Raw genomic sequence first — 57,671 nt, forward strand, 5'->3', positions numbered from 1 at the left:
ATACGTACAGCCTTGATTCGGCTGATTTCCAGGCTCGCTTGCTCGCCGTCACCTCACACGGAACAATGGCAGGCACCACACGATTCGCTGTGCTTCTTCAATCAAGCTAACGGCACTATTCCCAATTCACAACAGCCACTGGAACCAGCGAGCATGCCCATCCGTCCGCGCGACCGTAAACTCGCTTCGCACGCCCCCAAGGATATAGTCCGCATGAAGATCGCCATCCTGCATATTGTTGTAGACATGCACGATATCGCGAACCCTTCCGATTTCATTTAAGTGATGCAGCAGCTTTTGCTTGGATGCCTCCGGGATCTGATTAGCCACATGCGTATGAAATACGCAAATGGCGGCCTCCTCAGGGATGCCCTTCACGATATCGGGAAGCAGGTCGGTGCCGTCCCCTTCCCGGAACTGTATCCCGGACTGCTGCTTCAATACCTCCGCCGCATGCTCCAGCATGGATACCCTGTCGTGATTACCCGGCCAGATTAAAGACCGCAGCCACAAAAAGTGCTCCGGGTTCCGCACGTCATTCAAATGCAGATCGATCCCCATCCGATAGACCACCGGGGGAATGGAAGCTGGCAGGAACGGCATCCGACCTCCCCTGATCTCCGATGTAATATGAACCTTCGACCCCGCTAGGCCGTAACGAATCGCGTCTCCATAGGAGTAGCTGTACTGATCCCACAGCAGCTGCAATCCGGCACTGGTTCCAAGCTCCACCAAGGCAAGCGGCTTACGGACCTTATCATAGATCGAGCAGAACACCGGGTACAAATACGCACAGCGGCGGACTTCGTTCGTCTGTACCCGTTTACTCTCCAGGATCCGGATAATGGCTGCCTGATGCTTCAGCACAAATGAACGAAAATAGGGATAACAGGAGCTCATTTCCTTCGGATGCTCCACTAGACCCGGGTAATACGCCCTCAGATCCGGCCCCTCACCCTGCAGCAGCAAATATTGGACGGCGCCAAACAGCATATTGGGGACAGGCTGGCCTGCAGGAACATACGCAGCGACTTGCAGCAGCTCTTCATCATCGGCTATATGGCCAGCCAAGTACTCATAGAACACACTGGATCCCGGACATTCCCGTTCAGCAAAATGACGAAACACGTTCACCAACTGTTTCGAATCCACCCTACACCACACCCCTAACGTTGTAATTAACCCTTTATCCTGGCTTAAGACTAATGTTACATCTTTCCAGAAGGCGCGTGGATTCTGATCTTTTATCGGGCTTATAAGAAAAAAAGAAGGCAACAAAAAGAAGAACCGCCCTCCTGAAAAGGCCGGTTCTTCTGCTGGCAAATCGCTATCGCTGTCTATATCGCCGGACGATCCAAACGGTACAGGTTCCGATACCGCGGATATCGCTGCATCAGCTCATCATGGGTACCCCGCATGACGATTTGACCGTCTTCCATGAAGAGGATCTCATCCATGCGCTCCACGCCGACCAGATGATGCGTCACCCAGATCAAGGTCCGGTCCTGCAGGCTGGCGAATATGGTGGACAGCAGTTCCCGCTCGGTTTTGGGATCCAGCCCGACCGTAGGCTCATCCAGAATGACAACGGGTGTTTTCTGCAGCAGGATTCGAGCCAAAGCCACGCGCTGGCGCTCTCCTCCGGAGAAACGCTGTCCGGCTTCCTGCATTCGGGTGCGAAGACCTTCCGGAAGGGAAGCCACCAACGGTTCTAGCCGTGCCAAAGCAACCGCGTCCCGTATTTCCGCTTCCGTGGCATCCGGCTGTCCGAGCCGGATGTTGTTTGCTAGCGTCGTATCGAACAAATGCGGACTCTGGTTCAACACCGAAATAACGGAAGATATCTCATCGCCAAACCGCACGGAATCCACTCCGCCTAAAGTCAGGCTGCCCCCTGAGGGTGCCAGCACACCCTGAATCAGCTGCAGCAGGGTGGATTTGCCAGCACCTGAACGCCCTATAATGGCTACCTTGGCCCCAGGAGGAATATCCAGGGATACATCCGTTAACGTAGCCCCTTCCCCATTCATACCGGATCGTTCCAGCCCGGATTTGCCGCCTGCCGCCTGATCATAACGGAAGCTGACGCCATCCGCCTTCACATGGACACCGCTGCTTATGACAGATTCGATCTCTCCCTTATTGAGCTGTTGACCCCGATTCCGTTTCCCTTCAGATGTTTCGGCGCTTTCTATCGCCTGAAGCCTTGCGACCGATTGGCCGTACTGCGGAATCCGCTCCACGGCTTCGGATACCGGCAGGAATGCGTCCATTAACGGGAACACAACCAGCACGCAAGCCGCGATCAGCGTAACATCGATCGAGCCGTCCGCATACTGCCTTCCTGACCAATACACCATCGATACCACCGTCACGGCAACCACGCATTGGCCGATAAAAGCCCGAAGACGCGACCAGCGCTTGAGAGAGCGATCGGTCCGGTCGACCTCCGCTTCATCCGCCTCATATCCGGTCAGGAATTCCGTCTGCCGGCCGCTGACATACCATTCATGAATGCCCAGTACCGCGTCGGTCAGCTTCTGGTAGAGGTTGCTTCGTGCCTGCTTCATTTCCCGGTTCTTCCGCTTGGTGAGCAGCAGGGAAACGAGCGGCAGTACCAGAATCAGCACGGCTGCATACAGCGCGAGCAGAAGAGCAAATGCCGGATCAAACAAGCCGACGGCCAGAATGACCCCGGCGTATAACACAAGCGCAACAATCGTTGGAAAGACCGTACGAATATAGACGTCCTGCAAATACTCGATATCATCGGAGAGCACGCCCAGCAGATCCCCGGTGCGGTACCGGGAGGATAAACGGAGGGCTTGCGGTTCCAGAATGCGGTACAGCCGCAGGCGCATCTGGGACAGGATGCGAAGAATCGTGTCATGCCCCACCAGGCGCTCCACGTAATGGATGACCGCGCGTCCGATGCCGAAGGTCCGAACCCCTACGGTCGGCACGTATACCATCAGGATATTTTCCGGCCGTAGGGCGGACTTGGAGATCAAATACCCGGATGTGAACATCAGCATCCCGGCGAACAGGATCGTGAGCACACCAAGCAACACAATCAGCAGAAAGCGCCAGAAGTTTGCCGTTACATAAGGCCGAAACCACGATTCCTGCTTCATTGTACTCCCTCCATCTGCGATGTAATCAACCCATAATAGACGCCTTGCCGAGCGATAAGCTCCTCGTGGGTTCCCGTTTCCGCCACCCGCCCCTGATGCAGAACGATGATGTAATCCATATCCTGCATCCAGTGCAGTCTGTGCGTCGCGAGGAATACCCACTTATCTTGAAAAAGGGAAAGCATCGTCTCCTTCAGCTCGTATTCCGTCTCGATATCCAAGTGGGCCGTCGGCTCATCCAGCAGCAGAACCCGCCGGTCGCCGAGCAGCGCTCTGGCCAAGGCCACGCGCTGTGCCTGACCGCCGCTTAAAGCGCGCCCGCCGCCGCCGATCATCTCTTCAAGTCCGCCAGGCAAGCTCTTCACCAGATCTGACAGTCCCGCTGCTTCGACTTGCACTGTGGACGCCTCCGGTGCATAGAAGCGCACATTATCCGCCAAGGTAGCACCGAATAAATACGGCTGCTGCGGCATATAGGTGACCTCGGTCCGCCACGCCCGCCGGTTTCTGTCCTCCAGCTTCACGCCGTTTAGCTCCATCACGCCGGATGTAGGCGCCATAAATCCACCCAGTAGCTCGATGAGCGTGGATTTGCCGGCCCCGCTCTCCCCGACGATGCCGATCTTGCGTTGACCCGGTATCCGGAAGCTGACATCCTCCAAGGAGGCCGGCCCCAACTCTTCGTGCCTGAGGCCGATTCCGGACAGCTCCAGCACGCTTTGGTGATCCCATTGGAATCGCGGCTGCGGTCTGAGGCTGGAACTAGAGAAATTATTTTGAATTTTAAATGTTAAGCCCGTTGAGGTCCGTTCCATCGTTCCTGCCGCCGGGGTTTCAAGCGCTCCAGTTGGCTCGAATGGACCTGCTCCATTGACCGAACCCTCCGCAGCAACAGAACCCGAGATTCCACCCAAACGCCCTTTCCGGGCCTCTTGAATCATGGATTGCATCGCTTTCCCTGCCTGCTTGCCGTCCAGCGTGGCATGAAAGTCCGCCCCGACCATGCGCACCGGTAGGAAATACTCCGGTGCCAGGATCAGGATGAGCAGCGCGGGCAGCAGCTCCAGGCTGCCGTTTATGAGGCGCAAGCCCAGGTTTACCGCAACAGATGCCACGGACAGCATCGTAAAGAAATCCAGTGCGAAGGACGACAGAAACGCCACGCGCAGCGTCCGCATGGTAGCTGCACGATATCCCTCGCTGACCTGCTGTATACTCTCGCTGTGCTTACGGCTCTGTCCCAAAAACTTCAGGGTAGTGAGCCCTCTCAGCGAATCCACAAAATGATTGGACAGCATTCGGTAGGAATCCAGCTGCTGCTCAGTTTGCTTTCTCGCGGCAAGCCCTACGAGGATGAGAAATACGATCAGAATCGGCATGGTCACCAGCAGAATAATGCCTGATATCCGGTCCGTCATGAACACGTACAGCCATACCAGCGCCGGGGTAATGCTCGCCCCCATCAAACGCGGTATGGTCAGCTCCGCATATTTGCGGAACTTGCCGATGCCCTCCAGCACAAGCGTAACCACATTGCCCGTTCCTTCCGACCGGACAAAGGACGGCCCATTCCGAAACAGCTCATCCAGCAGCTGCTTCCTCAGGCTCGTGCCCGTCTCCTCGGCAAAGCGCTGTGCGAATCCTTGCTGCACAGCCGAGATGCCGTGGCGTGCCAGAAATGCAAGCAGGAACAAGGCAATGGTCTCCCCCTGCTCCTGCAGCGTTGATCCCGCAAACAGGGCGGATACGGCTTCCGCCAGCCACTTGGCTTGCAGGAGGATGGCCATGCTCTGTGCCAGGGTACATACGGCGACAAGGAAGAATACCGTCTTGGCGCCTTTGTATCCCAGCAGATCTTTTCCCATCAATACTCCAAATGCTCCTTCTCATGTACCCGTTTGTGGAAAACGAAGTAACTCCAAATTTGATAGCCCAATACGAAAGGCAGCAGCGTGACCGCCACAATCGTCATAATCTTGAGGGAATACGGTCCGGAGGCCGCATTATAAATAGTCAGGTCAAATGCGGAATGGATGGAACTGACCATCACGCGCGGGAACAAGCCCACGAACACGGACGTTACCAAGAGTGCGATAACCGCCCCGGTCATCCCGAAGGCCCAGCCGTCCCGTTTGATGTTCATGAAATATCCGCCCAGCAGGAATGCGAGCAAAGCCAGCACCAGCAGCACGGTTAACGCCACGCCACGCTTCTCGAAGATATCGGTCATGAAATACGTCATCACTCCGAATGCAACGAACAGGGCCGCTACGGGAAGCAGGAGTCTCCGGGCCATACGGCGCGCCCGTTCCTGAAGATCCCCCATCGTGCGCAGTGTTGTGAACATCAAGCCATGCAGCAGGCAGAGCATCACCATCGTCAGTCCGCCAACCACAGTATAGCCATTCACAACATCAAACAATCCGGCATGCAGCTGCATCTCCTCGTTAATGGGGAGCCCCTGAATGAGGCAGGCAAAAACAACGCCGAGCAGGAATGGCGGAAGCACGCTGCCGATGAAAATCGCACCGTCCCACACCCGTTTCCAGCGAACATCGCCCACCTTGCCGCGGAATTCAAAGGCCACCCCGCGTCCGATCAAGGCCAGCAGAAGAAAGACAAGCGGAATGTAGAAGCCGCTGAACAGCGTCGCATACCAATTCGGGAAGGCGGCGAACATGGCGCCGCCCGCCGTCAACAGCCAGACCTCGTTGGCGTCCCAGAACGGGCCGATCGAGTTGATCAGCACCCGGCGCTGGGTATCATTTTTGGCCAGCAGCTGCGTGGACATCCCGACCCCGAAGTCGAAGCCCTCCAAGAAGAAGAACCCTATAAACAAGACGGCAACGAGCACAAACCACAGTTCGTTAAGAGACAGCATTGTAGCCCTCCTTATTAAACGGATCGCTTGCGTGGTGGTCCTCTTCCTCCGCCGCATACGGTCCTTTCTTAATGACTTTGATAAATAGATACGCCATAACGGCTGCCAGCACCGCATAAATGGCAGTAAACATGATCAGCGAGAACAGGATCGAGCCTGCGCTGACGTTCGGTGAAACACTGTTCTCCGTAGTGATCAGTCCGAATACCGTCCAAGGCTGGCGTCCGATCTCCGTCATGATCCATCCCGACGTATTGGCGATGAACGGCAGCGAAATGCCGAGCAGCATCAGTCTGAGGAACCATTTGCCGGCCTTCTCGACCTTTTTGCGCAGCATCAGCCACGCTCCGTACAATCCCAGCAGAATCATGACGCTGCCAGCGGCCACCATAATCCGGAAGCTCCAGAAGGTGGTACGAACCGGCGGAATATAGTCTCCAGGACCATATTGCTGTTCGTACTGCGCCTGCAGCTCCTTCATCCCGATGACTTCACCGGAAAACTTGCTGTAGGACAAAAAGCTGAGCAAATACGGGATTTTAAACTCCATCGTGTTCTCCTGCTTATCCGGATCGATGGCCGCAATGACCGTCCAAGGCGCAGGATCATCGCTCGTTTCCCACAGGCTCTCCGCAGCGGCCATCTTCATCGGCTGCGTATCCACCAAATACTGCGCCTGCTGGTGACCGAATACCGCAACCAGAATGGAGGTGATGAGGCCAATCACGATGGCGATGTGAAATGATTTCTTAAAGAAATCCAAATCTTGCTTCTTCATCAGCTTGTAGGCACTCACACCTGCAACGAGGAACGCCCCGGTTGCCAGTGCCCCGAAGATCGTGTGCGGGAACTCCACCAACAGCTGACCGTTCGTAATCAGTGCGAAGAAATCATTCATCTCCGCCCGCCCATTATTCATCTCGAATCCGACGGGACGCTGCATGAACGAATTCGCTGCCAGAATCCAGAATGCGGACATCAGGGTGCCGAAGGACACCAGCCAGATACTAAGCAGATGGACCTTCTTTGATAAACGGTCCCAACCGAATATCCACAGTCCAATAAACGTCGACTCTAGGAAAAACGCCAGCAATGCTTCAATGGCAAGCGGTGCGCCAAATACGTCCCCGACAAACCTTGAGTAATCCGACCAGTTCATGCCGAACTGGAATTCCTGCAGAATCCCTGTCACAACCCCGACCGCAAAGTTAATCAGGAACAGCTTTCCCCAGAACTTCGCCATTTTCTTGTAGACTTCCTGGCCTTTAACAACATACATCGTCTCCATGATGGCAATCAGAAACGCCAACCCGATGGACAACGGTACGAAAATAAAGTGAAAAATGGTTGTCGATGCGAATTGAATTCGCGCCAGCATAACCGGATCCATATCAGATACCCCTTCCTTTAGCTCACGTGATCACTTCAAATTTGATTCTTTTTGTATTGTCGCAGACCACGCCCTAAAGGATTGTGATAAACATCACAATATCAGGACTGAAACTGGAGCAAAAAGTTATAAATTTGTGACGAAAATCACTAAGTGAATTGCGATTTTGTGCACATCGAGGAAAATGGAAAGGACTCGCTGCCTCTGCTCGCGATTTAAAAGCCTGTATTTACAATATAAAAAGCAGGCTGACATGAAGGCCAGCCTGCTTCGGTGTATCTGCGCCCTTATTGAACCGCGCCAATCTCGGTCTCGATGAGCTTGAATTCCGTTACGTCCGCGATCGCGCGGTTGGTTATGCGGATTTCCGGAATCACCGGCAGCGCAATGAGCGAGAAGGTCATGAACGGGGCATGAATGTAGCATCCGAGCTCCTTCCAAGCTTCCTCCAAGGCAGCGACCTCCTCCGCTACGATCTCAACCGGACGGTCCGCCAGCAAACCGGCAATCGGCATCGCCACCTTCGCCAGCACCTTGCCGTCCCGTACTACGATCATGCCGCCACCGCACGCGGCCAGCTCATTCGCCGCGAGTGCCATATCTTCGGCATTCGTGCCCATCACCAGCAGATTGTGGCTGTCATGCGCTACTGTGGACGCAACTGCGCCGGATTTCAGTCCGAAGCCGCTCGCAAAACCGAGCGAGATTTGCCCCGTCGTGCCGTGGCGTTCAATGCATGCCAGCTGAACCACGTCCTGATCCAGGTCTGGCTGGATCACCCCTTGCTCCACGGAGAGCACCGCTGTCATTTTAGCGGTACGGGCGCTGTTCTCGATGACGCGCACCACGTTCACTTCCGTGCGCGCTGCATCGAATTTGCTGCGCAGCAGAAAGTCATCCGCAGTAAGCGAACGCTGCAGTTTGACCGAGTTAAAAGCTTTTTCCGGGTATTGATATACAGGGAACGCCTTCACGAGTCGGCCGTTCTCTGCAACCACTTCGCCATCCGTGATCACAACGGAAGGGACCATGCTCAACAGATCATCAATCAGCAATATATCCGCCGTTTTGCCAGGTGAAATGCTGCCAAGCTCCATGTCCATCCCGAAATAACGAGCCACGTTGATCGTTCCCAGCTGGATCGCCGTAACCGGGTCCACGCCCTCTTCCATAGCGCGGCGGACCACATGGTTCATATGTCCGAGTCTCAACAGCGTCTGCGGATACACATCATCCGTAACCAGAGAAATATTGTCTGTGCGCACCTTATCTTCCGTTATGACCTTAACAACTTCCTTCACATCCTGCCAAGCCGAACCCTCGCGGATCATCAGGTGCATGCCGAGGCGAACCTTCTCCAAAGCCTGCTCCCGGGTTACCGTCTCATGGTCGGAGCTTACGCCGGTTGCCATATATGCCTGCAGCATCCGGTCGTCCTCTGCCGGAAAATGCCCGGTCACCGTCTTGCCTGCACGCAGCGTGGCTTCGATCTCCCCGCTCATGGTCGGATCGCCATACACGACGCCCGGGAAATTCATCACTTCGCCAAGCCCGGCAACACCGGGCCATGTCAGCCCTTCCTCAATGTCGGCTACGCCCAGCTGCGCCCCGGCATCCTCCAGATCGAAGGTTGACGGCACACACGAAGGTATGGTGGTGAACACCTTCATCGGCAGCTGCTGCCCTTCCTCGTGCATCCAGCGCACGCCCTCCATGCCGAATACGTTGGCAATCTCATGGGGATCCATATATACCCCTGTCGTTCCGCTAACGATAGCCGCCTTGGCAAACTCGGTCACGGTGAGCATCGTGCTCTCCACATGCATATGGCCGTCGAGCAGGCCCGGCGAGATATAGCGGCCATTCGCTTCGATGACCCGAGTCCCCTCCCCGATCGTGTGATCCGCGTTGCCGATATAAGCAATGCGCCCGGAGGCCATGGCCACGTCCACTCGCTCCTGAAGCTCGCCTGTAAACACATTTACCAGCGTGCCGCTCTTGATGACCAGATCGGCTGGCTCCTGTCCTAAGGCAACCTTCCCCAGCTGCCGGCTGACCTCGTATCGTTTCTGTCTCTGGATTGAACTCATGATGATTGCACGCTCCCCTTTTTTTAATGAACGGTAAGAATACAAAATCGATCCGCTGTATAACACGCCAAACACCCCGGGCAGCGTATCTGCCCGGGGTGCCTGTACTTATATCCATAGAGGAAGAGAAGTCCCGTGCATCAGCAATGGTATGCTATCTAGTCTGCACATCACCTCATCCGTTAAAACCTGCCGGATTCCAATCAAGATGATTTTCCAGCCCGGCTTCCATAATTGCGGAGCTTTAGCTGGGTGGTGGGATTCTCAACCTTCATGTAGTCAAGTCATTTACGGTAACCTGGTAGAAACGCCTGGGCCCTATTCCCCGGCATATACATCAAGATTTGATTTTGAAAAAACGTACCCTTCCATTCTTTTCGTTTCATTTGTTGTATGAATTATAATCCTCCTGCCCGAGAAGTCAAGCCATTGGAAGGAACTGTACATCACACACTCTGCCAGCTTTAGGCCAATTTCCGTCCCATTCTGTGTACACGCTCAAGCCATTGCTTTCTTGCCACTTCAGGCATTTTGCGAAGCTGCGTAATGTTCGTGGCACGCACACTGCCTACGCCGCAAAACTTCAGAATGGAATGTTTCATCATTTGATGCCCCGGCTGGCCGAGATAGAAACGGTAGTAGACGTACGGCGAATCCATCGTGACGATCAGACGGGCCGTCTTCCCTTTGAGCAGCTGCTCCGGCAAGGGCGAGTTCTTGCGGTATTTAAAGGCAAAGCCCGGCAGAAACACCCGGTCGATGAACCCTTTGAGCAGCGCCGGCATGCCGCCCCACCAATTCGGGTACACAAATACCAGGTGATCCGCCCAAGAGATCAGTTCCTGCGCTTTTTGCAGATCCGGCTCCAGCGGTTGTTTACCCTTATAGCCGCCGGAGAGATTCAGGTCAAACTCCAGCTCCGCAAGCACCAGCTCCCGCACCTCCGCCCCGGACTCGGCCGCCCCCCTCGCATAGACCTCGGCCAGCAGGCTGCCATAGCTGTTCGCAATGGGATTGCCTTGAATAATTAAAACCTTTTTCATATGTTTCTTCCCCCTCGTAATTTGGTTAACAAACACTAACCTAATGGTAAAAAGAAAAGGTCACGCCGGACCTTTTCCCAAACCTGTTAATGCCAATAAATGCGCCGTCACTTCAGATGCCAGCGGCGACAAAGGTTCCTCCAGCTCCCCTTGCATCGTTGCGATCGCCAGCTGGTTGAATGCACCGATGATTAGCACGGCGGTTAACCGCGTATTCTGCGGCGGAATATCCCGCTGCAAGACCGCTTGCTCAAGCAGATCATGCAAGGCGTCCAGCGGCTGGCGTCCTCTGCTCTTGAGCACCTCCGTAAACAGCTCGTGATGCTGGGACAAGAGCAGCAAGCCGTATTTATCCTCGTCATACGAAGCCAGCACCCGGGTGACGAGCGCCGACAGCCGCTCTGTAAACAAGCCGGGGCGGGACGCATAATCATCCACCAGACGCGTATAGCTGCTGCAGTATTCCTCGAACGCCTCCGCTGCCACGGCATCCTTATTCGTAAAATGCTTATAGATCGCCGCATCCGTTACGCCCGCCGCCGCGCCGATCTCCTTCACCGATACGCCGTCCACGCCCTTCTCCGCGAAGAGCTTCATGGCAGCCTGCAAAATATCCTTCTTCTTGCTATCGAAATGTGGTTTCTTTTTCATGCTCATATCATAAGTGAACACTAACCAAATTGCAATAACCAACGTAAAAAAGAGGCTCCTCCTTGCCCGGAGTGCCTCTCCATTCATATTTCTTCGCTTTTCGCCGCTTAAAATGCACACCCAACCTTTTTTAACCATGAGCTCAATCTCATGCCTATCTTAAGCTCCGGCTTCAACAGGCGCCGCCTTTACCTTTTTGCCGTACAGCAGCATAAGCGGGATGCTGATCACGAATGCCCCGGCAACTAGCAAGAAGGGAATTCTCGGATCAACTCCATATGCCCAGCCGCCAATGATGCCGGATGGCGAAATGACAATGAGGATGAGCACCTGGAGCAGCGCGAATATTTTGGCGCGATTCTCATCGTCAATGGCGTTGGCCACCGCAGTCTCCAAGTATGGGTACGTCATCATGATGCCGATTGCGGCAATGACGGTGCTCAAGCTCAGCACCAGCAGATCCCCTTGCGGCGCAAACACCAGTATGACATTGGACAATACCGATATAACGAACCCCCATACCATCGTCCGGTGCACATGCTGCTCTCCGATTCGGGGCATGATCCACCGCATGAATATGAGCATAATTACGGAGGAGAATGCCGGAAAGACGGAGATCAGGCCGCTCCCCAAATGCAAATATTCCACCATGAAAATGGAGACGTAGGTCGTCTTCACCGTCATCTGAAAATTAAATAATATATACACGCCGAAGATCATCAGCAGCAGCGGGTTTCCGAGCATGCTCTTCATCACCGAAGCATAGTCGGACATCCCCTCCCGCAGGCTCATTGCCTTCGTTTCTTTCATCTTGCGGTAACCGATATCCGTCTCCCTTGTCGCATAGTGGCGCCCGATGAACTGGATCGTCATCAGGATACAGGCCAACACGAACATGATGCGCACCCCGGGCACAAGCGTAAAATGATACACCAGCAGCCCGCCGATCGGTGCAAACAAGCCGCCGACGACGCTAATCAGCTGCAGCAGCGTAAAGACATAGGTCCTCTCCTTCGGCGCGGTGTCCTCCACCAGCAGACAGTAAAAGGCGGTATGCGGCACCTTCTGAAAGCCGTTAATGACCGCCGCGATCACAAAAAACCAGAAGTTCTGCGAAACCGCCCAGAGCAGCGTAGCCACGGTCCAGCTTAGTACGTCGAAGTACAGCAGCGCTTTTTTTCTGCCTAAACGGTCCGTTAAATACCCGCTGAGAAACGAAGAAAGCACCTGCACAAGCAAACCGATGGAGGTAATCCAGCCGATTCCCGTCTCGGTTACCCCAAGTTGGTACATGTAGATCGAGGTGTACGTCGTGAACATGCTGTAAGGAATAAGAAACAGCGGCTCGTAAACGAGACAGCCCCGCGCATTGCCAGTCAATTGCCGAAACGAAGTAGAACCCATAATATCCTCCGGACCTGAAGTGTAGTCGTTGCTTAGCCATTATAGCGCAACCGGGCCTGCAGCAGGATAGGAATGTTGAAGGATTTTTGAGGCGATTCGGGAAATGCCGATCCAATCAGCAAGGTTACTCCTTGCCGCGCTCAGCAGCCCCTTTCACCTTCTTGTAAGCCAGCCTCAGGCAATAGCACGGTGATGGTGGTTCCTCGGCCCACTTCAGACCACACCTTTACCCGGCCCCGATGCGCTTCGACAATCGCCTTGGCGATACTCATCCCGAGTCCCGAGCCGTCCATGCTCTCTTCAGTATTCGTTCCCCGGTAGTAACGCTCGAACAGATTGCAGCGGGTCTCTTCGTCCATCCCCACGCCTTGATCCGCAACCACGATCGCCGCACCGCCCGGACGTCTCTCCACCCGGACCTCAACGTTTACCCCATCCGGATTATGCTTCACGGCATTCGTGATCAGGTTATCCATCAACCGCTGCAGCCACTTGGCATTGCCGTCGACGAGCAGCGCCTCTTCGCCGCCGATATAGTTGAAATTCGCATCCAGCGTAGCATCATTGACGTATTTCAGCACGCAGCGGCGCACCAGCTCATTCAGGTCAAGCCGGGTCAGCTCCTGCGGGCGGATCTCGCTTCTCAGACGGAAGACGAGCGAGAAATCATTGATCAGCTCCAGCATGTAGTCCCCTTTTTCCCGAATCACCGTTCCCATCTCCCGCAGTTCCTCCTGACTCCAATCCTGCGGTGCATTCTCAAGCATATAGCCGTAACCCTGGATGGAGGACAACGGAGTACGCAAATCATGCGATATCCCGGACATCCATTCTTCCCGGTTACGATCGAGCCGCTCCCGTTCCCTCTCGGTCTCGGCAAGCTGCTCCGCCATCTTGTAAAACGAATGAATCACTTCCTTGTACAGCTTGAAGCGCGTGCGCAGCTTTCCGTTCTTACGGAATACCCGCTTCCGGTCCTTCGGCGTCAGCACTTCCTCGTAAGCTCCGCTCCCCATCCGCTCAAACCACCCGGTAAACAGCAGCAGCGGCCGGCTGTACCGATATCCATGCCATATGGCGACCCCTAGCGACAGCACAAGCACGCAGACCATCGTCCATAACGCCACGCGGATCAGCTCGTTCATCATCGGTCTTTTTTCCAGCGCCCCGTCCTGCGGCGTATGATATACCCAGGTGTTGCCGCTGTCCGTATCGCGATAAACCGCGATATGCGTGGAATACGTGCCCGGCTGCTCCTGCATCGTAATGATCTCCAGCGGGTGGTAGCTTACCTTATTGTCTGAATCTGTTCCAATCGCTTGGACAACGCGGCCCTCCCGGTCAATGACATGCAAATAACCGCCTAGACCGGCTAATTCGCGTTCAAGCTCCGCTTCATCCTCCGGCCTCACCCTGCCGCCGTTCTGGTAATGGGCATACCATTCCCGAAGATGGTCCGAACCCTCATCGATACGTCCGATCAGATACAGCAGCGGTTCTTCATAGGTCAGATCCATCTGCCAATCCATCGTGTACTCGCCGAGACGGCGCTCCTCCTTGATCTCGAGCAAGGTGCTTACCGAGTACTCCGACGGAACATCCGGAGCCGTATTGGTGGAAAGAATCACGTTTCCGTCCATATCCACCACTTGCAGCCACATCTCCTTCTCTTGAAGCAGGAGCTTCCACTGTTCCTGCAGCAGGACCTCCCCATTCTCCGTCACCGTCTCGGTCACGATGCTGTTCAGGACACCTGTCGGAAAGTTCCGTTTGATCTCATCCTCGCTGATATGTTTGATCAGGAAGAATAAGAGCACGATCAGGAAGCAAAACATAAACGCCGAGAACGCAATCAATTGGTACGTAAAATGAAAGGCCAGCCTTCTGCGCAGTCTCATCGGGCTTTCTCCTTAACCAGCTTGTAGCCGAGCCCCCGGACCGTCAACAAATATTGCGGGTTGCTCGGATCCTCCTCGATGCGTTCACGGATGCGGCGGATATGTACCATGACGGTGTTGTCCTCGCCCATGCCGTCGATGCCCCACACGGCTTCGTACAGCTGAGACTTGGAGAATACGACCCCCGGATGCTTGCAAAAATAAAGCAGCAGCTGAAAGACCTGCGCCGGACAAGGCACAGGCTCTCCCAGCACCGTCAGCTCCCCGGCGGATTCATCGACCTTAAACCGGCCGAAATCCCATGCACGCTGTATCACCGGCTGCTCGGCCGACACGGTGGCCCCGATGCCGCCACGGCGCAGACGCGCCTTGATCCTTGCGGCAATCTCCAGCGGATTAAAGGGCTTGGTGACATAATCGTCCCCGCCCATCGCAAAACCGGTCAGCACATCCAGATCCGACGCTTTGGCCGTCAGAAACAGAATGTGCGGACTGCCATAGGAGCGAATCTGCGGACAGAGATCAAATCCCGTGCCGTCCGGCAGCATGACATCGAGCAGCACGATATCCGCTCCATGTGCAGCGATTTCGCTAAGCGCTTCCTTACAGCTGGAAGCCGTATATATGCGGTTAAAGCCTTCCTTGCGCAGCACCATCTGCAGCATTTTCACAATGGAAGGTTCGTCATCTACAATTAAAATTCGTGTTTGATCCATTTTATCCTCACCCGACATTTATGCTAGCACAACAACCTTAACAGGAGTTAAACAAATGCTAGAAGAGTTAAGAAAAAGTTAGGTTGCCGTTTCCGAGTTATTTCATTTCGAGCTTTATACTTGGTGTCAGAGGTGATTGACATGAATTCAAATAAACGTTCCACGGCCGTGGATGCGATTCGCGGCTTGAGCTTGCTCGGCATCCTGATGGCCAATATGCTTATTTTTCAATACGGCATGTTCGGCAAAGACGAGCTGCATTTCTTCCAGCCATCCACGCTGGATCTGATCAGCCATGACATGCTGAAAGTATTCGTAGAGGGCAGCTTCATGCCGATCTTCACGTTCCTGTTCGGTTACAGCATGATCAAGATGCGGGAAAGCCTGATCGGCAAAGGGCTCAAATACGGACGCAGCTTTTTCCGCAGGTCCGTGCTGCTGATCGTTCTCGGTTTGCTCCATTCGACATTCATCTGGGAAGGCGATATTCTGCTGTTTTACGGAGCGATCGGACTCTTCCTGGTGCTGTTTGTGAAACGGAAGGCCAAAACAATCCTGATCTGGGGGATCCTCTTACTGGCGCTGATGTCCCTCCTCGGATATGGCTCCATGGAGCCTACGGCAGGTGAAACCGAGCGTATGGAGAATTATGTGAAGCAGTCTATTGAGGTGTACGGCAATGGCACGTACCGCGAGATTCTGAACTTTCGTTCAACTGAGGAAATGCCCATCGACCTTCCGGATTGGTTGATGCTGCTGGTCATTCTGATTGCTCCGCTGATGAGCGCGCCAATGTTCCTGTTTGGTATGGTCGCCGCCAAACGCGGGCGCTTCCTTCATCCCTCCATGGAGATCAAGCTGTATCTAAGATGGTCTCTGCTCATACCGGTCGGGCTTGGACTAAAGACAGCAGGGGTTATGCTCGGATCCACCCACGGCTGGAGCGGCGTACTTACGATGCTTGGCGGACCTCTGCTCGCGCTGGGTTATATACATCTGTTCGCTTCCCTATATGCCTTCTCTTCTAAACAATCGGTCATCATCCGGGCGTTTGAAGCGGTTGGACGGATGTCGCTAACCAACTATCTAACGCAAAGCGTTGTGTGCGTACTGATATTCTACGGATTCGGGCTGGGTATGTTCGGCAAGCTCGGCGTGCTGCAAGGAGCGCTGCTGGCCGTCCTGATCTATGCTGTACTGGCAACGGGCAGCCTGCTCTGGTTGAAACGGTTCCGCAGCGGACCCGTTGAACGGCTGCTGCGCATCGGCACCTATTGGTCATGGAGCGGCAGGGCGAAACCCAAAGTCATGACGCCGGCTGCAGCCGTACCTGCGGCAGAGTTTCCGGCAGAAGGTCCTCCGGTGACTTAATTAATTATGCCGCAGCTTTGGCTTAAAGCCGGGGAGCCCCAGCTACGAGGCTCTTGTGGCTCTTGTGGCTCTTGTGGCTCCCTAGCTCCCAAGATGAAATCGGCCCTTCCGTTCAGGTATAATGGACATACAGGCAAGGGCTAGACATTTTTGGAATTTATCCGGTCATCATCGAAGGAGGAATCTTGCATGCTGGTTGTTACAAACTCGATTAAGGTTAAACCGGGCTTCGGACAAGAAATTGCGCAGCGATTCGCTGAAGCGAAGGGTGTCCAGGAGATTGAGGGATTCGTGCGGATGGAAGTATGGCACGAAGCCAAAGAAGGCGCAGAGGCAGAGGAACTGAAGGTCTCTACGGTATGGGAAGACGAGGAAGCGTTCAAACGCTGGACTTCCAGTGAATCGTTCAGGCAATCTCACGGTCAGGGCCGAAACGAAAATATTTTAGGCGCTTCCTTAAACAAATATGAGCTGTTGATCAGTCATAAGAAGTAATATGGAACGGGTTCCCACCCTAAATACCCCGCCCGGGCGTTTGCCTGTGGCAGGGTATTTTTTTGCCGTGGGATGATAATGCCTTCTCCCTTCATTCCGTTCACGATCCCTGTGAAACCAATAGGGACATCCTCAAGGCCCCTGATCGTTTATCATGTACCCCGGCAGCAATTCAGGGTTGTGGGATCGACCCAGCTCGACCATGTACTTGTTCAGATCGTTCAACTCGGGACCCGCCAGCACATATAATTGTCCATCCACCTCGAACTCGTTCGCCACGCGAACCTCCTGCTCGCCCTGCACGACGTCCATAAAGAACAGAAATCCCGGTTTCTCGTTAGCCGTGATCCGCTTGGCTTGAAGATTGTCCACTCGCTCCATAACCGGTTCTATGTCCTGCTTCTGATCCAGCACCATCCGTGTGCCATCCCCATAAACCACATGAATGGCCTTCACCTTCGCTGCATCCAGCTTCATCAGTTTCTTGACGGAGTACAAGCTCTTGTCTGCAGACCCCGCATCCTCGTCAAATCCGCTGCAGCCGACCATGCTCAGAACAACGATAATTCCAACCATCATGATGAACGCGAGCTTACTGGACAACCCTTCATCCCCCCAAACGAAAATCTCACCATCTGTATCCACTCCAAAGTCACCAAATATGATCAGGGCGAAATGGTTATATTAAGCACGATCAGGCAAAGCCATACATTCTGAGCAAAAGGAGCTTACGTCATATGGAAAGCACGCACGATTTTGTGGAAAAAATGAACGAGAATGCGGAGAAGGCCCGTCGCAACAAGGAAAATCATGGCAAAGGAACGCCAAGCGACAAGCTGCCGACCAAGCAGCACGGCACCAAGAAGTAATGACGCATACCGCGATCCTCACAGGATCGCGGTATGATATCAGCAACGGTTCGAACACCGGTTATCCGTGCTTCCTACTACATATGATTTACAGTCCGTCGGATGCCTGCTTCAACAAGGATCCGAGCGCATCATAATCGACATGCTGCCCGGACGAAATTTTGATGGTCTTTCGCTCAGGCGGTCCTTCAAACGACGCTTCAGGCCAATCCAGGCGATCCGCATTGAAAATCGTAAAGCTTACGGCGCTCTTCGCGACGCTGATCACGGCTGCATATTTTCCGTTTTTCAGAAAATGGGGCTTTTTGTATTGAAGCCGTTCCGAAACGTCCGGGATCGTGCCGTGCACAAGCTCCCGAAGCCGCTCGCTGACCTCCACCTTCCAGGTATCACTAATGGCTGCAATGTAATCCGTAACTTCTTGATTCATCTTATTGGCTCCCTCTGTATCGTAGTATGGTATTTTTTCAACTCAGCCCTGATGAACCATCTGCCAAGTCATGCCGAACCGGTCCACCACTTCACCGTAGTAGGCTCCCCAAGGCTGCAGAGCAAAAGGATATTTCTCAGTACCCCCATCGCTGAGATGGCGATAGGCAGCCCGGGCGTCTTCCTCGTTACCGAACGTGATGGCCAGACCCATGCTCGTGCTCTTGCCAGTTTCCTGAAACGCATCGGTGAGGATCAGCTTGTTGCCGCAGGCCAGCGTTAACGACATGTGCATAACCTTATCCTGATGGACTTCCGGTATGCCCGGCATGTCCTTGAAGGTAGTCAGCAAATCGATCTCTCCACCCAGCGCTTGCATGTAAAAATTCGCCTGACCTCTTGCATCCTCCGAAATAATAAAAGGTACCATTTGTGCTTGCATGTTCATCTTCCTCTCGGTTTTTTTGTTTTATATCTAAATGACGAACGAGGTTTTATGTAATCGACACATCTTCATATTTTTTTAAAAAGTTTTTTTAAAAGTTTCTTTAGTTTGTCTTAGGACTCCGCTGACAGGCATTCTGCCGCACGGTCAAGCAGCAAAGCACGTTCCCTCAGGTTATCCGTTAGCGATGCGGCCAGCTTGAACTCCGCGCAGGCTTCGTCCAGACGTCCCAGCTTGAAGAGCAGGTCTCCCCTTACGCTCGGGAGGAGATGGTATCCCTTCAAGGCCGGCTCGCCACGTAAAACATCCACGATCTCAAGCCCGATCTCCGGACCGAAAGCCATGGAGAGGGCCACGGCCCGGTTCAATTCCACGATGGGCGAAGGAGAAACCTGGGCCAAGGCCTCATATAACGCGGAGATGCGAATCCAATCGGTCTCTGCTGCAGTGGGCGCTCCGGCATGACAAGCGGAGATGGCAGCTTGTATAGCGTAAGGTCCCGTCATTCCACCCAACCGCTCGATCCGATCCAGAGCGGCAAAACCGCGCCGAATCAATAAATGATCCCACAAGGCCCGATTCTGATCCATGAGCAGGACAGGCTCCCCCTCCGCATTGACCCGGGACTTGAACCTAGAGGATTGAAATTCCATTAACGCAACCAATCCATGCACCTCGGCCTCCGTCGGCGCGATCTCTGCCAGCACCCGCCCGATCCGAAGCGCTTCCTGGCACAGCAGGGGACGAATCCACTGGCTGCCCGAAGACGCTGCATACCCCTCGTTAAACATGAGATAGATGACCTCAAGAACCGATGACAACCGCGGTTTAAGCTCGGCTCCCTGAGGAATCTCGAATGCCACCCGGGTCGCCGACAGCGTCCGTTTGGCACGAACGATTCGCTGCGCGATCGTCGGTTCAGGCACAAGATAGGCGTGAGCAATCTCCGCTGTCGTTAATCCGCCGAGCAAACGCAGCGTCAGAGCTACGCGCGCCTCAGGGGAAAGAACCGGATGGCAGGTCATGAAGATCAGCCGCAGCAGATCATCGTTCACTTCCCCCGCCTCCGGCACCTCCATATCCGAATCCATCCGGGAATCCATTTCGCGTCCGAGCAGCTCATACTTCTGATCGCGTACCTTATTCCGGCGCAGCAGATCCAGCGCTTTGCGCTTCGCAGCGGTCATGAGCCATCCACCGGGATTATCCGGTATTCCGTCCATCGGCCAGTGTTCCAGCGCAGCGATTAGCGCATCCTGAGCAAGATCCTCGGCGATCCCGACGTCACGAACCATTCGAGTCAGGTAGGCAATGATTTTGGAGGATTCGATTCTCCAGATGGCATCGATCGTACGATGGGTATCTTCAGCTGACATTATGGATTCTGCCTTTGAATGTGTTCACGCATTTCGTATTGTTTAGCCTGCGCCTCCGGATCCTGCGTCAACTCTGTCGGTTCAAAGACCTGGCGGAGCTCGATCTGGCCCGCACCGAAGCCGTGCGGATCCGGCATGCGTTTAGCCCATTCGATCGCCTCTTCCCTCGTCTTTACTTCGATCAAGGTATACCCCGCGATCAGTTCCTTCGCTTCCGTAAAGGGACCGTCGGTAATTTTCGGCTTGCCCCCCGGCTCTGGATAAGATATCCGAATGGCGCCCGAGCTTGGATGGAGCCCGTCGGCAGCAAGGAGCACGCCAGCTCTGGCCAGCTCCATGTTGTACCTCATCATGGCATCCAATTGCTCCGCGCTTGGCAGCACGCCTGCCTCGGAATCCTCGGTTGCCTTTACAATCATCATAAATCTCATTCTTATTCCCTCCTGGTTATCAAGATTAAACTTAAAATTTTCGTTCTATGCTTAACCAACGAATAGAGAATCCCCTAATCGACAAAGGCGTCAACATTTTTTAAAAAATAATAGGTTACAACCATTTCGTTGCTGGGCCGTGTATTCCTGTTAAAAAATTCGGCGCCATGAAAAAAAGACCAATCAAGGCAAAACGCTTGATTGGTCGATGGACTGATTCAAAACAGGTACCATGGCTGCGATTCATCCCATGGACTTACTTCGCTCCCGATATGTTTTATTCTTCGCCCGATTGCCGCAGGCTTTCATCGAGCACCATTTTCCCGTTCCCGGCCGCGAGCGGTCAACGAATACCCACTGACAATCGTCGGCCGTACACACTCTCAATCTGCCCCACATATTCTTTTCACGAAGCCGAAATACCATAATCAACAGCCGGGCCATCCCCCCTCTTCCTTGTGTATCCACTGGCTCCATGGCGTCTGCGGTTTCACCGAAACGGCAGAAGAACCGGTACTGACCGGCTACACGGTTTAACGCTTGGAAGCCAGCTCCCTGATGATCATGTATATTATTCGGAATGGCTGCTCGCAAGCCGCCCCGCAGCTCACGGGCCAAAACCAGGTCCTCTTCGGATACGGTGTCCTGCTCCAGAATAAAGCCGTTGCTTAACAGCCACATGCGCAGATCCTCCGCGGACTGAAGGAGCTCCACACCCGGATCCCCCTCATACCGCATGCGTTTATCATGGGTGTTGATAAAATCCGCGATGATTTCGAGTTGATCAAATTCATGTCCCACAACAAACAAACCTCCTATTGATTTCTCCATAACAAACCAGTAAAGTGTATTTATCGGTTAGCTAACCAGTTATATATTTTTAAAGGTCACTCGCAATATAGGAAAGCCCTAGCCCTATGGCTTCATTTACCTATCTACCGCAAGTTTGTTGTTATCAGTATACCAGACTCCCATTCTTTCCAAGAGGTGATACGAATGAAGATCCAACCGTTTTCTTTTCAAATCGAGCCCGCTGCCATTGATGATTTATATCGGCGCCTGGACATGACCCGATGGCCTGACGAAATCCCCGGCGGACAATGGGATTATGGAATTCCCCTTGATTTCATGAAGGATATGGCCGCCTACTGGAGACATGAGTTCGATTGGGAAGCCTTCCAGCGTTCCATTCATGCCTTTCCGAATTATATCGCTGAAATTGATGGAGTCGACATTCACTTCATACATATTAAGGGCAGCGGCGAACACCCCATCCCGCTCCTCATCGCTCACGGTTGGCCCAGCTCCTTCTATGAAATGCTGGAACTTGTCCCTTTCCTTACGAATCCTGAGCAATTTGGCGGCCATGCGGAAACAGTCTTCGACATTGTCATCCCATCGATCCCGGGCCATGGATTCTCAGGTATCGAACTGCGTCCGGGCTTTGAAGATCGCCAGGCAGGGGAACTGCTCATGAAACTCATGACGGGGCTCGGTTACGAACGATTCGGCGCACACGGCTATGATATCGGAGCCAGCATTCTGGGGCTCATGTGTCTCGACCATCCCGACCGGTTCATCGGCTATCACACTACATCGCCAGGGAACCCCAGTCCCTATGTGGATTCAAACTCCACGCTTTCGGCCGAGGAGGCTGAGTTCCTCGACTATCAGAAGCAATGGGGGCGCGAGGAGGGCGCTTACGCCCATATACTGGGCACACGGCCGCAGACGACAGCCTATGGATTGCATGATTCACCCGTTGCGCTGGCCGCATTCATTCTGGAAAAATGGCACTACTGGACATCTCCCGAGGAGGGTGATGTGTTGCAGCATTTCAGCAAGGCGCAGCTCATGGCCAACGTCTCCATCTACTGGCTGACCCAGAGCATCAACGCCTCGAACCGCTATTATTTTGAAGGCAAGCATACGAGGTGGCCGGGGCCCGGAGAAGGTTCTCCTGTACCGCATGGTGTCACCTTAAACTCTCAACGGAACGAGCGTCCTCCCCGATCCTATGTGGAACGGATCTTCCCGAATGTGATCCACTGGAAGGATCTAAATGCAGGCGGACACTTCATTGCAGCGGAACAACCGGCCCAGATTGCCGAGCAAATCATGGCATTCTTCAAGCTGCTCCGCGATTCGCCGCAGGATGCTCTGGAATTTTACGAATAATAAGACAGGAGATCGCCGCATCGATACCGAAATGATGAACTACCATTTCTCATGAATGCGGTGATCTTCTATGAATATGAAAATTCCGAACCGGATTCATATAATCGGCTCCGTCGGAAGCGGTAAAACGACACTCGCCAGGACACTGTCCGCCCAACTGCACATTCCTTATTACGAGCTCGACAATGTGGTGTGGGAGCGAGCCGAGCCGAACGATATTCGGAGGAGTGAAGCAGACAGGGATGCGATGTTACTAAGTATCGTCAACAAGAAATGCTGGATCATCGAAGGCGCTCACCTCAAATGGGTCAGCCCCAGCTTCTGCCGTGCAGATCTTATCGTATTCCTGAACCCCTCTTATTCAACAATAACCTACCGAATCATCACAAGGTTCATCAAGCAGCGACTGCGACTTGAACAGGCCCACTACACCCCCACCTGGGACATGTTCAAAAAAATGTTCGCATGGAGCGCAGCTTATCAGCGGGAAGGCAGATATCAGATTCAGGATACGCTCGAAGATTATCCCGGCAAAGTCGTCGTCGTAAACGATCTCAAACAGCTTAAACAACGGCTCGAACATTGGAGGTCGCCCATAGAACAGCAAGAAAGGACCTCCGGTTAACCAGAGGTCCTTCTGACTTAGAAAATATCCATGCTCAAATACCGCTCTCCCGTATCCGGGGCAATGCAGACAACCCGCTTCCCTTCCCCCAGCCGCTTCGCTACGCGAAGAGCAGCGAATACCGATGCGCCGGAGGACGGCCCTACCAGAATGCCTTCCCTGCGAGCCAAGTCCCGCACCGTTTGCAACGCATCCTCGTCGGCGATCTGGATGATCTCATCATATACGCCCGTATTCAGAATCTTCGGTACAAAGCCCGGGCTCGTGCCCACCAGCTTGTGCGGTCCAGGCTGACCGCCGGAGAGCACGGGCGAGCCCTTCGGCTCGACTACCGCGATGTGCAGGTCCGGCAAGGACTTTCGCAGCTCTTCCCCGGTTCCGGTTACGGTACCACCCGTTCCCGCCGTCGCCACGAAGGCGTCAAGCCGACCTTCCATCTGCTCCAATATTTCCGGCGCCGTAGTCACCCGGTGAATGTCCGGGTTGGCCGCATTCTCGAACTGCTGCGGAATGAAGCTTCCGGGAATCTGCTCCTTGAGCTCCAGCGCCTTGGAAATCGAACCCGGCATGCGTTCGCTGCTCGGTGTCAGCACAACCTCCGCGCCGTACGCCTTCAATATATTGATCCGTTCCTTGGACATATTGTCCGGCATAATCAGGATAGCCCGGTAACCCTTCGCGGCCGCAATCATCGCCAGGCCAATGCCGGTATTCCCGCTTGTTGGCTCAATAATGGTTCCGCCCGGCTGGAGGAGTCCTTGTTCCACGGCGGTATGAATCAGGTTGTACGCCGCGCGGTCCTTCACGCTGCCGGAAGGATTGAATCTCTCAAGCTTTACATAGACATCCGCAGCGCCTGGAGACACTAGGCGCTGAAGTTTCACCATGGGCGTCTGACCGATCATATCCACCACACTGTTATAAATCTTCACGATGTTGAACTCTCCTTTATATATGAAGTGAAATCATTCTCCACCAAACCGAATTACTATAAAGACAATAAGCTTACTCGGATTATAACAAAAACGTTCTCCGGCGTATATTCCCAGATGACAGACCGCGTTTAGAGGAAGTTTTTCTTGCGATATCAGGAAGCTACAAGCTTGAAAGTTTATACTTTCTGGTATCTTAACAAAAACGTCATTCGACGTACATTCTCAGATGACAGACCGCGTTTAGTTGATGTATTTCTCGCCGGCCAGGCTCGCCGCTTCCGTATGAATTTATGGTATGCTATCCAAAGAAAATAACGATCGGGCCCCCCCTCGGAAGACAAATTTCTTCCATGGTCTTGTGCACGATCCGCATGTTAGAGGAGGCGCAAGAAAGCGTGAATATTCCGCTGTCACTACCTGAAGATCAACCCGTTCTGCTGCTCGACCGGACCCATGATTTAGCGCACCAGGACGTACTGTACCATTTTGCGCTGGACGAGCTCCTGTGCAGGCTGACCGGAGATGGCGGGCCTGCCATCTGTCATCTGTGGCGGCATCCGCGCGCCTTTGTGATGGGCGTGCGCGACAGCCGCCTCCCTTATGCGCCGCAAGGGGAAGCCATGCTTCGCTCTCTCGGCTATGACACCGCCGTCCGCCATTCGGGCGGTGCTGCCGTACCCTTGGACGCTGGCGTGGTGAACCTGTCCCTCATCCTCCCCTTTTCCTCTGCGGGACCGGCAACTGACTTTCATCAGGACTTTGAAATCATGGTGGAGCTGATCCGGGAAGCCCTCCGCGGCACCGGGCAGAACGTAGATACCGGCGAAATTGCCGGTGCCTTCTGTCCGGGAACGTTCGATTTAAGCATAGGCGGCCTTAAATTCTGCGGTATTGCCCAGCGGCGGCAACGTAAAGCGTTCATTATCCAAGCTTTTATCATCGCCGAAGGGTCAGGCAGCGAGCGCGCCCGGCTGGTTCGTTCCTTCTATAATATTGCCGCTGCGGGAGCAGACCCCAAGCAGCATCCTCTGGTAGAAGCCAACAGCACCGCCAGTCTTGAAGAGCTTACGAGTATCGGCACCGGCCAGAACGCCGTGCACACGTTTATAGCCGCGGTAAAAGAGGTCATTCGCAGCTGGCAGTCAGGCAAGGAGCTGACAGAAGCCGCTTCCAGGTTTACGATGCCAGGCTCTGAGGAGATTCGTAATATGGCTGAGCAAATGCGGCAGCGGTATAACCTTAATTAAACATAATAAAGAACCATATAGGCTGATTAATCAGTCTGTATGGTTCTTTATATTCTTTCATTTTGTAGTACTAACGGGAGCATGCAACAGTTCTTGCAGTTCTTGCTGTTCTTGCAGAATATCTAAGAGATGTATAAATTAACTAATGGACACTGGATCCGTTATTTCAAAAAAAACAGCAACTTTCCCCGTACTTCCGGACTCAGAATCCGCTATCTACTATAAATACCACGATTAACAGCCATATTCTATGTAATAACGGATCTGGTGTCCTCATGTAACCCCCAACTCACCAATCGTGGCGTAATAGCGGAACCTCTGTCCTCAAATCATCGCAACTGTTGACACACTCATGAAGGGTCTGGTATTCCGCGGACCAATAAACCGCGCACTATCGATACCATCCGTTCATCGATACAATCCGTCCATCAATCCATTCGCGTCCTTCGGTTCATTCTATCCGTCCGACACAGCAGGTTGATCGTAACGAATCGATCGGCCGTTCAGTCGATCCCCCCACAACCCATCCATCATTTTAATCCAATCTATTCACCATAGGACCCAAATAACTGAATCTGTTCATTTTGGCACCATCATCTGGCAGTTAGGCCAAGCTATTAAAATTAGAACCGTGTATCATACCTGGATTACTTTATTTTTACAATTCCACCATTCACCGATGATATTCCCTTAACACTTCCCCTATAAACTTGTCCTGATGGCAATTTATACATTAGGGGTGGATAAGCTTGAATAAAACGATGGACCGCAAAACGTTTCTGTCTTATCTGGGTACGGGCGCAACCGCATTGGCAGCCGCTTCCGCAGGCTTAGGCGTACTGGAAGGAAAGGCCTCCGCCATCTCCGGAACCGCAAATCATCTGTTCGGATTCAAAACGAATCGGGTCAGCGGCTACTTCGAGCCAATCGAACCAACCAAAGCAGACCAGCTCGTCCTGCCTAAAAACTTTAAATATGATGTCATTGCGGCTTTCGATGACGTGATCAATCCGGCTGGCGAAAAATTCGGCTCCGGCTGCGATTACAACGCATTTTTCCCGATTAAGGGCTCCAATGTCCGCGGCCTCCTGGTCAACAATCACGAGTACTCCACCATCTTCTCGATCGGCCCTGTGAAGGATGGGAAGATGACGGCAGATCAAATCCATAAAAACCTGTATTACCAAGGCATGTCGGTCATTGAAGTATACCGTGACGAGAAGGGTGTATGGAAAATGGACACCACCTCCACTCATGCCCGCCGCATCAACGGCTTCAGCAAATTCGATATCACCGGCCCGGCCAAAGGCATCCCTGCCCTGAAAGGCGCCACGACGGCTACCGGTACGTTCGCCAACTGCTCCGGCGGCGTCACGCTGTGGAACACGGTCTTGTCCTGCGAAGAGAACTTCGAGGACACCGCGGCCGTTTCGAACCTGCCGGATACGCATTACGGCTGGGTCGTCGAAGTCGATCCATTCGATAAATCCTTCCTGAAGAAGCACACCGCCCTCGGTAGATTCAATCATGAGAATACCGCCATGGGACTTGCCGCAGACGGCCGGGTCGTTGTCTATATGGGCGACGACAAGAAGGATGCCTGCGTCTATAAATTCATCAGCAACAACAAGTATGACAAGAGCAAAGGCCGTGCCAATTCCGCGCTTCTGGAAGACGGAACCCTGTACGTTGCCAACCTGAAGTCAGGCAAATGGATGCCGGTCACCTTGGAAGCTGTAAACAAGGCCGCCGCAGAAGATAAAGAGGCCCAAGCTAAGTTCAAATCCCAAGGCGATGTAGTCACTTACTGTCAGGAAGCTGCGCGTCTTGTCGGCGGAACACCGACGGACCGTCCGGAGGACATCGAAATCTCGCCGTTTGATAACACGGTGTTTGTCTGCCATACGAACAACGACAATCATGGCAACATTCATGGCCATATTACACGCATTTTTGAAGCGGGCAACGATCTGGCCGCGATGGAGTTCGACTTTGAAATCTTTGCCGCCGGCGGACGCCAATCCGGCTTCAGCTCGCCGGACAACCTGGCGTTCGATTCAAACGGCGATCTGTGGGTTGTAACGGACATCTCCAGCAGCAGCCAGAACAAAGGTGTTCACAAATCCTTTATGAACAACGGACTGTTTGTAATTCCAACAAGCGGGCCGGATCAAGGAGTCGCGCTTCAATTCGCCTCCGGTCCGGTAGAGTCCGAGCTTACCGGCCCATTCTTCACCCCCGACGAGCAGACGCTCTTCCTGTCCGTTCAGCACCCGGGCGAGAATACGGAGGACCTGAGCAAACCAACCAGCACATGGCCACACCGCTCCGGCGAAAACATGGCGCGCTGCGCTGTCGTGGCAATTAGCGGCTTCAAACTGGAATAATACCAATCGAAAGGAGCGAGGATCATGCCGTTTGGCAATATCGGAATTGGCGGTTTAATTCTTATCTTGATTATCGCACTCATCATATTCGGTCCATCCAAGCTTCCTGAGCTCGGTCGCGCATTCGGGCGGACCTTAAGCGAATTCAAGGGCGCAACCCGTGGCTTGATGAACGGAGACGACGAGAATGGAAAAAAAGACGATGCTCCGCAACCTGCTGCAGCGGTCAATAAGCAGAACAGCTAATCCGAACGACCAGAGCGCGATCGAGCATCTGGAAGAAATGCGGAAGCGCCTGATCCGCACGCTGATTGCGTTTCTCGTCGCAATGGTGGCTGCTTTCATCTACGTCGAGAAGATCTATCACTGGCTGGTACGAGGTATGGACAAGCAGCTCGTTCTGCTCGGTCCCTCCGAAGTCATGTGGGTGTATATGATCATTGCGGGCGTTGTGGCCGTCACCGTCACACTTCCTATTGCCGCTTATCAAATATGGCGGTTCGTGCAGCCGGCGCTGCCGGATGGGACTCACCGCTCGGCCGTACTGCTCATTCCCGTAATCAGCGTGTTATTCGTTGCCGGCATCTGCTTTGGATACTTCGTGCTGTTCCCGATGGTGCTGGAGTTCATGCAGCGTATGGCCGAAGGGGCATTCCAAACGATGTACACCGCGCAAAAATACTTCACGTTCATGATTCATATGACCGTTCCATTCGGATTCCTGTTCGAAATGCCCGCCATCGTCGTTTTTCTGACGAAGCTCGGCATCGTGAATCCGCATCGGCTGGCCAAGATGCGCAAATCAGCCTACTTCCTGCTCTGCATCGTGGCCGTCACTATTACGCCGCCGGATATCATGTCCGATTTGATCGTGATCGTCCCGCTGTTCCTGCTGTACGAAATCAGCGTTTCGATCTCCAGATTCATCTATCGCAAGCAGCTGCAGCTCTCTCAAGCAGAGGGCAGCGCAACCTAATACACGTCCGTTTCCCCCGATGCAGGACGGAACCTTGAAGAACCCGTGACTGACAACCTAAGCAAGCAGGTTGTCAGTCACGGGTTCTCTTTTATATTCGTCACGTTAGATAATGTGACGCCAATTATGAGGTATCTAGTAAAAATGGATTGACACCTTGGATACATTGCTATAGTTTTACTTTATAGTAAAGAATTCATCTTATATATCACGACGATTATGTATTATATCCTAGGATATCTTCCATATTGAGTATAATTTGTCATATATATGTTATGAATAATTACATTCGAATCATCTACCGAAATCCCTTGGCTCCATCCTTTGCCTCTCCTATTCATCTGCATCCATGGGCTCGTTACATCAATCCCTGAGCTGAGACTTTTGGCATGATTCCACTTATTTTTAGAAATGATCCATTGATTTATTAGTCGAGTTCTCCTAGTATTTTTAGTAGACACATCTAACGGTTTGGCATTTGGGCCATCACTTCGCCGTCATTTATGATAGCGCTACCAGTTTCTACAAGAAAAAACGACTATCGACTTTCATTCTAGAGAAGACAGACCGCGTTTAGATGTTGTTTTTCTTGTGATATCAGGCAGGCCATGCTCTAAGTTTAAGACTTCTGATATCTTAAAGAAACACGTCTATTAACGGACTTTACACAATACAGACTGCGATTAGAGGAAGTTTTTCTTGCGATTATAGAATTTGTTCAGTTTCAAATCTTATCATTCTATAATCTAAAAACGGGAGGTTGCAGATATGAAATGGAATCACTTCAAGTCCAAGCTTCTGCTTAAATACACACTGTCCTACATCTCCATTTTTCTGATACCTCTTGTTATATTAACTATTATTATTTATCACAATGCCGTGAATACACTCCGTTCCGAGATCGAGCAGACCAACGTCAATCAATTGACCCAGGCTAAAACGGTCATCGATGAGCGCATGAAAGAACTGCAGGACATTGCCTTTCGAATCGCCTACGATGAGCAGTTGACCCGTTATTGGACTCACCATCCCTATTACAGCCGCGAATCTATCGGGGCCTTGGTCAAATACAAAGCCACCAGTTCCATCATTGATGAGCTGTTCCTGTTCTTCCGCGGGGATAACAGCATTTATTCGTCACAGGGCTTTGAGAATCTGAACGTCTTCACCGACCGCTACAAATTCAACAGCTGGAACGAAACGGAGATGGTCCGCGATTTAAACTCCGTCCCGATTCCGACCATGCGTCCGGCGGAGCAAGTGGTTCAGGGAACCAAAATCCAAAATTCCATGCTGGCCTACCTTGTGCCGATCGCACCTAACAATACGCCCGCCCATGGAACCGTCATGTACCTGATTCATGAATCCAATCTGACCGGATTGATCGACTCCATCCTCAGCGACTACCATGGGATGACTTATATATTCGATAACTACGGGCAAGTGCTGGCCGCCAACTACCAAGGCGAAACCATTACCGAGCAGGAAGTCAGCGCACTGTTCGCGCTTGAGCCCGGAACGCACAGCCTTTCCTTGAACCAAGAGCCGCATTCGGTTGTATCCGTCAAATCCGATGCGGGCTGGACTTATGTCACCGCGATGCCAAGCAATCAATTTTTCAGCCGCATCGTTCATATTCGTACCTTTGTAATTCTGGTATTCTCCTTCGTGGTGGTGATGGGCACCATTCTTGCTATTATGCTGGCCCGCAGACAATACCATCCGATTTCAGACTTAATGGAGTTCATCCGGTTGAAGAATGACCCGGAACCGTCCACATCCAGCAACGAACTGGAATGGATCAAGAAAACGCTGCACGACTACAGCCAGCGCGTCGATCTCCAAGAGCCCTATGCGCGGAATCATATTCTGCTCATGCTGCTGAAGCATGGCCATACCGGTGAATTCCCCTTCGAATTCACCGAGAAGCTGGGCATTCGCTTCAGCCGGTCCCATTATTTTGTCGTGACCATGGGGTGGGAGTCGCACGCCCTTCCCATTGGCGACAATCCGGAGCGGCGGCCCGTGATGCAGTTAATGAACGATGTGGACCTGCCGGCCTTCTCCGCCTATGCCTTTGGAGTGGAGCTTCCACAGCCCGATCAGCTGGCCCTCATTGTAGGATTCGATGCGGAAACCGGGCATGAAGCGAGCCTTAACGCCCGTATGGAGCCGATCGCCCTTGCCCTGCAATCGATGGCGGCAGAGCACACAGGCGTCTCTCCTGCGATCGGGGTAGGCAACCGCTACAGTTATCCGGAGCAGCTAAATCAATCCTTCATTGAAGCATCAACCGCTTTGGAGGCATCCATGCTGCACGGACAGGGCAGCAGCACCTTCTTTAACGCGCTTTCCGGTTCCGGCGCACAGGATTCATCCTTCTGGGTCCCTAAGGATGTGCTGCTGAAGCTGGTTCAGAGCTTGAAACAGGGCAGTTACGACGTGGCGGTTCAGATGGTATCCACCGCATTGAATAACCTGAAGACGGAAATGCCGTCCGTACCGCTGCTGCGCTGCATCTGCTTCGATATTCTGAATACGATGCTGAAGACGGCCTCGGAGCTTGGCATCCATCATGTGGTCAATCAGCTGCCGCGTGTCACTTCCTATGACTCGCTGGAGGATTTGGAGAAGAAGCTGGCAGGCCTTGCCGCTGAAATCTGCGCCCATGTCGAGGCGAAGAGCGAGACGGAAGAAAGCTCCCTGATGGACGAAATCGTCGCTTATATCGACGCCAATTTTACGGATTATGACCTCAGTCTGGGTACGATCTCGTCTAAATTCTCCATCTCTTCATCGTATTTCAGCCGTTCCTTCAAGGAGAAGATCGGCATGAACTTCACCCAGTACATCTGGCAGAAACGGATGGACGAGGTGATCCGACTGCTGCTGCACACCACCGATCCATTAAAGGATATCATCACCCGGGTCGGTTACCTGGACACGCCGAACTTCATCCGCAAATTCAAGAAAGAGACGGGATACACGCCCGGTCAATACCGCAAAATGCATAGCCCCGACAGCGCCGCCGTTTCCACGGATGACGACGACGAGGAGTATATCGGGTAAACCGATTTGGACGATTGGCCTGAAGGAGTATATCGGATAACGGTTTCGGACAATGGCTAAGAAGTGTGCATCCGGTAGCGGTTCCGCCGCATAAATAGAAACCTCCCCTGAGCGGCACTGTTCAGGGGAGGTTTTCGTATGTTTTAAACTCATATCCGAGTCATCATATCCACAGGGACCCGTCACTATTCCTATTTACCTGCTAAATTGTCTTGAAGTCCTTGATGCATAGCACCCAACAGGCGATGGGTCGAATCACACCCGTATTCCCAGAACATGATCCCAGCCAAGCCTTGTTCCTTCACATAATCGCATTTGCACTGAATCGATTCCTCATCGTCATATGAAATCAGGCTGGAGCCATTAAAGAGGTACGGTGCACAGGCTTCCTCATCCCAATAACGAATGTAGCCGTTCTTGTTGATGTAATCCGCAGCCAGCTCGGCGAAGGCCGGCCCATAACCGCCCGTGCTGCCGGCCATTTGGTGAAGGCCGTGGTTTCGGTCCGGAACCTCGTTCCATACACGGGAATAGAATGCGGCACCAATGACGATCTTCTCCTTCGGAACACCGGCGCGAACGAACAGGTTCACGGAAGCATCCGTGCTGATTCGGAACAGATCACCGGTTGGCGTGTACAGATTCGTATGATGTCCGGTCAGAACCTGAAACCCGCCGCGCATATCATAGGTCATCAGCTGAACGAAATCGAGGTACTGCTGCACCTCAGCCATCTCCGTACCGTCTACATAGTACTGGTCAGCCCCTGCCGCTATCGTGAGCAGATAATGACGGCCATCCCGGGAGCCCTTGGCATCCAGCGCCTCCCGGATCGTCTTCAGCAGCAGGGTGAAATTCCGTTTATCATCAGGACTCGACCCTATGCCAGCCTCACCGTAACAAGGATACTCCCAGTCCAGATCGATCCCGTCAAAAGGGTATTCCTCCAGCACCCGTACGGCGGAGGCAGCCATGCGCGCCCTTCCGCCTTCGGTTGAGGCGGCTTCTGAGAAACCACCGGCGCTCCAGCCGCCAACAGACAGAAGCACCGTAAGATTCGGGTGATCCCTTTTGATGTTCCGGACAACTTCGCCATTCTTCAAATGCTCGGTGGTGATCTCATCATTCTTGACATGACCGAAGGCTACGTTCAGATGCGTCAACTTCAGCAGATCCTCGTGCGTCATGTCCGGAAGAACCGAATCGACGGCGTAACCCGCCACAATATACATCGTCATTACTCTTCACTCCGATCCCTTCTAGGGTTGTAATATCGCGGTCGCAATCTGCAGGGCTTCCTTCCCGGTGCCGATCTTATATCCGGAAGCCGAATAACGGATTTGATCCTCACTGTCCAGGACGAACAGATGAGGATAACTTGCTTCATGGGCTGCTGGATTCGGGATGAAGCCCGACAAGGAAGCATAACTGGAATCCCGTACAAAAACGGTGCGTGCCGGCAGCTTCGGATAGCTTGCCGGATCAAAGGAAGCCGTCCACTCCGCATTCCCGATTATCAGCACAATCGGCAGGCCCAGCTTATCCAGCGGCTCGGCCAGCTCGCTGAGCTCGCGGAGAAGATGCTTGGTCGGCTCCCGCTCCGGTTCGATCCAGGCAGCAAGAGCACCCTCGGATCCCAGAAGATCTTTAAGATTGGCTCCCGTTCCGTCCAATCGGGTAAGCGTACTGCCCGGAGACAGTGTGCCCAGCACCGGAATGTCAACCGCCGTCTCACGATAGGTCAGCGCCACGCGCGCGGTGTCTCCGGCACGCACGGTAAAGTACGTGAAGCGCACTCTTACCGTTCCGTCCTTCAGCCGGATGCCCGACGTTAGGCGGTACGAACCCGGTTCAACCTCATATGGCTCATCGTAAACATCGGTGCTGCCATAAGGATACACGAGCGTTTTGTACACGCCGTCTTCCAGGCGGGCGAAGGTAAAGTTCTCGGCATAGGATGCAGCCGGCGTGTCCTGCGAGCCTTTCGGATCCCTGAGGAGCTGCAGCATCCCCCAGCTTGAGCTCTCCTGATTCCGCGACGAGTTCAGACGGAAGATTGCCTCTTCCCAGCCTCCAGCACACAAGTACTGCGGCTTCTGCTCGCTCGGATGCAGTCGGGCAGGAATCCCCAGACTGCGGCATACCGCCACAAACAGGATGTCCAGCGACTGTTCGTCTCCCTTCATGAGACTGTATGTGCCCGCCGGATTCCCCTTACCCTTCAGGTTAGGAAGATCGTCTGCATATGCATAACCCTTCTCGAAACGTCCGGCAAGCGCAGAAGGATCCTTCCTGAATGCCGCTGCCTCCGCAGCCGTAAAAGCATCACCAAATACGCGTCGATACGGAACCAGCATTTCATAAGAAACCCGCGGACACAGAATGTACTTCACGAAGGTATCCTCATCCCACTCTCCACGCTGAGCGAGCGCACCCATCAGATGATCATCCAGCGTCTGCCGGAAGGTATCAATCAAATCCTTTTCGTTCAGCGACTCCAGAAGCCGCAGCGGCCACTCGCCATAATCGCCGGTACGCTCCTCCAGGAACGCGGCGATTTCCCTGCTGTTGCCCCTGGCTTTTTGAAGAACGTCCCATACCCGCTCCGGAGGCAGTCCTAGTGACTGACCCAGCGTGAATGCCTCTTCTTCGCTCAGGAATGTACCCTCATATTCGGTCCGGACCTTCGTCCCTTCCTCCAGACGACGGTTATGAGCCCGGATCTTCTCTTCCGGCAGCGCCGACGCGGCATCTCCTTCTCCCTCCGGCGGAGGAACCATATCGAAATCCACAATCCCTGACGGCTGTTCGGATGAATCAAGCACAAATTCGATATGTTCGCCGTCCTGAGTCTTGAACAGGATTTCACTCCATTTGCCGCCGCTGACCGCGCGAACCAAGAGGTCGCCATAACCGGTTTTAAAGGAAGCCTTCCCTTCCTCATCGGTCTTGATTTCGGCAATCGGGTAAAATTCAGCCATATTATACAGCTCAAATCGAACGCTTGCGCCGGATACGGGCTCTCCCTGCTTATCCTTCACGCTGACGTAAAGGGTGCGGGCCGGCGCATAGTTCTCCAGTAAATTAATCTCTGTAAATCCCTTTTCATTGAGGGTAATATCCTCCGGTCCGGGATAATCGGCAAAAATTCGCGTATTGATCAGCATCGCCCTGCGGGCCGGCGGACTGAACCAGCCTTGATTCAGACGGGCCTCCGGTTCGCATGCCCCGATGTAATACCACTGGCCGTCCGCCCATGCTTCCACCCAGGCATGGTTGCTGTCGCAATGTGCCCAGCGCGGCGTATAAACCTGACGCGCGGGGATCCCGATGCTTCGAAGCGCGGCCACCGCCAGCGTGGACTCCTCGCCGCAGCGTCCGCGTGCGTTCCGGATCATCGTCAGCGGCGAAATCGTCCGCAGATCGCTGCCGATATAGGTCGCCTTCTCATGACACCAATAATTAGTTTCCAATATGGCATCCGCCATCGATAACTTCGCCGTCCGTTCGGCCAGTTCGTTGTAGAGAATACCGCGGAAGTCCTCAATATTCTCCGTATTGACCCGGTAAGGAAGCACAAAATGCAGGAACAGATGATCCGGCACACGCTCGCCCCAAGGCACGCGCTTACGGATGTCCAATGCTTGACGCACATGACTCAAGAACAATTCCCCATCATAGTCGGCCATGTCGTTCACCGGCATGTAGGCAAATAAATATTTCAGGGCCCAAGTTTCTTCTTCGGTCAGCTCCTGCTCAAAAACATGAAACAGCTGATCTTTGCGGGCTTCCGCAAAGACTACCTTCTCCTGGAACTTTTGCTCGATCCGCTCTTGTGTCTGCGAATCCAGCGAGAACACCGCGGTTTGGCTGGTCATCCTTAAGCTCACTCCTTCCATAGCTTTCCGTCTTCCCGAATGCAGATTAGAGCCGTGCCGTCCGACGAAGGGGCGCTAATCTGGAACAGGCTGCGGGTCGTTTCAATCACAGGCTGGATGCTCCATGAATCCTCGCCCATGAGCTGCTGTGCATCCTTCGTAAATTCACCCTGGGCTTCATAATAATTTCGCTGCCGGTAATAGAGTCTCCGCAGCTCCCACTTGATCCGTTCGTCTTCCGGAAGCGCAAACGGCTGGCGTTCCTCGCCATCGGCGAATACGACGTAACCCCACAGCTCCGGGTAATGCATATTGATGATGCCCATAGGCGACCATACCCAATTGTCCTCCGGATAAGGCTTGCCTGTCTCCGGATTCAGCACCTTGCGATATTCGCCGTCTTGTATCTCGGTCTGCCATTCCACGCGCGAGAAGTTGACGCGCCAGAACTCACCTGGTGCAGGACGGCGGCCGCCTTCGGCACATTCCTTGAGACTAGCCCAAGGAATTGCCACCTCCACGCTCCATTTCCGGTTATCGGCGCCCGGTCGGTTCAGCTCCCCGTCGATAAACACCGCCGTCTTAAGACCGCTGATGTCCCAGCCGTTGACCGGAGGTCCGCCATCCCGGTACGGTTTCACGAGCAGCAAGTCCCACACCGTGTTCAACGCATTGATCTCGAATTCATAATATTGATGGCTGTCTCCGTCCGGATCAATGAATATTTCAAAGTCATTATCATAGAAAATAACCGAATCGCGTTCCGTCAGCGTCGCCCATATCTGATCCTCGATCAGCTCCGCGGCAAAATAAAAATACTCGTCGTCCCACAGCATTTTGACCCGGGTCCGCTTGGCCGGCTTCGGCCTTAGATCCCCCTCGATATCTACGAAATCATCGGTCCACTCCGCCGCATCCCAGAACGCCTTATCCACGCGGCCGTCCAGCACGAGCGGCTGCCCCGCACGCTTGCATATATAATGCTTGGGAGCATACTCAATCCTTGGCTCCGGCACACCACTTCTGTTCATGTCATTCTCTCCGCTTCATGAGGGAGGCTTGGCACCTATTAAGCGCGTCCCTCCCCGTGATGGTTAGTTATGCGTGACAACGGCTCCCGAGCCGCCGTACATCTCCAGCTCTTCGTCAAACTCCAGCTTAAGAACCGTCACCTGCTCATGCGCGTCTTCAGGAGTCATCTTAATCCACGTCGTCCCCGGGATATTGAACCAAGGCACGCCCCCATGGATCTCGTGGGTAAGCTCCTTGCCCGAATGCAGCACGGTAATTTTCTTGATCGGGTTGCACAGCCCCTTGATGCACACATTTTCTTTCGGATCGTCATAGACAAACAGGTACAATGTCTTTCTGTCCTCGGAAATCGTGCTTCCCCCCAGATAATAGCGGGTCATAATGCCTTCGCCCGTTCCGAATACGGCCTCCTCATGGGTCCGGATCCACGCGCCCAGCCCAAGCAGAATGTCCTCCTGCCTTGGATCGATGGTGCCGTCCTCGCGCGGACCGATATCCAGCAGCATATTGCCGCCCATCGAGATGCAGTCGCAGAACATCCGAATGATCTGGTTCAATGATTTGTATTTATGATCGGTCGGCACATAGCCCCACGAACTGTTGATCGTTGTGCAAAATTCCCAAGGCCCCTCCGGTCTCGTGATCGGAATGCCCTGCTCCGGCGTTTTATAATCACCGTGGCCCTGCAGACGTGAGTTGATGATGATATCCGGATTGAAGGATTGCAAGTAATGCTTGAACTCCGGCAGATTCCACTGCTCGGCACTCCGTTCCCAGTCGCCATCGAACCACAGCAGATCCACCTTCCCGTAATTCGTCAAGATCTCCCGCAGCTGGTTGTTATTAAACTCCAGGAATTTCTGCCACTTCTCCTGATCCTGAACACCGTCCACGGGACTGGTGTGCGGGTTGACGCTGTTGAGATCCTCCGGTACCCGGCCTCCTTCAAACACGCTTGGATAATCCGGATGCGACCAATCGATTAGAGAGAAGTACATGCCCAGGTGAATGCCCTTCTCCCTGATCGCTTCCGCATACTCCCGCACGATATCCCGATTGGCCGGCGTCCGCTTGACCACGTTAAGATCGCTGTACTGCGTATCCCACAGCGCAACGCCATCATGGTGCTTCGTTGTCAGCACGGCATACCGGGCGCCGGATTTCTCGATCAAATCGGCCCATTTCTCCGCATTGAATTTCGATGCCGTAAAACCGTCCAGCTGCTTCATGTACTCGTCGTACGTGATCCTCCCGTTATAGAAGGACCAAGATTCCGAGACTCCGTCCACGGCATAGATGCCATAGTGAATGAAGATGCCCAGCTTGGCTTCTTCGAACCATTTCTGCATGTCTGTCCACACCTCTTCTTAAGTCCTTGTACGTGAAAAATACGTTTATGAGGTTGTTCAAAAAGTCCGCTTTTGATCACGAAGCGAATCAGGAAGCAACTCGGCATCGAATCTTGAATTCAGCCGGGCCTTCCGGTGCTCACGTACCCAAAACGTACGCTCCGCTCCTCACCCCCTAGCTTCATCCAACCTTCTCGGTGCTGAAAATCGACCTTTTTGAACACACACTTTATATAACCCGCCTCTTAACGAAACCGCAATACATGCGCGATCGGCGCCAGCCCCTGACGCTCCTGATCCGGAAGTCGGACCGCGACGCCATCGTCCGTGCGGCGATAATCCAGCGCCTCCTGACCCCCGACCAAATCTATGCGGCTGAACGCCGTCTGAATCGGAATGTGCAGCTCCTCAGGAACGGCTTCTTGCTCATTTCGATACAGATAGATGGCGTAGGTGGTATCGTCTTTCTGGGTAAACTGGACCGCGCCGGAGGAATACGGCTCACAGACACGGGTCCCATAGATGGCCTCCCCATAGACTTTCAGCCACTCTCCCATGCCCTTCATTCGTGAAATGGCCGTCTCGGGCAGCCTTCCGTCCGGCTGCGGGCCCACATTGAGCGCTAGATTTCCGCCTTTGGCCACGATCTCGGCCAGCAGGTGAATGAGCTGACGCACCGTTTTGTAACGATCCTCGTAGCGGAAGGAGAAGGAGGTTCCCATCGTGATGCAGCTCTCCCACGGCACATGAAGGGCACGCTCAGGAAGGGTCTGCTCCGGCGTGATCAGATTCTCGTAAGGCCCGCCGACCGTGCGGTCCGCCGAGAGAAGCCAAGGCTGAATCTCACGCGCCTTCTCTACCACTTCGCCCAATCGGATATTCTGGTCCCGGTAATCGTTCACCCAGCCTGCATCCAGCCACAGCACATCGATACGGCCGTAACGGGTCATCAGCTCCATGATCTGCTCATGGGTAAACTGGACAAACTGTTCCCACAGCCAAGGATATTTCTTCGGATCGTAGCTAGGGCCGCGAGAAGTGAAGCTCCCCGCTTCCATTCCCGGCGCCCAGTAGTACGGGGTATGCCAATCAGCCTTGGAGAAATAGGCGGAGATGCCGAGCCCCTTGGCACGGAATGCATCGAACAGCTCCTTCGTAATATCGGCGTGTTTATGCCTATGGAACGGACATTCCGGTCCCGTAACACGGTAATCGGTCGTATGCGTATCCCACATGCAGAATCCGTCATGGTGCTTGGTAGTAAAGTTCAAATATTTGAAGCCGTTATCGGCTGCCAGGTCAGCCCACAGATCAGGCTGAAAGCGAAGCGGGTTGAAGGTCTTGTTCAGATCAAAATACTGCCGCTTAAGCTCCTCCGCATCGATGTCCCAGTCAATGCCGTCTCGCGACCAGTCCGCGTCTTTATCGCTCAGCGCCCAAGATTCAACAAGGCCCAGCTGGGAATACGGCCCCCAGTGCATCATCAAGCCCAGCTTCTGGTCCTTGAACCATTCCAAGCGTTCCAGAAGCAGCGGATCCTCCGGCTTGACCCATTTGTCCTCACTGCTGAAATTGTGCACGCCCTGCTCCACTACCGCTTGCTCTTCCTCAACCAGCTTGTTCTCCGACATGGTGTACCTCCAATAGTCATTTGTTGATAACGATATTTTTGAAGATCATTGGAACGGGCTTCGCCTGCCCCTTAAAAACAATAGCCAACCCCCGGTCATGAAGCGACCGGGATACGTTGGCTCTTTGTTTTTCATATATGCATCTGATTATTGCTCGGCGTTCCAGCGATCATACGCGCCTTGGTAAAGCTCGACGAGACGGTCGCTGCCCATTTTCTTGACTTGTGCGACGTATTTATCCCAATTCTCAAGCGGCTCTTGGCCTGTTACGAATTTGGCTTCCATCTGTTTCACGTACGTTTCCAAATCGGACAACAGCGCAGTTGCCTCGCTCTGCTCTTCATTCGTCAAATAAACGTTAGGGAATGGCGATTTGCCGATCGGCACCAGCTTCTCTTGGTTCTGCTGATCGATCCACTCATCGAATTCGGTGCGAAGACCTTTCGCAACATCCGGATCATTGACGCCAGGTGTCAAAATACCGTAGTTCGGCGTGATTTTGCCGCGATACTCCTCACGATCACCGCCGCCTGGCACTGGGAGCCATTCTTTCACGCGGTTAGCCTCATCCTTGAATTTCCATAGGGTGCCTTCCGGTCCTTGGTTAAACAGCGTAGCGCCTTCATAGCTGTACAGGTAATCGATCCAGCGCATGGTCGCTTCCGGAGCCGGGTTGCTGCTCGAAATGGCGAATGTGCCTCTTGCCGACATACCAGGATGCATGCCATATACCGGAGAGTCGGCGATTTCACTCTTCACCGGCGTCATGAGCGGATGCTCGCTGCTAGGCTCGCCGCCAAGCGTGAAGTACGCATGGTAGTCGTTAAACAGAGCCAGCTGATTGTTTTCTCCCTTGGCTTTTTTCTGATCGCCTGTTTGCGAGAAGGTTTCATGATCCAGCAGTTCTTCCTTCCACAGACGGTTCATGAACGTCAGATAGCCTTTGTAGCCTTCTTCCTGGTAAGGGTAGTGTACTTTCCCATCCTTGTCGGAATAGATGCCTTCGTTGTACATGCCCCAGAAGCCGAAGAAGTACATGCGCAGGTCATCCAGCTTGACGGAAGTCAGCGGAATCTCGTCTTTCTTTCCGTTTCCGTTAGGATCTTCTTCCTTGACGCGTTTCAAGAATGTATATAATTCCTCAGTAGTCTTAGGCTCGGACACGTTGAGCGCTTTTAAGAATTTGCCGTTATACCACATCGGGCCTCTGTACCATACAGCAGCCTTGTCGACGAACGGCAGGGCATACATATGTCCGTCCGGGGTCGTGAAGGATTTGCGGACATCCGGGTTCTCATCCAATATCTTTTTGATGTTCGGTGCATAACCTTCGTCAATGTACTTCTCCAGCGGAATGAGGATGCCTTGGCTGCCGTAAGTTACCTGCTCAGCCGGCTTCAGATCCGCCGCATAGAACATATCGGGCAAATCGCCGCTCGCAAACACCAGATTTTTCTTTGTTTCAAAGCTGTCAATCGGAGAAAGCTGATATTCCAGCTTGATGCCTGACAATTTCTCCATCTCTTGTAGTACGGGCATCGTATTCCAATCGGCTACACCGGCATCCTGTGACATGACCGTCAGCGTGATCGGCTCATCCACAATCGGGAAACCTTCCTTCTTTACCCCTTCCGTGCTGGCTGTCCCGGACGGTGCTGTAGCAGCGCCATCTCCTTTAGGTGAACCACAGGCTGCAAGCATTGTTGCTGAGAGGGTGAGGCAGAGTAAAATAGATGATGCCTTGCGAAGCTTTTTCATGACAACAACTCCCCTTTTTTGGTGTGGATTGTATGGTTTAAGATCAGCCCTTAACGGAACCAATCATAACACCCTGCACAAAATAACGTTGAAGGAACGGATAAACAGCAATAACCGGAAGTGTCGCAACGATAATGACCGCATATTTGACCAGTGCGGCAATTTCCGCTTTGGAATTCATCGCTGCTGCGGATGAGGCGTCAATCGCCCCGCCGCCCTGTGCCGCCATCTCCTGAAGAACCAGGATTTGACGCAGGAAGAGCTGAAGCGGGTACTTCGCGGCATCATTCAGATAAATCATGGCACTGAAGTAACTGTTCCAATGTCCGACGCCGTAGAAAAGTGCCATGACGGCAATAATCGGCATCGAGAGCGGCAATACGATTTTGATGAATAACCGGAAGTTCGTACAGCCGTCGATATGGGCCGCTTCCTGAAGCTCCTTCGGAATGGTCGATTGGAAGAACGTCCGGGATACAATTATATTCCATATGGACGCAGCTCCCGGCAGAATAAGAGCCCACATGCTGTTGACCATGCCAAGATCTTTCACGAGCAGGTAACTCGGAATCAGTCCCCCGCCGAAAAACATCGTAACCAGGAACACCGCCATAAAAAATCCTCTGCCCACAAAATCTGAGCGGCTTAGCGCATAGGCTGCAGGCAGCGTGACAATCAGATTCACGATCGTACCTATCACTGTATAAATAATCGTGTTCTTGTAGCCAATCCAAATGTTGGCATTCTCAAACACCCGGGCATATCCATCAAAAGTTATCCCTTTCGGAATCAGCCACATTTCACCTGAACTTACGTACTTCGGATCACTGATAGAGGCGCTGACAATGTACAGCAGCGGGTACAGCACGATGATCAGTGCAATCGTCAGATAGATGTAGTTGCATAGCAGGAATAATTTATCCCCTTTGCTTTCCCTTACCGTGGATGACATATGTTATTCCCCCTTCTACCACAGGCTGTTTTCGCTGGTGCGACGAGCGATTTGGTTCACCGCAATCAGCAGAATCGCATTAATGACCGAATTGAACAATCCGACGGCGGTAGAGAAGCTGTACTGTGCGTCAACCAGACCGGAGCGATAAACAAAAGTCGAGATGACATCGGAAGAGCTCATATTCAGCGGGTTCTGCAAGAGCAGGATTTTCTCGAATCCGACGCCCAAAATGCTGCCCATGTTCAGGATCAACAGAATGGTGATCGTTGGTACAATCGCCGGAATGTTAATATGCAGGATGCGTTTGAATCGGCTCGCACCGTCCACGACGGCAGCCTCATGCAGCTGCGGATCGACACCCGACAAAGCGGCCAGATAGATAATGGTACCCCAGCCCGCGCTCTGCCAGACGCCCGACAGCACGTACACAGTCTTAAACCAAGCGGGATCTGTCAGGAACTGCGGCGGCTGAAAGCCCAGCATTTCCACAAAATTTACGATCATGCCGGACGAAGGCGACAAGAACGTAATGATCATACCGGACATAACAACGACTGAAATAAAATGTGGCGCATACGTGACGGTCTGTACCGTACGCTTAAAGAATGAATCCTTCACTTCATTGAAGGCCAATGCCAGAATGATGGGCAGCGGAAACCCGATGGCCAGCTCATACAAGCTGATGCTCAAGGTATTCCAGAGCAAGTCCCAGAAGTAATAAGAGTTAAAGAAGCGTTCGAAGTGGTCGAATCCGACCCACGGGCTTCCCGTTATTCCCAACGTCGGGATGAAGTTTTTGAAGGCGATTTGGATCCCGTACATCGGCCCATAATGGAAAATGACAAAATACAGAAATGCCGGAGCGATAAACAAATACAGCTCCCAGTTTCGAATCATCCTCCTCCATAATGTATTTTTCTTACGATTCGGCATCGTGTTAACCGATACGCTTTGTGTCAGGGCGGATTGACCATCTTGCTGCATAGGTTGCCCCCTCCTTTTCTAATGAAAATCCGGCCATGTTTTTTCGGAAAAGCACCCCTGTTCAATGTAAAAGAAAGAGCCTTCCTGACCACACATCCTTAGCGTGCGGCTTGCCCGCTTCAGAATTGTTAACGCTTACATCCCAAGTGTATGGACTGCCGCATGATCCGTAAATATGTCATTTCTATTGTCTGTTCAAAATAGCCTAATGTGCTGGTATGACGGGCTTTTCACGTCCCACCCACTTCTGTCATTGTCGTTTTCAAGCAGGAAAACATGTGGTTTTTGCCCCCTTCCCCTCCGATAAATTGTCATTCAGGCCAATGGGATGAGCCTTGACAGATGTCATATCTGACCGTAAGTTGGAAAAATAAACCGCAAAAGCAAAACTGACATATTCTAAAAGAAATGAGGGATTACGCATGCAGCCATCCTCCTGGATTTTAGCCGGCTACGCAGGGCGCAAGGTCTTATCCGAGATCACGACCGAAGATGCCAAGCGGCTCACTCACTTGAATATCGCTTTCGCCCATATCCGAGAAGACAAGATTACGTATACCGATACGAACACCATCCACGAGATCCATCGCCTGAAAGCCGTCAATCCCGAATTAATCGTCCTGCTGTCCGTTGGCGGCTGGGGCTCCGACGGATTCTCGAGAGCGGCAGCAACGTCCGCAGGGAGACAAAGCGTGTGCGAATCGGCAATCAAGCTGCTGCAAGAGTTTCCGTTCGACGGCATTGATCTGGACTGGGAGTATCCATGCTACTCGATCGCAGGAACGACCGCATCGCCAAATGACAAGAAGAACTTCACGATGCTGCTGAAGGAGCTCCGGGAAACATTGGATCAATACGGGCGGGACGAGACACACTATCTGCTCACGATCGCAGCCGGGGCCGATCAATATTATATAGATGGCACCGATATCCGTGACATTCACCCCTATCTCGACTTCATTCAGCTGATGACGTACGACATGCGCGGCGGATTCCAGACGCTGACGGGCCATCACGCCAACCTGTACACCTCAACTGGCGATCTGTTCCGAATCAGCGTCGATGCCTCCGTCCGCCTGTTCACGCTTGCCGGCGTGCCGCGTGAGAAAATCGTGATCGGGGCCGCATTTTACTCCAGAAAGTGGAAGGATGTGCCGGATGTGAACAACGGCTACCTCCAGATCGCTCCATCCTCCGGTGGTTATGGTCCGACCTATACCCAGCTCGCAGCCGAATATTTTAATAACCCTTCCTATAAAAGGTACTGGGACGACGAAGCCAAAGCGCCTTATTTATTCGATGGCAGCAGCTTCATTACTTACGATGATGCTGAATCTCTGACTCATAAATGCAAATACGTACAGGATCAAGGCTTGGCTGGTATTATGTTCTGGGAATACAGCTGTGATGCGACACACAGCCTGCTGGATGCCATGTATAAGGCATTCCACTCATAAAACAGAGTGGGGACCGCCTAGTTGTAACAGTTTCACTCCCCTCCAGGTGTCTTTATGTCGCTATTCGTTCGGACTCTTTCCTAATGGTGAAGGAGTCCTTTTCATTTCATTGTTTACGCAACACGGAGGATGCCGACAGATATCACGTTATGTTTCCTATCATGCCATTAACTTCCGATTGTTGCGCTGCAATGGCTTGGCTTTATTCTATGAGTTCCTTCCAAATCCCGTAAATATGTCGTTTTTATCTTTAACTATAGAGCATGCAAAGCCTCATAAACACTGGAAATTTCATACTGTATATGTTGATCTTGCACCTGACATGAGGATTACAATTCACTGACAATCTTGGATTTCGGACAGAAAAAAAGCCATTCCTGAACACGGAAAGGCTTTTTTTATCTATGAGGATATGGATATTTCTCGAAAACTATGTCATTTTTATGTTATTAAATGTAACCTATCTGGCTGTATTTCGGTCGTCATTCGTAACATCACCAAAGAAGCGGATCGAGTACAATGCACACAGACCGACAATCGTATAGATGATGCGGGAGCCGATGGAGCTCTGTCCACCAAACAATGCAGCTACCAGGTCGTATTGAAACAGGCCGACCAGAAGCCAGTTAATGCCTCCAACAATCAATAACAGCAAAGCTATTGTATTAAATGTTCTCATCGTTTAACCCTCCTTACGTCCGATTTTCACATCATTCGTTACATGTTTGTTCATCTATGATTTTAGTATCTATTTTTAACCAATTATGGCGTATGTAATCATGTCCGAACAAAAAAACATCCCCTTAACGGGGATGCTCTTGCACCGGGTCATTCTCTTCCTTTAGACCCCCTTGGGGAAACCGCGTTTATGATGCAAAAGCTCGAGAAACACCTCTACGGCCTTGGTATGATAAGGTGTTTTTTGTGTAATCCATGAGAACTGCCGTGCCACCGGTCTGCCATTCGGTACCAGCATATGCAGCGTTCCGAGTTGCACCTCCTTGCGCACCGCCCATCGCGACAGCAGCGTGACGCCAAGGCCTGCCTCCACGGATTCCTTGATCAGCTGGGTGCTTCCGAACTCCACGATATGCTGAGGGCGAATATGATACCGTGAGAACATCCGCTCCGTTGCCTCGCGGGTGCCCGATCCGGCTTCCCTGACAATCCAGGTCTCATGCGCAAGCTCGGAGAGCGATAGCTCCTGCAGATGATCATACCGCCCGTCCCGGGGAACCATCACCAGCATCTCATCCTCGGCAAAGGCCTCGATATGCAGCTTATCATCCTGATAATCTCCCTCCACAATGCCGATATCCGCCTCATGGCGCAGTATCATCTCCGCCACTTCCGTGGTGTTCCCGATCATAATCGATGGGCGGATCAAGGGATAATGTTCCCTCATATAAGCGATCAAATGCGGCAGCATATATTCCCCGAAGGTATAGCTTGAGCCAATGGACAGATTGCCGCTCGCCCGATGCATCAAATCGTCCACAAGCGTGTTCATGCGGGTGTACAGGCCCAGAATGTCCTTCGCATGATGGTATACGATCTCTCCGGCTTTGGTTAGCCGGACATATTTATTGGTTCGCTCCAGCAGCTTGGTGCCCACAGACCGCTCGAGCGCTTGGATATATTGGCTTACCGCGGGCTGTGTCATCAGCAGCTCCTCCGCCGCACGGGTAAAATTCCCCTTCTCTACCACCGTAACGAATACCTCCAATGGTTGATCCACGCTTTTTGCCTCCTTCTTCGCAATGTCCACGAATGGTTATGAGTTATATTTACCATAACATATTACTTATGATGATCATTATAATGATTTATTTTTCTTATCCATTGGAATGGGATACGATGGGTTCAGACCAACCGAACGAATCGGAGGTTACATCTAATGACAGAGCCAGCCTATTCCAAATCACAAGAACACGTCCATCGTCTGGTTCGATGGACACAGCATACGCTGCCCGCCACAGCAGGCGGCATTGCCTTTACCTTTGTCATCGCTCTCATCGGTTACGTATTAGCAAGCATGCCGGGCCTTGGCTACCTTGGCCAGCTCGCCTGGGCGATTCTCATCGCCGCAGTATATCGACAGCTGCGAGGTTACCCGGAGAGACTGCGCATAGGAATCCAATTCACGGCCAAGCGGCTGCTGCGTCTAGCAATTATTCTATATGGCCTTAAGCTGAATATCGGCATCGTGTTCCAGCAAGGCCTGGGTTTAATGATGAGGGATGTGATCAGCGTCATATTTGCCATCGCGCTCACTCTGCTGATTGCCAAATGGCTGAAAGCCGATATGTCCTTGTCCCTTCTGCTTGGCATTGGAACCGGTGTATGCGGTGCGGCGGCCATCGCCGCCGTGTCCCCGATCCTCAAGGCGAAGGAGAAGGACACTGCGCTAGGTGCGGGGCTGATTGCCTTTCTTGGAACCATTGTTGCTATCGGTTATACCCTCGTCCAGCCGCTGCTTCCCTTAACAGACACCCAATACGGCGTGTGGTCGGGTGTCAGTCTTCATGAAATCGCCCATGTAGCATTGGCAGTTGCTCCAGCAGGTGAGGATGCACTTGCGATTAGCCTGCTCGCGAAGCTGGGACGCGTATTCTTGCTCGTACCGCTCAGTATCGCGCTTATGGTCTGGATGAAGCGCACCGGACGTATGCAGAGTCATACACGGATGGAGTTTCCCTGGTTTCTGCTGGGCTTCATGGCAGCGAGTGTACTGGGAAGCTGGGAATTTACCGGACAACCGATCATTCCCCTGCCGATCAAAGATTCGATTTCTCAGGCAGCCTCCTTCATTCTTGCCATGGCGATGGTCGGACTTGGCCTGAATGTCCACTTGAAGGATGTGCGCGGCGCCTGGCGGCCGCTGCTGGCCATGTCCATCACCACCGTGCTGCTGATTCTGCTTACTTATGCCATGGCATAAGTAAGCGAAAGGCAGCCAAAGTGTACAAAACGGAAAACCATCCCTTGCGATAGATTCTCGGCAGGGGATGGTTTTTTTGTGGTGAATAGCTGGATCCAAGCTATATTAGGATGGCCGCAATACGACAACCCCCGTCTTTTTCTTTCCATTTTAGGGTAAAACTAAATGGAGGCGGTCCGCCCATTTCGGGTGGAAGGTTTAGCTCCCCTGCTTTCTTGGGTATTTGAGCTTAGTATGCAGTAAACATGCAGAGCTATCATGATAGAGGAGATGGAAGTATGCAGCGAAATCATACGATTATGCAATTCTTCGAATGGCATGTTGCAGCCGATGGCTCGCACTGGAACCGACTCAAGAACGCAGCCCCGGAGCTGAGCAAGGCGGGAATCGATGCGGTATGGATTCCTCCGGTGACAAAAGCTACGTCCGCAGAGGACAATGGCTACGGCATATACGATCTCTATGATCTGGGAGAGTTCGATCAGAAAGGAACGGTTCGCACGAAATATGGAACCAAGCAGGAATTGATTGATGCCATCGCGGCCTGCCATAAGCACGGAATTGCCGTCTATGTCGATCTGGTCATGAACCATAAGGCGGGCGCAGATGAAACCGAGCGGTTTCGGGTGGTACAGGTCGACGAGATGGATCGGACCAAGGATATATCGAAGCCATTCGAGATTGAGGGTTGGACCAAATTCACATTCCCCGGCCGAGGGGATCAATACTCCTCGTTCCAGTGGAATTTCACTCATTTTAACGGTACCGATTACGACGAAATCAGCAAACGTTCCGGCATTTACCGGATCGTCGGCGAGAACAAATCATGGAGCGATAACGTTGACAATGAATTCGGCAATTACGACTACCTGATGTTTGCCAACCTTGATTACAGCCATCCGGATGTACGCAAGGAAATGCTCGCATGGGGCAAGTGGCTGGTGGATACGCTGCAGTGCAGCGGATTCCGGCTGGATGCGATCAAGCATATTAACCATGACTTCATTAAAGAATTTGCCACTGCCATGAAGAAAAAGCGCGGAGATGATTTTTACATCGTGGGCGAGTTTTGGAATCCCGAGCTTCAGGATTGCCGAGACTTTCTGGATACGGTGGATTACAGGATCGATCTGTTTGACGTGTCTCTTCATTATAAACTCCAAGCGGCTTCCAAAGCCGGCCGTTCCTTCGACCTGCGGACGATCTTTGACGATACGCTTGTCCAATCGCACCCGATGAATGCTGTCACGTTTGTGGACAATCACGACTCGCAGCCGCAGGAATCGCTGGAATCCTGGGTGGAGGATTGGTTCAAGCAGAGCGCTTATGCGTTGATCCTGCTGCGAAAGGACGGTTATCCTTCCGTCTTCTATGGCGATTATTACGGAATCGGCGGCGAGAAACCCATTCCCGGCAAAAAGGAAGCGATTGACCCGCTGCTGTATGCCAGAGCGAATCGGGCGTATGGCCAGCAGGACGATTATTTTGACCACCCGAATACGATCGGCTGGGTCCGCCGCGGCATCCCGGAAATCGAGTTTTCCGGCTGCGCGGTGGTCATCGCCAATGGCGAAGCCGGGGATAAGCGGATGTTTGTCGGCGAGCATCGAGCCGGGGAGATATGGATGGATCTGACCCGTACACGGCAGGATCGGATTACGATCGGCAAGGATGGGTTCGCTCTTTTTCCGGTGAACGGCGGCAGCGTGTCCGTCTGGGCTCACCCGGATATTCCTGTAGAAGCGTAAACAGCAGCATTTTACACAATCAAAAAAACCGGAAGGATCGGTTTCACCAGACACTGGCAGTCCTAATAAATAGGAAAGCACCTGGCGCAAACTCTCATCCTTCCGGTTTTTCGCGTTAAAGGCCACGCACCGATCAGCCTTTAACCTGAAAACGACGGCGCAGGCCTTCGCCTAACAGGTTGAACGTGATGATTAACAGCATCATGGCAAATGCGGGATACACAACGAATTGAAACTTCCCTAACCATATGTCCGCTCGATGCTTGGACAGAATGGTCGCCCAGTTATACCCGGTCTCCACGAATTCCATGACATAATAATTAACTTCCTTCCACTCATGACCGAGGAAGATGTTCACGATGGCAAGCTGGCCGAGCAGGAGCATGACCTTCCCCATATCCAAGCAGAAGTTGACGATCACCTCGGGGAACAAGACCGGAATATAATAATTCTTTGTCAACGTTCTCGTCCGAAGTCCTAACGCGGTTCCGGCCTCCATGTAAGGCTCACTTGCCATTTTGTGGGCCTGCTGCTGTATCGTAATCGCAACCCGCCCGGCTTCAACGCCGGCCAAAATCAGAATGGCCCAGCCCATCCGCTGCTGGGAGAAGAGAAAGAATGGCAGCGCAAGCAGCAGAGCCGAAGCGAAGACCGGCGGCAAATAGGAGCACAGCTGGTTCCAGAAGGTAATGAACCGGTGGATGAAACCTTTTTTCTTACGGGCGATCAATCCGAGGGGCACGCCTATCGCATATCGAACAGCCGTAATCCCCAGCACAAGCAGGATCGTATCCTTGGCGGTCACAACCAGCTTGCTCAGATTATCGACCCCCTTCTTATCCGATCCCAGCCAGTTCTTCGAAGAAGGCTTATAGGGCGGAAGCGTCAGCTTCTGCTTCCCGTCCTTCATCACCCATCTGGAGGTTTCCTGTTTCAAATCCTTGTCGATAAAGGGCATATACGGCCCCGCCAGCATAACAAAAACAAAGAAGGCAAGCAGCGTGCCGCCAATCCATAAAGGGATATTCTTCAAGTCGACTCACCTCATTTCTGATCGGGGATCAAAGTACTTGCGTGCCGATTGACTGATCCATTGGACGATCATGAACAGCACCATGAAAGAAAACGCAATATAGATAATGACACCCGGCTCATAATTGGACCCGGTTCCACTGAACGTGTTGAAGTCCAGCGCCTGAAACAGTCTCCATGCCGCCCCCGGATAATTGCGGTAATATTCCACCACGAGCAGATTGGACAAGATGAAGACGAGCAGGCCCGGAAGATGGGTCAGGATGGTCGCGATACCGTTGCGCAGCATATGTTTGTATACGACTTTTCGGTCACTCAGCCCTTTGGCTTTAGCCAGCAGTATGTATAACTTGCCCTCCTGCGCAAGCAGAGAAGCCGAAGTGATTCGGGCAATGAAGAAAATCGGGTAAATCGACACGAGCAGCGATGGCAGCACAAAGGCCTCCCAGCCGTCAACCGCAAAATAGCGGACAGCCGGTACATGCTTAATCAGCACCCACTGGGCGATCAGCATCAGGAAAAAATCCGGAACGGATTGGAACAGCCATGTGGTCCAATGCCCCAGCACACTGAATTTGGTCTTGGACAATTTATAGTCGAGGACTCCCTTCAGAATGCCGAACACAAATCCAAGGATTAAAGCGGATACAATAACCAGCAGGCTTTTGCCGACGGCCCCAAAAGCGGCCGCTTCCGAGGACTGACCGATATATCGCGTTTCTCCCAGCGTCCCGTTCTGAATGGCGGCAACAAAAAAATCGCGAATATACGTAACATACTCACCCAGATCAAAGGAATAATTCGTCACCCACAAATTGCTGTCCAGCGACAGATTCAAATCCCTCGGAACCAGAACAATGAGGACGATGAACATAAAAGCCAGCAGGCTGGTCACCGTCGTTTTGAGCATTTGTGTTTTTAATCTCATACCGTCCTCCCACACATGATTTCAGCAGTACCCCTTTTGGTTCATTCGATAAGCACTTATTCTACTACTATCATACATCTCCTAAATAAGTCCAGATGAAAATACAAAATTTTACTTTTTATACTTCCGCATCATGTATTACACTCCAGCTTTTGTCATACAAATAGCATATAATTGCCGCTGCCGTTTCTATCAAATTGCAATCCAGGGCGAAAGAATATAATCTGATTGTATATACATCTCATTGGAGGAGGTTCTACGGCGATGTCTATCTATGAATATGAAGTAAAAACGATACGCGGCGAGTCCCAAACGCTTGAGTCTTATAAAGGCGACGTCATGCTCATTGTCAATACAGCAACCAAATGCGGCTTTGCCCCTCAATTCGACGGTCTGGAGAAGCTGCACCAAACCTACCGCGATCAAGGATTGGCCGTTCTCGGCTTCCCCAGCAGTCAGTTCATGAATCAAGAGCTGGAGGAGGACTCCGCGATCGAGGAGGCCTGCAAGCTCAATCATGGCGTCACCTTCCCCTTATTCTCCAAAATTGATGTGAACGGCACGAGTGCCCATCCGCTCTACAGGCATCTGACGAGTGAAGCGCCCGGCGCACTCGGCATTAAAGCGATTAAATGGAACTTCACCAAGTTTCTTGTGGACCGCAGCGGCAAGGTGGTCAAGCGCTTTGCGCCAACGGATACTCCGGAAAAAATAGAAGAGGATATCAAGAAGCTGTTATAAATGCAGGGAGCCATTCGGATAAAAAAAGGGCTTGCCCGAGGTCCATCGACCTTGGGCAAGCCCTTTATGTTATGTGGTTCGGCATCGTCCATGCTTTGCCGTTGCATCCTTTGTATGCTGGTTCCTCGGTCAACTCCCTTCGGGAGAGGCGGGCTGTAGGATCTTATACCGTGTGCGGCAGCTCGCGCACCCAGACGGTCATTTCATTCTCGCCGCGGTTGCCCCATAAATAGTAAGGAATGGCCTTTAATGATGCGGGAAGCCTCTTTTTCGGAGAGGAACGATACAGTTCATCGCCCCAATCATCAGACTCTTCAAGCCATCCCTCCCCTTCAATGACAACGGCTCCGCCAAGAAGATCCGGATCGAATCGGGAATGAAGCTTCGGATCGCCTGCGAGCGACAGCGAGGATACCGGCGCTCCATGATCGACGCTCTCCAAGCAATATACCAGCGGCCCGCGCTGAATCGCGGCCTTGCCGGCATTCCCCCGTATGTTGGGATTGGCTCTTACTTGATGGATCTCCATGGAGAATGCCAATTCCACGGTATCCCCCGGTGACCACACTCTCTTCACGTAGGCATAGCCGTCTTGGGAAATATCCTCCACGGTCACCTCTTGCCCGTTCACCCGCATAACGGCTTTACCGCGCGACCAGTCCGGAATGCGAAGAGCGACGGTCCACTCGGCTGCCTGCTCAGGCTGAATCGTAAGCGTAACATTCCCATCCCATGGCAGCGCGCTGGTCTGGGTTACCTTCACCGGCACGTTCCCGAACCGAACCTCCGCTTCGCCGCCAATGTACAGATGGGTATACAGCGTATCGTCATTCATCGTATACACGTATTCACCCAGCGACGACAGCAGTCTCGCCACGTTCGGCGGGCAGCATGCGCAGGCGAACCAGCCCGGCCGAACCGGCTTCACATGGAACTTGCCCGGATTATGACGGCAGGCCGTAGGCCATACCTCAAGCGGATTCACATAGAAGAAATGACGCCCGTCCTGAGCCATGCTGCCAATGACCGTATTGAACAGCGCGCGCTCCATCACGTCCGCATACTCGGATTTTGGTGACAGCTGCAGCATGCGCTGGGCAAAAAAGATCAGCCCGATGGATGCGCAGGTCTCCGAGTATACGGTATCGTTCGGCAGGTCATAATCCGTGGTGAACGCCTCGCCATGATGGGTGGAGCCGATCCCGCCGGTAATGTACATCTGTTTATGGACCATGTTATGCCACAGATTAACGCAAGCCTCAAGCAGAGCAGGGTCTTTCGTTCTGGCAGCTAAATCGGCCATCGCCGTATACATGTAAACCGCACGGACCGAATGCCCGACCGCCTCCTTCTGTTCCCTGACCGGCAGGTGGCTCTGATGATAAGCCAAATGCGGCGGATGCAGTACAGAGCGGTAGAATGACTTCTTCCCTCGCTGTTCCCACTCCTGAAGGAAGAAGTGGGGTTCCGTCCCGCGCTCATCTATAAAATACTGACTCAGACTCAAATATCTCGGCTCCTGGGTTACCTCATACAATTTGACCAGTGCCAGCTCAATCTCCTGATGGCCGTCGAACCCATGGATTTTGCCATCCTCGGGTCCAAAGACGGTATCGATGTAATCCGCCAAGCGGCATACCACGTCCAGCAGTTTCCGCTTGCCCGTCGCCCGGTAATGCGCAACTCCGGCTTCGATCATATGGCCGGCGCAGTACAGCTCATGGCAATCCGTCAGATTGGTCCAGCGCTTCTCCGGCTCCTTCACCGTAAAATATGTATTCAGATAGCCATCCGGCTGCTGGGCAGCGGCCACAAGATCGATCAACTCATCCACCTGCTCCTCCAGCTTCGGATCCGGATGAATGGCAAGCGAATAAGCTGCAGCCTCAAGCCATTTGGCGACATCGCTGTCCTGAAATACCATACCGCCAAATTCCCCCTCCTCCCTGCCGGCAGCAATTCGAAAATTGGACACGCCATAACTCGGTTCCACGCCCGGAATCCGATCATGGAGGGCTTCATATTGGTATGGGATCACCACTTCCCTTACCAGCTCTATGTAACGGGACCAGAAAGGGTCCGTCAATTTCACTTGCTTAAGGGGGACGGCAATTGAACGCGAAGTAAGAGTTATCATCTTGGATATACACTCCTTTGGGATTCGAATGATAAAGCCTCGACACTTCCCATTCTACGATCTATGATAGGATGAAAACGATAACAGAAATGACCTAAATTCTTATACGATTTCACACATACCTGGAGGGGATACCATGACAGAACGGAGCGTTCTTTCTATTCCTTCACCACCGCTCCCCTACTTCCTTGAATCCGGAAAAACGCATTATATGCTGAGCGAGTCGCATCCCAACCGGAGAAACCTTGGCGTCTACGATCTCATCCTGGTTCAATGCGGCTGCTTGTTCCTGGGCGAGGAGGATATGCAATGGGCGCTTGGCGCAGGGGATTGCGTTGTATTATTACCGGATGCATACCATTACGCCGTGCAGGGGTGTCAGGAGGAAACCTCCTTTTATTGGCTGCATTTTCAGACCGCAGCATCAGGCGCAACCCGCAATGATTCGATCTCACACAACATAAAGCTGCCGAGGCATGGCCCTATCCCTTATCCGGAGCAAGCCTATCAGCTGTTCGATTCCCTGCACCTGCTGGCAACGGAACCGAGATCCACGGCATTTTGGCGCGAACAGACGCTGTTTATCGAGCTGCTGGAGCTGCTGGACCCGTCGAGATCGGACCAGGAACAATCGCGGGTACGCAAAGTCGCGGAGCAGGTGGAGTCCTATATCAAAATGCATTACCGTGAGCCCATCAGCAACGCACGTTTATCGTCCGACTTGCATTTCCACTACAACTACCTGACGCGCTGCATGAAGGAATCGCACGGCGTAACGCCTACGGAATACCTGCTTCAATACCGCCTGGACCAGGCGAAGCGGCTGCTGCTGACCACCCAGTGGTCCATGGCTCGAATCGCGGAACATGTGGGGTTTCAATATCCGCCCTATTTCTCTCGCCGCTTCTCCGCACGTTTTGGCTTATCGCCGCTGCAATTCCGAAAGCAGTACACGGAGTAAGCCGCGGCATGGGATTTGGGGCTCCGCATTGTTATATTCTTCCGTTCGGGTGGCGGTGAGGGTGAGGGACAGCACGGCTCTTGATTGAGAGCATCGAGCTGGGCAATGCCTTCCTTGCGGCTCAGCGTAAAAAGGGACAGGCCCCTTCCGGGCCCGTCCCTATACCTGAATCACCTGCTCAAGACTACGCTTCGCTTGGCAGGTTAAGCTGCCAGGATACGCCGAACTTGTCCGCGATCCAGCCGAACTTTTGGCTGAATCCATAGTTGTCCAGCGGCATCATCGCACCTCCGCCATCGATTAGTGCTCCGTACACCTTCTCGATCTCGGCTTCGGATTCGCAAGTCAGATAGATGGAGAAGGAAGGCGTGAACGTAAACTCATGTTTCACGTTGCTGTCGATGCACATGAACGTTTGTCCCTTCAACGAAAAGGTGGCATGCATGACGCTTCCCTCGGCTCCCGGCTGATCGGGGCCATAACGGGTAATGCTGATGATTTCGGAATCCTCAATAATGGAAATGTAATGGTTCATGGCTTCTTCCGCGTTGCCCTGAAACATTAAAAACGGGGTCACACTCTTCATCGATACACACGCTCCCTTATTCATTGGTTTAGGATGGATAGTTTATCTTCCCTGTCTCTAACAGCTGCTTCAGCCCCTCAAACATATAACCCCAACCATGCTCGGTTTGGTCATGGTATTCGGTCAGCGCTTTCTCAATATCCTCTGCGGTCCAGTCTTCCTCATGAGGGACAACGATCTCCTGGGAGAACGTCATTTCGCATCCTGCGTCCACGGCTTTGAACTCCACCGTAATGCGGTCCACAGTGTCGCTGAACTGGGGCATCTTGAAGGTGAGCACCAGCTTGCGCGGCCGGTCTATGACCAGATACTCTCCAATGGCCCGGTACTCCTTGCCTTCCCGCACATCAACAATCTCCCAGGTTCCGCCCACGCGCGGATCGTTACGGGCGATTTTGTTCGTCGCTTCCAGCGTAAACAACCATTTACGCATCATGTCCGGGTTTAACCAGGCATCAAATACTCTTTCCGGTGCTACCTCAAATTGACGTTTCATGACCAGCGTGGTTGTAGAGGCATTCTCCAATGTCAATCATCCTTCTCTTATCAAAAGTGGTATTGCGTCTATTTCCCTACGTTACTCATCGTTGTCCAGGATGTTCAGCGGTATTCCTAAGGATTCTTCTAGTGCTCCTCCCTCTTCGCTTTGTTCAGCTCGCGTTCAAGCACATCAAATTGCCGGGTCCAGAATCGTTCGTAGAATTGCAGCCATTCCAGCGCCCTGGACATGACACTCGGGTTCAGACGGCAGGTATGCGTCCGTCCATGGATGGACCGTTCGAGCAGGCCGGAGCGCTCCAGCACCTTGATATGCTTGGAGGCTGCCGCAAGCGACATGTCAAACGGTTCAGCCAACTCAGATACCGTCCGTTCCTGCGATGCGATCATGCGCACCATCTCTCTTCGGGTCGGGTCAGCCAGTGCATGGAAAATGTGATCCAGTTGTTCTTCATTATTTTGTTCAACCATATGGTTAACTATAATGGAACCATTTTATAAAGTCAACCAATCGGTTGAATATAGTGCAAAAAAAATCAGGCCCTTCGTTTAAAGAGCCTGGCAATAGATTTTTCGAATAATGCGGCAGCATCCCGCTTCGGCAGCGGATCAGAGGGAACGCCCACCTTTTTATCCGATAACCTCATCCAGCAGCCGCTCCAGCTCGCCATAATTCGCCACGGTATGCTGCGGTTGATGCTCCGATTCCGGCCCAACGCTCCGGTGATTGAACCAAATCACATGCCAGCCTGCAGCCAATGCGCCAACCACATCATTGCGCCACGAATCGCCGATGTAATAGGAGCTCTTCGGCTCCGTGCCGGTCAGCCGGTTCACATGGTGGAATATCCGCGGATCAGGCTTGTCCCAGCCCACCGCTCCGGATACGAACAACCGCTCCTCCGGTATGAGGTCACCCAACTGCATAGCCGCGATTTTGTTCATCTGGTGTTCCGCCGGACCATTGGTGATCAATCCAACGACATGCCCGGCATCCGTCAATTTCTTAAGAAGC

General features: G+C 52.8%; 50 protein-coding genes and 1 riboswitch (1 of these 51 running past the window's edge). Of the genes, 15 read left to right on the top strand and 35 right to left on the bottom strand.

The genetic code is table 11. From position 1 onward, the window contains the following. Nucleotides 1–126: 126 nt before the first annotated feature. The 11 genes from MKY82_RS32125 to MKY82_RS32175 all read right to left on the bottom strand — a co-directional run bounded on the left by MKY82_RS32125 (nucleotide 127) and on the right by MKY82_RS32175 (nucleotide 15,207). The gene (locus MKY82_RS32125; protein WP_339295076.1) at nucleotides 127–1,152 is read right to left on the bottom strand and encodes a DUF2332 domain-containing protein; all 1,026 of its coding nucleotides are present in this window, start codon (nucleotides 1,150–1,152) and stop codon (nucleotides 127–129) included. Nucleotides 1,153–1,337: 185 nt separating this feature from the next. Next, complete coding sequence (cydC, locus tag MKY82_RS32130; protein WP_339295077.1) at nucleotides 1,338–3,134, bottom strand: thiol reductant ABC exporter subunit CydC; 1,797 nt, start codon at nucleotides 3,132–3,134, stop codon at nucleotides 1,338–1,340. Continuing rightward, the gene (gene cydD, locus MKY82_RS32135) at nucleotides 3,131–4,999 is read right to left on the bottom strand and encodes a thiol reductant ABC exporter subunit CydD (protein WP_339296733.1); all 1,869 of its coding nucleotides are present in this window, start codon (nucleotides 4,997–4,999) and stop codon (nucleotides 3,131–3,133) included. Before cydD ends, cydC begins: the two co-directional genes overlap by 4 nt. Continuing rightward, on the bottom strand, nucleotides 4,999–6,015 hold the full coding sequence (gene cydB / locus MKY82_RS32140) for a cytochrome d ubiquinol oxidase subunit II (RefSeq protein ID WP_339220443.1): 1,017 nt from the start codon (nucleotides 6,013–6,015) through the stop codon (nucleotides 4,999–5,001). Before cydB ends, cydD begins: the two co-directional genes overlap by 1 nt. Continuing rightward, nucleotides 6,002–7,405 (bottom strand): cytochrome ubiquinol oxidase subunit I, encoded by a 1,404-nt coding sequence (locus MKY82_RS32145; protein ID WP_071218780.1) that lies wholly within the window; start codon nucleotides 7,403–7,405, stop codon nucleotides 6,002–6,004. The genes cydB and MKY82_RS32145 overlap by 14 nt, the downstream gene beginning before the upstream one ends. 287 nt (nucleotides 7,406–7,692) lie before the next feature. Beyond that, nucleotides 7,693–9,495: an adenine deaminase gene (gene ade, locus MKY82_RS32150; RefSeq protein ID WP_339295078.1), complete on the bottom strand. Its 1,803-nt coding sequence runs from the start codon at nucleotides 9,493–9,495 to the stop codon at nucleotides 7,693–7,695. A 256-nt stretch (nucleotides 9,496–9,751) separates the two neighbouring features. Continuing rightward, a riboswitch (purine riboswitch) is annotated at nucleotides 9,752–9,853 on the bottom strand. 106 nt (nucleotides 9,854–9,959) lie between these two features. After that, nucleotides 9,960–10,538, bottom strand: coding sequence for an NAD(P)H-dependent oxidoreductase (locus MKY82_RS32155; RefSeq protein WP_220687245.1), 579 nt, complete (start codon nucleotides 10,536–10,538; stop codon nucleotides 9,960–9,962). A gap of 60 nt (nucleotides 10,539–10,598) precedes the next feature. Further along, entirely contained in the window at nucleotides 10,599–11,189 is a 591-nt protein-coding gene (locus MKY82_RS32160) for a TetR/AcrR family transcriptional regulator (protein WP_220687244.1), read from the bottom strand. A gap of 159 nt (nucleotides 11,190–11,348) precedes the next feature. Next, nucleotides 11,349–12,593 (bottom strand): MFS transporter, encoded by a 1,245-nt coding sequence (locus MKY82_RS32165; protein WP_339295079.1) that lies wholly within the window; start codon nucleotides 12,591–12,593, stop codon nucleotides 11,349–11,351. A 140-nt stretch (nucleotides 12,594–12,733) separates the two neighbouring features. Beyond that, nucleotides 12,734–14,491 (bottom strand): HAMP domain-containing sensor histidine kinase, encoded by a 1,758-nt coding sequence (locus tag MKY82_RS32170; protein WP_339295080.1) that lies wholly within the window; start codon nucleotides 14,489–14,491, stop codon nucleotides 12,734–12,736. Next, on the bottom strand, nucleotides 14,488–15,207 hold the full coding sequence (locus MKY82_RS32175) for a response regulator transcription factor (RefSeq protein ID WP_194540020.1): 720 nt from the start codon (nucleotides 15,205–15,207) through the stop codon (nucleotides 14,488–14,490). Before MKY82_RS32175 ends, MKY82_RS32170 begins: the two co-directional genes overlap by 4 nt. A 141-nt stretch (nucleotides 15,208–15,348) precedes the next feature. Here MKY82_RS32175 and MKY82_RS32180 point away from each other — a divergent pair, with 141 nt between their 5' ends. Beyond that, nucleotides 15,349–16,578: a DUF418 domain-containing protein gene (locus tag MKY82_RS32180; protein ID WP_220687242.1), complete on the top strand. Its 1,230-nt coding sequence runs from the start codon at nucleotides 15,349–15,351 to the stop codon at nucleotides 16,576–16,578. A gap of 189 nt (nucleotides 16,579–16,767) precedes the next feature. Further along, nucleotides 16,768–17,073 carry an antibiotic biosynthesis monooxygenase gene (locus MKY82_RS32185; RefSeq protein WP_009590367.1) on the top strand — a complete coding sequence of 102 codons (306 nt, stop codon included), beginning with the start codon at nucleotides 16,768–16,770 and terminating at the stop codon, nucleotides 17,071–17,073. Nucleotides 17,074–17,205: 132 nt separating this feature from the next. On the opposite strand, the gene MKY82_RS32190 is transcribed toward MKY82_RS32185, so the two are convergent. After that, the gene (locus MKY82_RS32190; RefSeq protein ID WP_194540023.1) at nucleotides 17,206–17,676 is read right to left on the bottom strand and encodes a hypothetical protein; all 471 of its coding nucleotides are present in this window, start codon (nucleotides 17,674–17,676) and stop codon (nucleotides 17,206–17,208) included. Nucleotides 17,677–17,810: 134 nt separating this feature from the next. Here MKY82_RS32190 and MKY82_RS32195 point away from each other — a divergent pair, with 134 nt between their 5' ends. Continuing rightward, nucleotides 17,811–17,942 (top strand): DUF4023 domain-containing protein, encoded by a 132-nt coding sequence (locus MKY82_RS32195; RefSeq protein WP_009590359.1) that lies wholly within the window; start codon nucleotides 17,811–17,813, stop codon nucleotides 17,940–17,942. Nucleotides 17,943–18,030: 88 nt separating this feature from the next. Here the strand turns inward: MKY82_RS32195 and MKY82_RS32200 are convergent, their stop codons facing one another. The 5 genes from MKY82_RS32200 to MKY82_RS32220 all read right to left on the bottom strand — a co-directional run bounded on the left by MKY82_RS32200 (nucleotide 18,031) and on the right by MKY82_RS32220 (nucleotide 21,424). Next, nucleotides 18,031–18,372, bottom strand: coding sequence for a DUF1801 domain-containing protein (locus MKY82_RS32200; protein WP_339220451.1), 342 nt, complete (start codon nucleotides 18,370–18,372; stop codon nucleotides 18,031–18,033). Nucleotides 18,373–18,414: 42 nt separating this feature from the next. Then, complete coding sequence (locus MKY82_RS32205; RefSeq protein WP_339295081.1) at nucleotides 18,415–18,813, bottom strand: VOC family protein; 399 nt, start codon at nucleotides 18,811–18,813, stop codon at nucleotides 18,415–18,417. A gap of 116 nt (nucleotides 18,814–18,929) precedes the next feature. After that, nucleotides 18,930–20,192: an RNA polymerase sigma factor gene (locus MKY82_RS32210; RefSeq protein WP_194540026.1), complete on the bottom strand. Its 1,263-nt coding sequence runs from the start codon at nucleotides 20,190–20,192 to the stop codon at nucleotides 18,930–18,932. Next, nucleotides 20,192–20,623, bottom strand: a complete 432-nt coding sequence (locus MKY82_RS32215) for a YciI family protein (RefSeq protein ID WP_009590355.1) — start codon at nucleotides 20,621–20,623, stop codon at nucleotides 20,192–20,194. Before MKY82_RS32215 ends, MKY82_RS32210 begins: the two co-directional genes overlap by 1 nt. Nucleotides 20,624–20,866: 243 nt before the next feature. Beyond that, nucleotides 20,867–21,424 (bottom strand): CGNR zinc finger domain-containing protein, encoded by a 558-nt coding sequence (locus MKY82_RS32220; RefSeq protein ID WP_194540027.1) that lies wholly within the window; start codon nucleotides 21,422–21,424, stop codon nucleotides 20,867–20,869. 195 nt (nucleotides 21,425–21,619) lie between these two features. On the opposite strand from MKY82_RS32220, the gene MKY82_RS32225 reads away from it, so the two are divergent. Together MKY82_RS32225 and MKY82_RS32230 are read left to right on the top strand one after the other, a co-directional pair. Beyond that, nucleotides 21,620–22,801 (top strand): epoxide hydrolase, encoded by a 1,182-nt coding sequence (locus MKY82_RS32225; protein WP_339295082.1) that lies wholly within the window; start codon nucleotides 21,620–21,622, stop codon nucleotides 22,799–22,801. A gap of 70 nt (nucleotides 22,802–22,871) precedes the next feature. Further along, nucleotides 22,872–23,426, top strand: a complete 555-nt coding sequence (locus MKY82_RS32230; RefSeq protein ID WP_220687236.1) for a DNA topology modulation protein FlaR — start codon at nucleotides 22,872–22,874, stop codon at nucleotides 23,424–23,426. 17 nt (nucleotides 23,427–23,443) lie between these two features. On the opposite strand, the gene cysK is transcribed toward MKY82_RS32230, so the two are convergent. After that, complete coding sequence (cysK, locus tag MKY82_RS32235) at nucleotides 23,444–24,358, bottom strand: cysteine synthase A (protein WP_339295083.1); 915 nt, start codon at nucleotides 24,356–24,358, stop codon at nucleotides 23,444–23,446. A gap of 398 nt (nucleotides 24,359–24,756) precedes the next feature. Between cysK and MKY82_RS32240 the strand changes: the two genes are divergently transcribed. From MKY82_RS32240 to MKY82_RS32260, 5 genes are all read left to right on the top strand, one after another. Next, nucleotides 24,757–25,608 carry a lipoate--protein ligase family protein gene (locus tag MKY82_RS32240; RefSeq protein ID WP_339295084.1) on the top strand — a complete coding sequence of 284 codons (852 nt, stop codon included), beginning with the start codon at nucleotides 24,757–24,759 and terminating at the stop codon, nucleotides 25,606–25,608. A gap of 761 nt (nucleotides 25,609–26,369) precedes the next feature. Beyond that, nucleotides 26,370–27,995 carry an alkaline phosphatase PhoX gene (locus tag MKY82_RS32245; protein ID WP_339296734.1) on the top strand — a complete coding sequence of 542 codons (1,626 nt, stop codon included), beginning with the start codon at nucleotides 26,370–26,372 and terminating at the stop codon, nucleotides 27,993–27,995. 24 nt (nucleotides 27,996–28,019) lie between these two features. Next, nucleotides 28,020–28,241 carry a twin-arginine translocase TatA/TatE family subunit gene (gene tatA / locus MKY82_RS32250; protein ID WP_071218765.1) on the top strand — a complete coding sequence of 74 codons (222 nt, stop codon included), beginning with the start codon at nucleotides 28,020–28,022 and terminating at the stop codon, nucleotides 28,239–28,241. Further along, the gene (tatC, locus tag MKY82_RS32255) at nucleotides 28,198–28,971 is read left to right on the top strand and encodes a twin-arginine translocase subunit TatC (protein ID WP_220687566.1); all 774 of its coding nucleotides are present in this window, start codon (nucleotides 28,198–28,200) and stop codon (nucleotides 28,969–28,971) included. The genes tatA and tatC overlap by 44 nt, the downstream gene beginning before the upstream one ends. Before the next feature lie 768 nt (nucleotides 28,972–29,739). Continuing rightward, nucleotides 29,740–32,040 carry a helix-turn-helix domain-containing protein gene (locus MKY82_RS32260; RefSeq protein ID WP_194540032.1) on the top strand — a complete coding sequence of 767 codons (2,301 nt, stop codon included), beginning with the start codon at nucleotides 29,740–29,742 and terminating at the stop codon, nucleotides 32,038–32,040. A gap of 191 nt (nucleotides 32,041–32,231) precedes the next feature. Here MKY82_RS32260 and MKY82_RS32265 read toward each other — a convergent pair whose 3' ends face one another. From MKY82_RS32265 to MKY82_RS32300, 8 genes are all read right to left on the bottom strand, one after another. Beyond that, nucleotides 32,232–33,278 (bottom strand): glycoside hydrolase family 18 protein, encoded by a 1,047-nt coding sequence (locus MKY82_RS32265; protein ID WP_339295085.1) that lies wholly within the window; start codon nucleotides 33,276–33,278, stop codon nucleotides 32,232–32,234. A 21-nt stretch (nucleotides 33,279–33,299) separates the two neighbouring features. Next, a complete protein-coding gene (locus tag MKY82_RS32270) occupies nucleotides 33,300–35,918 on the bottom strand; it encodes a transglutaminase domain-containing protein (RefSeq protein ID WP_339295086.1) in 2,619 nt (872 codons plus the stop codon). 8 nt (nucleotides 35,919–35,926) lie between these two features. After that, on the bottom strand, nucleotides 35,927–36,949 hold the full coding sequence (locus MKY82_RS32275) for a carbohydrate-binding family 9-like protein (protein ID WP_194540035.1): 1,023 nt from the start codon (nucleotides 36,947–36,949) through the stop codon (nucleotides 35,927–35,929). 63 nt (nucleotides 36,950–37,012) lie between these two features. Further along, the gene (locus MKY82_RS32280) at nucleotides 37,013–38,299 is read right to left on the bottom strand and encodes an alpha-L-fucosidase (protein WP_339295087.1); all 1,287 of its coding nucleotides are present in this window, start codon (nucleotides 38,297–38,299) and stop codon (nucleotides 37,013–37,015) included. Between the two features lie 245 nt (nucleotides 38,300–38,544). Beyond that, nucleotides 38,545–39,930, bottom strand: coding sequence for an alpha-L-fucosidase (locus tag MKY82_RS32285; RefSeq protein WP_339295088.1), 1,386 nt, complete (start codon nucleotides 39,928–39,930; stop codon nucleotides 38,545–38,547). 147 nt (nucleotides 39,931–40,077) lie between these two features. Next, nucleotides 40,078–41,688 (bottom strand): extracellular solute-binding protein, encoded by a 1,611-nt coding sequence (locus MKY82_RS32290; protein WP_071218757.1) that lies wholly within the window; start codon nucleotides 41,686–41,688, stop codon nucleotides 40,078–40,080. A 43-nt stretch (nucleotides 41,689–41,731) separates the two neighbouring features. Continuing rightward, nucleotides 41,732–42,640, bottom strand: a complete 909-nt coding sequence (locus tag MKY82_RS32295; RefSeq protein WP_071218756.1) for a carbohydrate ABC transporter permease — start codon at nucleotides 42,638–42,640, stop codon at nucleotides 41,732–41,734. Nucleotides 42,641–42,655: 15 nt separating this feature from the next. Next, the gene (locus tag MKY82_RS32300; protein ID WP_113057797.1) at nucleotides 42,656–43,627 is read right to left on the bottom strand and encodes an ABC transporter permease subunit; all 972 of its coding nucleotides are present in this window, start codon (nucleotides 43,625–43,627) and stop codon (nucleotides 42,656–42,658) included. A gap of 422 nt (nucleotides 43,628–44,049) precedes the next feature. On the opposite strand from MKY82_RS32300, the gene MKY82_RS32305 reads away from it, so the two are divergent. After that, nucleotides 44,050–45,084: a glycoside hydrolase family 18 protein gene (locus tag MKY82_RS32305; RefSeq protein WP_220687230.1), complete on the top strand. Its 1,035-nt coding sequence runs from the start codon at nucleotides 44,050–44,052 to the stop codon at nucleotides 45,082–45,084. A 460-nt stretch (nucleotides 45,085–45,544) separates the two neighbouring features. On the opposite strand, the gene MKY82_RS32310 is transcribed toward MKY82_RS32305, so the two are convergent. Next, nucleotides 45,545–45,763 (bottom strand): DUF378 domain-containing protein, encoded by a 219-nt coding sequence (locus MKY82_RS32310; RefSeq protein WP_071218753.1) that lies wholly within the window; start codon nucleotides 45,761–45,763, stop codon nucleotides 45,545–45,547. A 162-nt stretch (nucleotides 45,764–45,925) separates the two neighbouring features. Continuing rightward, nucleotides 45,926–46,822: a LysR family transcriptional regulator gene (locus tag MKY82_RS32315; RefSeq protein WP_194540040.1), complete on the bottom strand. Its 897-nt coding sequence runs from the start codon at nucleotides 46,820–46,822 to the stop codon at nucleotides 45,926–45,928. A 159-nt stretch (nucleotides 46,823–46,981) separates the two neighbouring features. Between MKY82_RS32315 and MKY82_RS32320 the strand changes: the two genes are divergently transcribed. Continuing rightward, nucleotides 46,982–48,025 (top strand): putative sulfate exporter family transporter, encoded by a 1,044-nt coding sequence (locus MKY82_RS32320; protein ID WP_339295089.1) that lies wholly within the window; start codon nucleotides 46,982–46,984, stop codon nucleotides 48,023–48,025. 278 nt (nucleotides 48,026–48,303) lie between these two features. After that, on the top strand, nucleotides 48,304–49,773 hold the full coding sequence (locus MKY82_RS32325; protein ID WP_194540042.1) for an alpha-amylase: 1,470 nt from the start codon (nucleotides 48,304–48,306) through the stop codon (nucleotides 49,771–49,773). Nucleotides 49,774–49,906: 133 nt separating this feature from the next. Here MKY82_RS32325 and MKY82_RS32330 read toward each other — a convergent pair whose 3' ends face one another. Together MKY82_RS32330 and MKY82_RS32335 are read right to left on the bottom strand one after the other, a co-directional pair. After that, complete coding sequence (locus MKY82_RS32330) at nucleotides 49,907–50,806, bottom strand: ABC transporter permease subunit (protein WP_339295090.1); 900 nt, start codon at nucleotides 50,804–50,806, stop codon at nucleotides 49,907–49,909. A 6-nt stretch (nucleotides 50,807–50,812) separates the two neighbouring features. Then, nucleotides 50,813–51,733, bottom strand: a complete 921-nt coding sequence (locus MKY82_RS32335; protein WP_339295091.1) for an ABC transporter permease subunit — start codon at nucleotides 51,731–51,733, stop codon at nucleotides 50,813–50,815. A 264-nt stretch (nucleotides 51,734–51,997) separates the two neighbouring features. Between MKY82_RS32335 and MKY82_RS32340 the strand changes: the two genes are divergently transcribed. Beyond that, nucleotides 51,998–52,474 (top strand): glutathione peroxidase, encoded by a 477-nt coding sequence (locus MKY82_RS32340; RefSeq protein WP_071218747.1) that lies wholly within the window; start codon nucleotides 51,998–52,000, stop codon nucleotides 52,472–52,474. A gap of 163 nt (nucleotides 52,475–52,637) precedes the next feature. Here the strand turns inward: MKY82_RS32340 and MKY82_RS32345 are convergent, their stop codons facing one another. After that, a complete protein-coding gene (locus MKY82_RS32345; protein WP_339295092.1) occupies nucleotides 52,638–54,611 on the bottom strand; it encodes a beta-L-arabinofuranosidase domain-containing protein in 1,974 nt (657 codons plus the stop codon). A gap of 136 nt (nucleotides 54,612–54,747) precedes the next feature. On the opposite strand from MKY82_RS32345, the gene MKY82_RS32350 reads away from it, so the two are divergent. Next, the gene (locus MKY82_RS32350) at nucleotides 54,748–55,572 is read left to right on the top strand and encodes an AraC family transcriptional regulator (protein ID WP_220687223.1); all 825 of its coding nucleotides are present in this window, start codon (nucleotides 54,748–54,750) and stop codon (nucleotides 55,570–55,572) included. Between the two features lie 184 nt (nucleotides 55,573–55,756). Here the strand turns inward: MKY82_RS32350 and MKY82_RS32355 are convergent, their stop codons facing one another. The 4 genes from MKY82_RS32355 to MKY82_RS32370 all read right to left on the bottom strand — a co-directional run. Further along, entirely contained in the window at nucleotides 55,757–56,158 is a 402-nt protein-coding gene (locus tag MKY82_RS32355) for a VOC family protein (protein ID WP_194540048.1), read from the bottom strand. Between the two features lie 28 nt (nucleotides 56,159–56,186). Next, nucleotides 56,187–56,684, bottom strand: a complete 498-nt coding sequence (locus tag MKY82_RS32360; RefSeq protein ID WP_220687565.1) for an SRPBCC domain-containing protein — start codon at nucleotides 56,682–56,684, stop codon at nucleotides 56,187–56,189. Between the two features lie 98 nt (nucleotides 56,685–56,782). Continuing rightward, complete coding sequence (locus MKY82_RS32365) at nucleotides 56,783–57,127, bottom strand: metalloregulator ArsR/SmtB family transcription factor (protein ID WP_220687222.1); 345 nt, start codon at nucleotides 57,125–57,127, stop codon at nucleotides 56,783–56,785. Between the two features lie 159 nt (nucleotides 57,128–57,286). Then, a protein-coding gene (locus tag MKY82_RS32370; protein WP_339295093.1) for an HAD family hydrolase crosses the window boundary here: on the bottom strand, nucleotides 57,287–57,671 show its 3' portion. Its footprint extends 356 nt past the window's final position; only the last 385 of its 741 coding nucleotides appear in the window; its start codon lies off the right edge, out of view — the gene reads right to left on this strand; it ends in the stop codon at nucleotides 57,287–57,289.

Source organism: Paenibacillus sp. FSL W7-1279 (genome assembly GCF_037969845.1).
Lineage (GTDB): Bacteria > Bacillota > Bacilli > Paenibacillales > Paenibacillaceae > Paenibacillus_AQ.

What these genes read in the sequence shown, in the direction of transcription:
- MKY82_RS32245 (WP_339296734.1), top strand. Translation starts at nt 26,370, where the DNA reads ATGGACCGCAAAACGTTTCTGTCTTATCTGGGTACGGGCGCAACCGCA.
- MKY82_RS32300 (WP_113057797.1), bottom strand. Translation starts at nt 43,627, where the DNA reads ATGCAGCAAGATGGTCAATCCGCCCTGACACAAAGCGTATCGGTTAAC.
- MKY82_RS32155 (WP_220687245.1), bottom strand. Translation starts at nt 10,538, where the DNA reads ATGAAAAAGGTTTTAATTATTCAAGGCAATCCCATTGCGAACAGCTAT.
- MKY82_RS32365 (WP_220687222.1), bottom strand. Translation starts at nt 57,127, where the DNA reads ATGGTTGAACAAAATAATGAAGAACAACTGGATCACATTTTCCATGCA.
- MKY82_RS32350 (WP_220687223.1), top strand. Translation starts at nt 54,748, where the DNA reads ATGACAGAACGGAGCGTTCTTTCTATTCCTTCACCACCGCTCCCCTAC.
- MKY82_RS32320 (WP_339295089.1), top strand. Translation starts at nt 46,982, where the DNA reads ATGACAGAGCCAGCCTATTCCAAATCACAAGAACACGTCCATCGTCTG.
- cydB (WP_339220443.1), bottom strand. Translation starts at nt 6,015, where the DNA reads ATGCTGTCTCTTAACGAACTGTGGTTTGTGCTCGTTGCCGTCTTGTTT.
- MKY82_RS32295 (WP_071218756.1), bottom strand. Translation starts at nt 42,640, where the DNA reads ATGTCATCCACGGTAAGGGAAAGCAAAGGGGATAAATTATTCCTGCTA.
- MKY82_RS32225 (WP_339295082.1), top strand. Translation starts at nt 21,620, where the DNA reads ATGAAGATCCAACCGTTTTCTTTTCAAATCGAGCCCGCTGCCATTGAT.
- cydD (WP_339296733.1), bottom strand. Translation starts at nt 4,999, where the DNA reads ATGGGAAAAGATCTGCTGGGATACAAAGGCGCCAAGACGGTATTCTTC.
- MKY82_RS32200 (WP_339220451.1), bottom strand. Translation starts at nt 18,372, where the DNA reads ATGAATCAAGAAGTTACGGATTACATTGCAGCCATTAGTGATACCTGG.
- MKY82_RS32310 (WP_071218753.1), bottom strand. Translation starts at nt 45,763, where the DNA reads ATGAGAACATTTAATACAATAGCTTTGCTGTTATTGATTGTTGGAGGC.
- MKY82_RS32275 (WP_194540035.1), bottom strand. Translation starts at nt 36,949, where the DNA reads ATGAACAGAAGTGGTGTGCCGGAGCCAAGGATTGAGTATGCTCCCAAG.
- MKY82_RS32270 (WP_339295086.1), bottom strand. Translation starts at nt 35,918, where the DNA reads ATGACCAGCCAAACCGCGGTGTTCTCGCTGGATTCGCAGACACAAGAG.
- MKY82_RS32165 (WP_339295079.1), bottom strand. Translation starts at nt 12,593, where the DNA reads ATGGGTTCTACTTCGTTTCGGCAATTGACTGGCAATGCGCGGGGCTGT.
- MKY82_RS32345 (WP_339295092.1), bottom strand. Translation starts at nt 54,611, where the DNA reads ATGATAACTCTTACTTCGCGTTCAATTGCCGTCCCCCTTAAGCAAGTG.
- tatC (WP_220687566.1), top strand. Translation starts at nt 28,198, where the DNA reads ATGCTCCGCAACCTGCTGCAGCGGTCAATAAGCAGAACAGCTAATCCG.
- MKY82_RS32210 (WP_194540026.1), bottom strand. Translation starts at nt 20,192, where the DNA reads ATGTCAGCTGAAGATACCCATCGTACGATCGATGCCATCTGGAGAATC.
- ade (WP_339295078.1), bottom strand. Translation starts at nt 9,495, where the DNA reads ATGAGTTCAATCCAGAGACAGAAACGATACGAGGTCAGCCGGCAGCTG.
- MKY82_RS32215 (WP_009590355.1), bottom strand. Translation starts at nt 20,623, where the DNA reads ATGAGATTTATGATGATTGTAAAGGCAACCGAGGATTCCGAGGCAGGC.
- MKY82_RS32175 (WP_194540020.1), bottom strand. Translation starts at nt 15,207, where the DNA reads ATGGATCAAACACGAATTTTAATTGTAGATGACGAACCTTCCATTGTG.
- MKY82_RS32290 (WP_071218757.1), bottom strand. Translation starts at nt 41,688, where the DNA reads ATGAAAAAGCTTCGCAAGGCATCATCTATTTTACTCTGCCTCACCCTC.
- MKY82_RS32265 (WP_339295085.1), bottom strand. Translation starts at nt 33,278, where the DNA reads ATGACGATGTATATTGTGGCGGGTTACGCCGTCGATTCGGTTCTTCCG.
- MKY82_RS32205 (WP_339295081.1), bottom strand. Translation starts at nt 18,813, where the DNA reads ATGCAAGCACAAATGGTACCTTTTATTATTTCGGAGGATGCAAGAGGT.
- MKY82_RS32355 (WP_194540048.1), bottom strand. Translation starts at nt 56,158, where the DNA reads ATGAAGAGTGTGACCCCGTTTTTAATGTTTCAGGGCAACGCGGAAGAA.
- MKY82_RS32260 (WP_194540032.1), top strand. Translation starts at nt 29,740, where the DNA reads ATGAAATGGAATCACTTCAAGTCCAAGCTTCTGCTTAAATACACACTG.
- MKY82_RS32340 (WP_071218747.1), top strand. Translation starts at nt 51,998, where the DNA reads ATGTCTATCTATGAATATGAAGTAAAAACGATACGCGGCGAGTCCCAA.
- MKY82_RS32325 (WP_194540042.1), top strand. Translation starts at nt 48,304, where the DNA reads ATGCAGCGAAATCATACGATTATGCAATTCTTCGAATGGCATGTTGCA.
- MKY82_RS32305 (WP_220687230.1), top strand. Translation starts at nt 44,050, where the DNA reads ATGCAGCCATCCTCCTGGATTTTAGCCGGCTACGCAGGGCGCAAGGTC.
- MKY82_RS32170 (WP_339295080.1), bottom strand. Translation starts at nt 14,491, where the DNA reads ATGAGACTGCGCAGAAGGCTGGCCTTTCATTTTACGTACCAATTGATT.
- cydC (WP_339295077.1), bottom strand. Translation starts at nt 3,134, where the DNA reads ATGAAGCAGGAATCGTGGTTTCGGCCTTATGTAACGGCAAACTTCTGG.
- tatA (WP_071218765.1), top strand. Translation starts at nt 28,020, where the DNA reads ATGCCGTTTGGCAATATCGGAATTGGCGGTTTAATTCTTATCTTGATT.
- MKY82_RS32185 (WP_009590367.1), top strand. Translation starts at nt 16,768, where the DNA reads ATGCTGGTTGTTACAAACTCGATTAAGGTTAAACCGGGCTTCGGACAA.
- MKY82_RS32285 (WP_339295088.1), bottom strand. Translation starts at nt 39,930, where the DNA reads ATGTCGGAGAACAAGCTGGTTGAGGAAGAGCAAGCGGTAGTGGAGCAG.
- MKY82_RS32160 (WP_220687244.1), bottom strand. Translation starts at nt 11,189, where the DNA reads ATGAAAAAGAAACCACATTTCGATAGCAAGAAGAAGGATATTTTGCAG.
- MKY82_RS32230 (WP_220687236.1), top strand. Translation starts at nt 22,872, where the DNA reads ATGAATATGAAAATTCCGAACCGGATTCATATAATCGGCTCCGTCGGA.
- MKY82_RS32145 (WP_071218780.1), bottom strand. Translation starts at nt 7,405, where the DNA reads ATGGATCCGGTTATGCTGGCGCGAATTCAATTCGCATCGACAACCATT.
- MKY82_RS32335 (WP_339295091.1), bottom strand. Translation starts at nt 51,733, where the DNA reads ATGAGATTAAAAACACAAATGCTCAAAACGACGGTGACCAGCCTGCTG.
- MKY82_RS32180 (WP_220687242.1), top strand. Translation starts at nt 15,349, where the DNA reads ATGAATTCAAATAAACGTTCCACGGCCGTGGATGCGATTCGCGGCTTG.
- MKY82_RS32195 (WP_009590359.1), top strand. Translation starts at nt 17,811, where the DNA reads ATGGAAAGCACGCACGATTTTGTGGAAAAAATGAACGAGAATGCGGAG.
- MKY82_RS32280 (WP_339295087.1), bottom strand. Translation starts at nt 38,299, where the DNA reads ATGCAGAAATGGTTCGAAGAAGCCAAGCTGGGCATCTTCATTCACTAT.